The organism is Streptomyces hilarionis (assembly GCF_024539675.1).
GTDB lineage: Bacteria > Actinomycetota > Actinomycetes > Streptomycetales > Streptomycetaceae > Streptomyces > Streptomyces hilarionis.
Genome location: NZ_JAHHIT010000066.1, coordinates 1 through 54728, shown reverse-complemented (window position 1 = coordinate 54728; position 54728 = coordinate 1). Strand labels below are relative to the sequence as shown.

Genomic DNA, 54728 nt, shown 5'->3' with positions numbered 1-54728 from the left:
CCTCGTCGATGACGGGGCGGACGCCGGTGAGGGCGCAGAAGGCGAGCAGGTCCTCCAGCTCGTCCTTGGAGCCCATGGTGGATCCGACGATCTTCAGCTCCAGGAAGAAGACCCGCGTCAGCTCGGCGTGCGAGGGGGCGTCGCCGCTGGTCGCTCCGGAGATGACGAGCGTCCCGCCGGGCCGCAGCGACTTCACCGAGTGCGACCAGGTGGCCGCGCCGACGGTCTCGATGACGGCGTCCACGCGCTGCGGCAGCCGGGCGCCCGGCTCCACCGCCTCGACCGCGCCGAGCTCCAGGGCCCGCTTGCGCTTGGCCTCGTCCCGGCTGGTGGCGAAGACCCGAAGCCCGGCGGCCTTGCCCAGCACGATGGCCGCCGTGGCGACGCCGCCGCCGGCCCCCTGGACGAGAACGGAGTCGCCGGGGCGCACGCCCGCGTTGGTGAAGAGCATGCGGTACGCCGTCAGCCATGCCGTGGGCAGACAGGCGGCCTCCGCGAAGGAGAGTTCCTTGGGCTTGGGCAGGACGTTCCAGGTGGGCACGGCGACCTGCTCGGCGAAGGTGCCCTGGTAGCGCTCGGTGAGGATGGAACGGGGCTCGTCGGGCCCGACGCCGTGTCCGGTCTGACCGATCACGGAGTGCAGGACCACCTCGTTGCCGTCCGCGTCGACACCGGCGGCGTCGCAGCCGAGGATCATCGGCAGCCGGCCCTCCGGGAGACCGACGCCCCGGAGCGACCAGAGGTCGTGGTGGTTGAGGGAAGCGGCCCGGACGTCGACGACGCTCCAGCCGGGACGGGCCTCGGGGGCCGGGCGCTCCCCCAACTCCAGGCCGGAAAGCGGCTGGTCGCGGTCGATTCGGGCGGCGTAGGCGGCGAACATGATCCCGACCCTAGGGTCCGGCGACGTCGAACGAAACCGGACGGCACTGTGAGACACGCCCTCTTGCGCTCCGCCGCCCGGCACGGTGGGACGCGCCCTCTCGCCCTTCGCGCCCGTGCCCCACGGCGCTCGGCCCCGACCCCGACACCGGCCCCGACGCGCTCCCTCCGGGTTGCGCCGGCGCAACCCGGAGGGAGCGGCAGCGTAGACAGCAGGCCCCCGTGCCCCCGTCACCACCCGACCGGAGTGACGGTCGGGCAAAGAAACGGCCCCGCCCGTGACGGGCGGGGCCATCCGGGGCGCACGTCAGCGACGAGCGACCCCTTCCGCACGGGCCGCCGCGGCGACGGCCGCGGTCACGGCGGGAGCGACCCGCTCGTCGAACGGCGACGGGATCACGTAGTCCGCCGCGAGGTCGTCCCCGACGACGCCCGCCAGCGCCTCGGCGGCCGCGATCTTCATGCCCTCGGTGATCCGGGACGCCCGCACCTGCAACGCACCGGCGAAGATCCCCGGGAACGCCAGCACGTTGTTGATCTGGTTCGGGAAGTCCGACCGCCCGGTCGCGACGACCGCCGCGTACTTGTGGGCGACGTCCGGGTGCACCTCGGGGTTCGGGTTGGCCATGGCGAAGACGAACGCGCCCTTCGCCATCGAGGCCACCGCCTCCTCGGACACCGTGCCGCCGGAAACGCCGATGAAGACGTCCGCGCCGGCGAGCGCGCTCTCCAGCGAGCCGGTCAGCCCGGCCTTGTTCGTGTAGGAGGCCAGCTCGCGCTTGACGTCGGTCAGGTCCTCCCGCTCCGCCGAGACGACGCCCTTGCGGTCGGCGACCGCGACGTCCCCGATGCCGGCCTCGACCAGCATCTTGGCGATGGCGACGCCCGCCGCGCCGGCGCCCGAGATGACCGCCCGCAGCTCGCCGATGCCGCGCCCGCTCAGCCGCGCCGCGTTGCGCAGCGCCGCCAGCGTGACGATCGCGGTGCCGTGCTGGTCGTCGTGGAAGACCGGGATGTCGAGCGCGTCCTGGAGGCGGCGCTCGATCTCGAAGCACCGCGGCGCCGAGATGTCCTCCAGGTTCACTCCGCCGAACGAGGGCGCGAGGCGCACCACCGTCTCGATGATCTCTTCCACGTCCGTGCAGGCGAGCGCGATCGGAACCGCGTCCACGCCGCCGAACTGCTTGAAGAGGATGGCCTTGCCCTCCATCACGGGGAGGGAGGCCTCGGGGCCGATGTCCCCGAGCCCGAGGACGGCCGTGCCGTCGGTCACGACGGCGACGACGGACGACTTCCAGGTGTAGTCGTTCACCAGGTCCGGCTGTTCCGCGATCGCGGTGCACACGCGCGCGACGCCGGGGGTGTAAGCGAGGGACAGGTCGTCCTTGTCGCGGACCGGGACGGTGGCCTGCACGGCCATCTTTCCGCCTCGGTGCAGCGCGAACACGGGGTCGAACGAGTCGAGGGGCTCCGCACCGCCCTCCCGGCCCGTCTGGTCGGCGTTCTCGCTGCGAGGATTGACGATCTCCGCTGCCACTGTGTTGTACCCCTTAGGTCTGCATGGTTTGAGGGTGGCCACTCCTGATTGAGAAGTGGGCGGGCATCGCACAGGGCCCTGAGGTGTTGCGTACGGGCGCCTGGCGTCGGGCGCGCCGCACACGCGCCCTGAGCCCCGGATGAGGGGTGTAAAAAACCTTCTTACCGGACGGAGACCACAGCCGACGAGTCCATTCGGTGCAAGGTCACATCCCCGGAGCTGTGGACCTTCGACAGAGATCACCGCGAGTGACGCGGCTCATGCGCGCGGACCCACCGGGCTCCGGAAAACCCTTGACAACCCTTGACACCGCCTTGACGTGGGGTGAGGTCGGCGGCGGGACAGAGGTCGGGTGATCACATCCTGGGAGGAACCGAAGATCTTTCGGCCGGAACGGGAGATTCCCGCAGATGGTCCGGCTCCGTCCGGTCGTGATGTACCGGACTGATGCGGTTCGGGGGTCGCCCGTTATCCGATTTTGACATGGCTGGCCCCCTGAATGGCGTCGTCCGAATGGCAAGATGCCGTAATCACACGAGGTCGCGACACCCGAAGGTCTGTGTTCTCGTCGACCCATCGGCATTTGTCGAGCCATCGGCATCTCCATCCATCCGCCGGAGGAACCCACCATGACCGCACGCTCCACCCGACACACGACCGCCGCGCGCACCCGCCTGGCAGCGGTCGGATCTCTCGCGGTCGCGGGCGCCTTGCTGCTCTCCGCCTGCGGCGACCAGACCAACAGCGGCGGCAGCTCCTCCGAGTCGTCGAGCAGCTCCGACAAGGCACCCCTCTTCTCCAAGCTCCCGGCCGACATCCAGAAGGCGGGCGTCATCAAGGTCGGCACCAACGCCGAGTACGCCCCGATGGAGTCCGTCGAGGGCGGCAAGATCGTGGGCGTCGACCCCGACATCGCCGCGGCCCTCGGCAAGCAGCTCGGCGTCGACTTCCAGTTCACCTCGGGCGGCTTCGACACCCTGATCACCGCGGTGAACACCGGCCGCTACAACGTCGCCATGTCGTCGATCACGGACAACAAGCAGCGCCAGGAAGGCCTGGACGACAAGGGCAAGAAGCTCGGCGAGGGCGTCGACTTCGTCGACTACTTCACCGCCGGCACGGCCGTCTACGTGAAGAAGGGCAACCCCAAGGGCATCAAGACCCTGGACGACCTCTGCGGCCAGACCGTCGCGGTGCAGCGGGGCACCACCTACGAAGAGGCCCTTCAGGCGCAGTCGAAGAAGTGCACCGGCGGCGGCAAGGCGGCCCTCAAGATCGAGTCGTTCGAGAACGACACCGAGGCCCAGACCCGCGTGAAGTCCGGCGGCGCCGTGGCCGGCGTCAACGACTACCCGGTCGCCGTGGACATGGCCCGCAAGGCGGGCGGCGGCAACACCTTCGAGGTGCTCGACAAGCAGTACGAGGCCGCTCCCTTCGGCATCGTCGTCGACAAGAAGAACACCCAGCTGCGCGACGCCCTCAAGGAGGCCGTCGACGCGATCATCAAGGACGGCTCGTACCAGAAGGTGCTGGAGAAGTGGGGCGCCGAGAGCGGCGCGATCAAGTCCGCCTCGATCAACGGCGGCAAGTGATCCACCCGCACCTCTGAAGTCTTCGAAGGGCAGTCCCCATGACTGACAAGTTCGACAAGTCCTCCGCGGGCGCACCACCCGAGGACACCCCGCCGGTCGCCAAGACGCCGGCGTTCTCCGGCCCGCCGGAGGCCATCAAGGCGATCCCGGTGCGCCACTACGGCCGCTGGGTCAGCGCCGTGATCGTCCTCGCGCTGCTGGCGCTGCTGGTCAACGCCTTCGCCAACGGCGACATCCAGTGGAACACCGTCGGCGACCAGCTGTTCAACTCGACGGTCATCGCGGGCGCCGGGCGCACGCTGCTGATCAGCGTGCTGTCCATGGTGCTCGGCGTGGTCCTGGGCGTTCTGCTGGCCGTGATGCGGCTGTCGAAGAACCCGGTGACCAGCACGGTCGCCTGGGTCTACATCTGGTTCTTCCGCGGCACCCCGGTGTACGTGCAGCTGCTGATGTGGTTCAACCTGGCGCTGATCTTCCCCGTCCTGAACCTCGGTCCGATCTACAAGGACGAGATGACGGACGTCATGACGCCGTTCATGTGCGCCCTGCTCGGACTCGGCCTGAACGAGGCCGCGTACATGGCCGAGATCTGCCGCGCCGGCCTGCTGGCCGTCGACGAGGGGCAGACGGAGGCGTCGCACGCGCTGGGCATGAGCCACGCCAAGACGCTGCGCCGGATCGTCATCCCGCAGGCCATGCGGGTGATCGTGCCGCCGACCGGCAACGAGTTCATCAACATGCTGAAGACCTCGTCGCTGGTCTACGTGGTGACGTACAACGAACTGCTCCGCTCGACCTCGGTGATCGGCTCCTCGTCGTTCGCCGTGATGGAACTGCTGTTCGTCGCCTCCATCTGGTACCTGGTCATGACCAGCGTCTTCAGCGTCTTCCAGTACTACCTGGAGCGCTACTACGCCCGCGGTTCGAGCCGTAGCCTGCCGCCCACGGTCTTCCAGAAGATCCGTGCCAACCTGCGGATCGGCCGCGAAAGGAGTGCGGCATGACCGCGATGGTGAAGGCCGAGGGCGTCCACAAGTCCTTCGGCGCGGTCGAGGTCCTCAAGGGCATCGACCTGGAGGTCAAGAACGGCGAGGTGTTCTGCCTCATCGGCCCGTCCGGCTCCGGCAAGTCGACGTTCCTCAGGTGCATCAACCACCTGGAGAAGATCAACGCCGGCCGCCTGTACGTCGACGGGGACCTGGTGGGCTACCGCCAGAAGGGCGACAAGCTGTACGAGCTCAAGGACAGCGAGGTCGCGCTCAAGCGCCGGGACATCGGCATGGTGTTCCAGCGGTTCAACCTGTTCCCGCACATGACCGCGCTCGACAACATCGTCGAGGCGCCGGTCCAGGTCAAGGGCGTCAGCAAGGCCCAGGCCCGGGAGCGGGCGCGGGAGCTCCTGGACCGCGTCGGCCTCGCCGACAAGGCCGGCAGCTACCCCTCGCAGCTCTCCGGCGGCCAGCAGCAGCGCGTCGCCATCGCCCGGGCGCTCGCCATGGACCCCAAGCTGATGCTGTTCGACGAGCCGACCTCGGCCCTCGACCCGGAGCTGGTCGGCGACGTCCTCGACGTCATGCGCGACCTGGCCGAGTCCGGGATGACGATGGTCGTCGTCACCCACGAGATGGGCTTCGCCCGCGAGGTCGGCGACAGCCTGGTCTTCATGGACGGCGGCGTGGTCGTCGAGTCCGGCAACCCGCGCGATGTGCTGACCAACCCGCAGCAGGAGCGGACGCAGGCCTTCCTGTCGAAGGTGCTCTAGCGTCCCGCGGCGGCACATGAGGAGGGGCGGTACGGAGATCTCCGTACCGCCCCTCCTCGTTGTCGGGCACCGCCCCTCCTCGCCGTCCCCCGCGATGGTCCGCCCGCGTTCCCGCCGGCCCGGCTCCGTCCGCGCTCCCGGTTCCGGGGGCCGGCCCGGCTCCGTCCGCGCTGCCCGGCCCGTCCTGGGTTCGGTCCGTGGTGTTCGTCGGGGCCGTCCGCGCGTCCGCCGCCGTCCCACCCCCCGGGTCGCGTAATACCCTGGAAGCACGAACGGCCGTTACTCCGCCCGCATCCCGACCACAGAGCGCCCCCGTAAGGATTACAAGTGGAACTGGCCTATTACTCGGACTACGCCGTGCGCCTCGTCAACAGCGAGGAGCCGACCCGGGGCAAGGACGCCCTGACGTCCGTCGAGGCCGTCCGGGGCCTCTTCGGCGGCAACCAGTCGGCCGCCCGCCGGGCCACCGAAGCGGACGTCACCCGGTTCCGCTCGGTCCGCGGCCGGCTGCGCGCGGTCTTCGAGGCGGCCGACGGCGGCGACGAGACCCTCGCGGTGGACCTGCTGAACTCCCTGCTGCTGGAGTTCCCGGTGAGCCCGCAGATCTCCGGCCACGACTTCCGCGACGACGACGGCCGCCCGCTGTGGCACATGCACCTGGCCGACCACCCGTCCAACGCGACGGCGGGCTACGCGGCCATCGCGGCCATGGGCCTGGCCTTCCACCTCACCGAGTACGGCGTCGACCGGCTGGGCCTGTGCGAGGCGAGCCCGTGCCGCAACGCCTACCTCGACACCTCCACCAACCGCTCCCGGCGCTACTGCTCCGACCGGTGCGCCACCCGCGCCAACGTGGCCGCCTACCGCGCCCGCAAACGCCTGGAGGCCGACCGCGCGGGCGACAGCACCCTGGCCGCCGACAGCGCCCAGCGCACCACGGCCAGCGGCGAGCGCCTGCCCGGCGCGAGCGGCCGGTAACGCAGCCGCGCCCTGCCCAGGATCAGCTCGTCGGGCACGGTCCCGTAGTCCGTGCTGTCGCCGCCGGCGAAGGCGTTGTCCCCGAGGACCCACCAGCCGCCCTCGCGGCGCTCGGCGGCCCGTTTGACGACGAGCAGGTCCTGCTGGAAGGGGTGCCGCAGCACGACCACGTCACCGGGCCGGATCCGTGCGCCGTACTGCACGAGCAGCCGGTCCCCGTGCCGGAGCGTGGGCACCATGGACGGACCCGTCACCTCGGCCAGCCCGAACGGCGCGGCCGCCCTGCCCCGCTCGCCCTCCTGCGACAGTTCCGGCATCCCCGGCACCTCCCCGGTCCGTTCCTCCACCAGTCCCAGTCTGACCCCGGACTTTTGTCCTAAGCCCCAGGGGGCACCCGCCAAAAGGCCTCCCTCAGGGAGTAATGTCCCACCTGAGAAGACGATCACGAGGAAGGAACGCTCCATGCTTTCCCGCCTGTTTGCCCCCACGGTCAAGGTCAGCGCACACTGCGACCTGCCCTGCGGTGTGTACGACCCGGCCCAGGCCCGCATCGAGGCGGAGTCGGTGAAGGCCGTGCAGGAGAAGATGGCCGCCAACGACGACCCGCACTTCCAGGCGCGCGCCACCGTCATCAAGGAGCAGCGTGCCGAGCTCGCGAAGCACCACGTCTCCGTGCTGTGGAGCGACTACTTCAAGCCCCCGCACTTCGAGAAGTACCCCCAGCTGCACCAGCTCGTCAACGACGCCCTGAAGGCCCTCTCGGCCGCCAAGGCCTCGACGGACCCGAAGACGGGCGAGAAGGCGCTGGAGCTGATCTCCGAGATCAGCGACATCTTCTGGGAGACCAAGAAGGCCTGACCTGCGGATCTCGTTCACGACCTGCGGTCGGCGCACCATCGCGGGTCGTGGGCGGCGCTCGTCGCACCTGCGTGAGGGGCCCGGTCGGACAACCGACCGGGCCCCTTCGTCACGCGGTGCGCGGCGGCGCCGGGACGCCGTCCGCCCCGTCGCCCTCGCCGACCTCCAGCAGGCCGGCCGCCGCGCCGACGATGCGCGGATCGGGTGTGCCGACGACCTCCTCGTCCTTGTCGTCGTAGTCGAACCGGGCGAGCACGCTGCGCATGGCCTCGACCCGGGCCCGCTTCTTGTCGTTGCTCTTGACCACCGTCCAGGGCGCGTACGCCGTGTCCGTCTCGCGGAACATGGCGACCTTGGCCGCGGTGTAGTCGTCCCAGCGGTCCAGCGAGGCGAGGTCCATCGGGCTGAGCTTCCACTGCCGCACCGGATCGATCTGGCGGATCGTGAAACGGGTGCGCTGCTCGCTCTGCGACACCGAGAACCAGAACTTCACCAGGTCGACGCCGTCGTCCACGAGCATCCGCTCGAACATCGGCGCCTGGCGGGCGAAGCGCTGGTACTCGTCGTCGGTGCAGAAGCCCATGACCCGCTCGACGCCGGCCCGGTTGTACCAGGACCGGTCGAAGAGCACGATCTCGCCCGCGGTCGGAAGCTGCTCGACGTACCGCTGGAAGTACCACTGGCCGCGCTCGCGTTCGGTGGGCTTCTCCAGCGCCACGACCCGGGCCCCGCGCGGGTTGAGGTGCTCGGTGAACCGCTTGATGGTGCCGCCCTTGCCGGCCGCGTCCCGGCCCTCGAAGACGATGACGAGGCGGCGTCCGGTCTCCTTGATCCAGCTCTGCAGCTTCAGCAGCTCGATCTGCTGGAGCCGTTTGTGCCAGTCGTACTCCTTGCGCTCCATGCGCTGCGCGTACGGATAGTTCTCCCGCCAGGTGTCGATGGGGCTCCCGTCCGGCCGTATCAGCACGGGGTCGTCCTGGTCGGTGTAGTCGACCCGCAGGTCGGCCTGCTCGGACAGCAGGGGCCGTGTCGTCATGGCGTCCGCCTCCCGGTCTCGGATATCCGCTGGCATGTCGCGTCGGTGATGTCGCGTCGGTGATGTCGCGTCGGTGATGTGGTGGCTGGGGTGCCGGTGCTCGGGGCGGCCGGGGGCCGGCGCCGGGTCAGTGGAACTGCGGGACGATGAGACGGATCCCGTACGCCACCACGGTCGCGCAGGCGAGGAAGCACAGGACCGCCTGCGCCCGGCCGGCGACCCGGACACCCGCGCGTTCCCCGTGCCCGTCCTGCGCCCGGGCCAGTCCCAGGACGCCTAGCGTGAAGACGGCGACCACGGCGACGGTGACGCCGACGCTCACCGCGGTGACCTGGCCGAGCGCGCTCCAGTCGATGTTCATGAGGACAACTCCCTGGGGTGACTCAGGCGGCCGTTCGGACGTCCGTCGGCGACGCGGCGCCGAGGGTGATCTCGTGGGTCTCGTTGACGTTGTGGGCGTGCACGGGGTTGCGGCGGGAGATCGCCACGATCCCCGCGGCGAGGGCGACGCCGACGAGGGCCACCACGGTCGTCCCGGCGTTCCCGCCGTGCGTGACCGCGCTCGCCGCGAGGCCCCCGGCCAGGGCCGCAGCGGGCAGGGTGACCAGCCATGCGATCACCATGCGCCCCGCGACACCCCACCGCACCTCTGCCAACCGCCTTCCCAGACCTGCGCCGAGGATGCTGCCGGAGGCGACCTGCGTGGTGGACAGGGCGAAACCGAGGTGCGCCGAGGTGAGGATGACGGTCGTGGAGGCCGTCTCGGCGGCGAAGCCCTGCGGGGACTGGATCTCCGTGAGGCCCTTGCCCATGGTGCGGATGATCCGCCAGCCCCCCAGATAGGTGCCCAGGCCGATCGCGAGGCCCGCGGAGGCGATCACCCACACCGGCGGCCCGGCGTCGGGACCGAGCGCACCGGCCGAGATGAGGGTCAGGGTGATGACGCCCATGGTCTTCTGCGCGTCGTTGGTGCCGTGCGCGAGGGACACCAGCGAGGCGGAGGCGATCTGCCCGATCCGGAACCCCTCGGCGACCGGCTTCTGCCGGGCCCGCGCGGTGAGCCGGTACGCCAGGTAGGTCGCGACCAGCGCCGCCCCGCCCGCCACCAGCGGGGACGCCACGGCCGGGATCAGGATCTTCTCGACGACCTTGTCGAAGTGCACCCCGTGGGAGCCCGCTCCCACCCACACCGCTCCGATCAGCCCGCCGAACAGCGCGTGCGACGAACTCGACGGCAGACCGACGAGCCAGGTCAGCAGGTTCCACAGGATCGCCCCGACCAGCCCCGCGAAGATCATCCCCGGGGAGACGAGACGGTCGTCCACGATGCCGCCCGAGATGGTCTTCGCCACCTCGGTGGACAGGAAGGCGCCCACGATGTTGAGGGCCCCGCTCACCAGGACCGCCGTTCTCGGCTTGAGCGCGCCGGTGGCGATGGAGGTCGCCATCGCGTTCGCCGTGTCGTGGAACCCGTTGGTGAAGTCGAAGGCCAGGGCCGTGACGATGACGACCGCCACGAGGAACGTGATGTGGTCCATTCCCTCATGGGAACAAGCGCTTTCGTACGGCGGGCGAACGGGAGGCGAAGCCTGTTCCCCGTCCGCCCGCCCCGCGGACGGGGATCGTGCCATGCTGGCGTGATGAATCGGGAGGACCTGGTGAGGCTGCGGCAGGCGCGGGACCGGATGGACCGCGAGTACACCGAGCCGCTGGACGTCGCCGCGCTCGCCACCACGGCGCTGATGTCCCCCGGCCACTTCCAGCGCAGCTTCCGCGAGGCCTACGGCGAGACCCCCTACGGCTATCTGATGACCCGCCGCGTCGAGCGCGCCAAGGTCCTGCTGCGCCGCGGCGACCTGAGCGTGACGGAGGTCTGCATGGCGGTCGGCTGTAGCTCGCTCGGCTCGTTCAGCTCCCGTTTCACCGAGCTGGTCGGGGAGACCCCGAGCGCGTACCGGGCCCGGTCGCACGACGAGAGCGCGGTGATCCCGCCCTGCGTGGCCAGGACGTTCACCCGCCCCGTGCGGGGCCGGCGCGCCTAGGCTGGGCCCATGGCTGACCTCATGGACCTCAAGCTCCACCAGTGCTTCGTCTCCGTCGACGACCACGACAAGGCCCTGCACTTCTACGTCGAGGTGCTCGGTCTCGAAGTCCGCAACGACGTCTCCTACGAGGGCATGCGGTGGGTGACCGTCGGGTCGCCGCTACAGCCCGACGTCGCCGTCGTGCTGGAACCGCCGGGCGCGAACCCGGACTTCTCCCCCGCCGACCGGGAGGCGATGGCCCGGCTGCTCGCCAAGGGCGTGCTGCGCGGCGTCATCTTCACCACCGCCGACTGCGACGCGCTGCACGCCCGGGTGCGGGAGGCCGGTGTCGAGGTGCTCCAGGAGCCGACGGACCAGCCCTACGGCGTGCGCGACTGCGCGTTCCGGGACCCGGCCGGGAACATGCTGCGGTTCCTGGAGCGCAAGGCGTGAGCAGACCGGTCCGCTGGACGTACGCCTTCGTGGACCGGCCGGCCGCGCTCTTCGAGCGGGCCTGCGCCTTCTGGACGGCGGTCACCGACACCCGCCCGTCCGGGCTCAGGGGCGAGCGGCAGGAGTTCGTCACCCTGCTGCCCGAGGGCGCGGACGCCTGTGTGAAGGTCCAGGGCGTTTCGGGCGGCGACGGCGGGGCTCATCTCGACTTCGCCGTCGAGGACGTGCCCGGCTTCGTCGAGGAGGCCCGCGGGCTCGGCGCGGAGCCGGCGGCCGTCCACGACGGGTGGGCCGTGCTGCGCTCTCCGGCCGGGCACGCGTTCTGCGCGGTGCCGTGGCAGGGGGAGGCCGTGCGGCCGCCGGTGGTGGCCGGCAGCCGTCTCGACCAGGTGTGCCTGGACCTGCCGCCGTCGGCGTTCGACGCCGAGGTCGCCTTCTGGACCGCGCTGCTGCCCGACTGGCCGGCCCGGCCGGGATCACGGCCGGAGTTCCACGTGGTCGAGCCGCCTGCCGGACTCCCGGTCCGCATCCTGCTGCAACGTCTCGACGACGAGCACACCGGCGACGGCCGGGACGGCGGCAGCGGTGGCGATGGCGCCGATACCGCTCCGCCCTCGGCCCATCTCGACCTCGCCTGCGGGGCGGACGTGGACGCCGTGCGCGCCCGGCACGAACGGCTCGGCGCCGAGTTCGTCGCGCGTCACCCGCACTGGACGGTGCTGCGCGACCCGGCCGGCGGCGTGTACTGCCTGACCGGCCGCGACGCCGAGACGGGCGGCCTGCCCCGGGCCGGATCCTGACCCGCCCGCCGGACCTCGCGGCCCGCGCTCACGAGGACCGTGCGGCGGAAGCGCCGGGCTCCTCCTCGGTCACGGCGGAGCGCTCGGTCCCGGACGCGCGCCCGGGACCGGCGGGGCGCCCGGGGTCGACGGCGTGGCCGGGGGCGGCGAGGTGGGGCTCGGCGCCCGGCTCCACGTACTCCGCGCACCCGGGGTTGTGGCACGGCCCCGGCACCCAGCGCGGCACCCATGCGCCCAGCGTCTTGTGCCGCCGGACGACGGACTGCACGGGCTGCCCGCAGGCGGAACAGACGCGTTGTTCCCTGTCCATGTCCTCAGAGTAGGGCGACCGCCGCCGAAGCGCTCCCCGCCGTACGCCGCCGGCGTCCCGGGCGCCTACGCGGTGCGGCGCGTGACGAACTCGGCCAGGCACAGCAGGCCGCCCGCCGACTCCGGGTCCGGGATCGCCCGGGCCAGCTCCTGCATCGCCCGGGCCATCCGGTCGGCCGCCTCCTCCTGCGCCCACGCGCGGCCGCCCGCCCGCTCCACCGCCAGGGTGGTCCGGTCCAGGTCGGCCGGCTCGTAGGGCGCCGCGTACAGCGCGGCCAGCTCCCGGGCCGCCGGGGTGGCCGAGGTGAGCGCGGCGACCACCGGCAGGGACTTCTTGCGGGCGGCGAGGTCCGCGCCGGCCGGCTTGCCGGTGTGCCGGGGGTCCCCCCATATGCCGATGACGTCGTCGATGAGCTGGAAGGCGAGCCCGGCCTCCCGGCCGAAGGCGTCCAGCGCGTCGACGTCCTGCTCGGGCGCTCCCGCGTACAGCGCGCCGACCGCGCAGGCGCAGCCCAGCAGCGCGCCCGTCTTGGCCTCGGCCATGACGAGCACCTCGTCGAGGGTGATGTCGGCGGGGGCGCGTCCCTCCATGGCGGTGTCCGCCTGCTGGCCGGCGCACAGCTCGACCACGCAGGCCGCGAGCCTGGCCGCGGCCGGCCGGGACGCGGGGTGCGGGTCCGCGGCGAGCAGGCCCAGGGCGAGGGCCTGGAGGGCGTCCCCGGCGAGGATCGCGTCGGCGTCGCCGAACACGGTCCACGCGGTGGGACGGTGGCGGCGGGTGGTGTCCCGGTCCATCACGTCGTCGTGCAGCAACGTGAAGTTGTGGACCAGTTCGACCGCCGCGGCGGCCCGGACCGCCGCCGCACGGGCCGCAGGGCCGCCGAGCGCCGCGGCCGCGGCGAGCACGAGCGCCGGCCGGATCGCCTTGCCGGCGTTGTCCGCGGCCGCCGTGCCGTCCGCGTGCTCCCAGCCGAAGTGGTAGAGCGCGACCCGGCGCATCGAGGCGGGCAGCGAGTCGAGCGCCGCTCTCAGCGCGGGGTCGACCGACGCCCTGGACCGCTCCAGGACGGCCGCCGCCTCGTGCTCGTCGGCCATCCCCGGATCGCCCTCGCCCCGAGTCCCGATGGACGTCCGCCTTTCGCGTGTCTCACCCCGGTGCCGCCGGACGGCGGAGGTCACCGCCAGCGGCCGATCTCGACGTTCTCCAGGACGCCGAGCGCGTCCGGCACCAGCACGGCGGCCGAGTAGTACGCCGTGACCAGGTACTTGATGACGGCCTGTTCGTTGATGCCCATGAACCGCACGGACAGGCTCGGCTCGATCTCGTCCGGGATGCCCGACTGGCGCAGACCGATGACGCCCTGGTCCTGTTCGCCCAGGCGCAGCGCGATGATCGAACTCGTCCGCGCCTCGGTCACGGGGATCTTGTTGCAGGGGTAGATCGGCACCCCGCGCCAGGTGGGGATGCGGTTGCCGCCGACGTCGATCGTCTCGGGTACGAGCCCGCGCTTGTTGAGCTCACGGCCGATCGCGGAGATCGCGCGCGGGTGGGCAAGCAGCATCTTGGTGCCGCGCCGCCTGCTGAGCAGTTCGTCCAGGTCGTCCGGGCTGGGCACGCCGTCGTGCGGCTGGAGCCGCTGGTCGTACTCGCAGTTGTGCAGGAGACCGAACTCCCGGTTGTTGACGAGTTCGTGCTCCTGGCGCTCCTTGAGCGCCTCGACCGTCAGCCGCAGCTGCTGCTCGGTCTGGTTCATCGGCTGGTTGTACAGGTCGGCGACGCGCGAGTGGATGCGCAGGACGGTCTGCGCGATGCTCAGCTCGTACTCGCGGGGCCTGGCGTCGTAGTCGACGAACGTGTGCGGGATGTCCGGCTCGCCGGCATGGCCGGCCGCGAGGTCGACCGCCTTCTCGCCGTACTTGTTGGTGCGCTGCTCGGGAATCGCGCGCAGCTGCTGGAGGTGTTCGCGCAGGGAGTCGGCGCGCTCCGCGACCTGCTCGACGTCCTGACGGGCGAGGATCAGCACCGTGCAGGCCGTGTCGGCGCGGGCGGTGTACTCCCAGATGGCGTCCGCGTCGAGGAGCGCCTGGTCGCCGAAGTACGCGCCGTCGGCCAGGACTCCGAGCACCTGGTCGTCGCCGTAGGGGCCGGTCCCGACCTTCTCCACGCGGCCGTGCGCCAGCAGGTAGACCTCGTCGGTCTGGCTGCCGAAGGAGGCGATGACCTCGCCGGGGCCGAACTCCCGCTGCCGGCAGCGCTGGGACAGCTCCCCCAGCACCTCCTCGTCCTCGTAGGAGCGCAGTGCGGGCAGCTCGCCCAGCTCGGCGGGGATGACCTCGACCCGGTCGCCGGTCTTGACGAACGTGATGCGGCCGTCTCCGACCGCGTACGTCAGGCGCCTGTTGACCCGGTACGTACCGCCCTGCACGTCGACCCAGGGCAGATTCCGCAGCAGCCAGCGGGAGCTGATCTCCTGCATCTGCGGTGCGGACTTGGTCGTGGTGGCCAGGTTCCGCGCGGCCGCGGTGCCGAGACTCTGCTGCGGCTTGCCCGACTCCGAGCGGACCTCTTCGCCTACCGACATGAGAAATTGCCCTCCCGATTCATGCAGCGACGCCGAACTGCGCCGATGCACTGTTCACGCGGGTCAGCCTTCCATCACGGTGTGTGCTCGTGCTATTACCCGAAAGAGCGGGAATGGATCATCGCGGGCCTGGGAAGCGGCGGATTTCCCGGATCGGTGTTCGACAATGGGCGGGTGACCGACCTGCGCCCGAGCCTGCCCTCCCCGCTCCAGGAGGTCGTCGACGACCGGTTCGCGCGACACGGGGTGCGGCTGCTGCTGAAGCGGGACGACCTCATCCATCCGGAGCTGGTCGGCAACAAGTGGCGCAAGCTCGCGCCCAACCTGGAGCGGGCCGCGGGCCGCACGCTGGCGACCTTCGGCGGCGCCTGGTCCAACCATCTGCGGGCCACCGCCGCGGCCGGCCGTCTGCTGGGGCTGCCCACGGTGGGCGTGGTGCGCGGAGACGAGCTGGCCGGCCGGCCCCTGAACCCCTCGCTGGCCCGCTGTGCCGCCGACGGCATGCGCCTGCACTTCGTGGACCGCGCGGTCTACCGCGGGAAGTCCGAGCCGCGGGTGCTGCGGGAGATCCTGGGCGCGGCGGGCGCCGAGGGCGCCTACGTCGTCCCCGAGGGCGGCAGCAACGCGGCGGCGGTGCGGGGCTGCCGGGCGCTCGGCGAGGAACTGCGGGGCGGGGCCGACGTGGTGGCGCTCGCCTGCGGCACCGGCGGCACGCTCGCGGGCCTGGCCGCCGGTCTCGCGCCCGGCCAGCGGGCCCTGGGGATACCGGTTCTCAAGGGAGGCTTCCTGGGCGAGGCGACACTGGCCCTCCAGGAGGAGGCCTTCGGGGGCCGTCGGGGTCACTGGCGGCTCGACGAGCGCTTCCACTTCGGCGGGTACGCGCGGGTCACGCCGGAGCTGGAGGCCTTCGCGGCGGACTTCGAGCACCGGCACGGGGTGCCCGTCGAACGTCTTTATGTCGCCAAGTCGCTCTACGCCCTCGCCGCCCTGGCCGAGGAGGGCGCCTTCGCGCGCGGAACCCGCCTGGCGGCCGTGGTGACGGGCGCGCCCTTCACCGGGTGAGGCCCCGGGGCCCCACCCCGCCCCGGACCGCTCCGGCCTCAGGTCGCTCCGGCCCCAGGTCGCTTCGGCCTCAGGTGGCCTCCCGGTAGGCCGCCGCCTCCTCCAGGTCCAGCCTCCGCAGCAGCGTGCGCAGCATCTCGTCGTCGATGTAGCGGCCGTCGCGCAGCCGGACGAACACCTCGCGCTCGGCGCTGATCATCTCGCGCGACAGTCGCCGGTAGGTGTCGTCGACCGTCTCGCCGGTGACCGGGTTGACCTGGCCCAGGCGCTCCCAGACGGCGTTGCGGCGGCGCTCCAGGACGTCGCGCAGCCGGTCCGCGAGCGGCGGCGGCAGGGTGTTGCGCTCGTCGGACAGCAGGGCGTCGAGGCGCTCCTCGGCGACCCGGGAGGCCTGCGCCTGGGCGTTGGCCTCGGCGAGCGTCGCGGCCTGGGGATCGGCCTCGGGGAACCTGAGCAGCCGGATCAGCGGCGGGAGGGTCAGTCCCTGCAACACGAGGGTGCCGATGACGGTGGTGAAGGTGAGGAAGAGGATGAGGTTGCGGTGCGGGAAGGGCGCGTCCCCGTCGTCCACGGTGAGCGGGATGGAGAAGGCGATGGCGAGCGAGACCACGCCCCGCATGCCGGCCCAGGCGATGACGACGGGCCCCCGCCAGGTGGGGTTCTCCTCCCGCGCGCGGATGCGGGGCGACAGCAACCGCGGCAGGAACGTCGCCGGGTACACCCACAGGAAGCGGGCGGCGACGACCACGAGGAAGAGCACGACGGCGTACCAGGCGGCGTCCAGCCCCTCGTAGGCGCCGAGGCCCTTCAGGACGACCGGGAGCTGTAGGCCGATCAGCGCGAAGACCGCCGACTCCAGCACGAAGGCGACCATCTTCCACACGGCCTCCTCCTGGAGCCGGGTGGCGAAGTCGACCTCCCACGCGCGGTGGCCGAGGTAGAGGGCGACGACGACGACGGCGATGACGCCGGAGGCGTGGAACTGCTCGGCGGCCGCGTAGGCGACGAAGGGGATCAGCAGCGAGAGCGTGTTCTGGAGCAGGGGCTCCTTGAGGTGGGTGCGCAGCCAGTGCAGCGGCGCCATCAGGATCAGGCCGACGGCGGTCCCGCCGACCGCCGCCACCAGGAACTCCTCGATGCCGCCGGCCCAGGACGCGCCCTCGCCGACGACGACCGCGAGGGCCACCTTGTAGGCGGTGATCGCGGTGGCGTCGTTCAGCAGCGACTCGCCCTGGAGGATGGTCGTGATCCTCGAGGGCAGACCGACCCGGCGGGCCACGGCGGTGGCCGCGACCGCGTCCGGCGGCGCGACCACCGCGCCCAGCACCAGGGCGGCCGTCAGCGGCAGGCCGGGTACGAGGAGGTAGGCGGCCCAGCCGACGGCGAAGGTCGCGAAGAGCACGTAGCCCACCGACAGCAGCGCGACCGGCCGCAGCTGGGCGCGCAGGTCGAGGTAGGAGCTGTCGGTGGCCGAGGTGTACAGCAGCGGCGGCAGCAGCAGGGGCAGGACGACGTCCGGGTCCAGGGTGTAGTCCGGCACCCCGGGGACGTACGACACGACCAGGCCGACCGCCACCAGCAGCAGCGGCGCGGGCACCGGGGTGCGCCGGGCCGCCGCCGCGATCGCCGCACTGCCGGCCACCAGCAGAAGCAGTGGCATCACGTCCATGTCCGGCCCGCCCTCTTTTTTCGCGCGGTCGTCCGCACGCCCGTCGTAATCTGGCAATCATGAAACAGTGCACGCACGCCGACGCGCTGCCCCACCCCGAGCCCGTCCCGCTGGGCGAGACGTGTCCGGAGTGTCTGAGGGACGGCACCCACCCGGTGCAACTGCGACTGTGCCTGACGTGCGGCCACGTCGGCTGCTGCGATTCCTCGCCGAGCCGGCACGCCACCGCGCACCACAAGGAGACCGGGCATCCGGTGATGCGCACGTTCGAGCCCGGGGAGAACTGGCGGTGGTGCTTCGTCGACCACGTGCTCGTATGACGCGTCCCGGCACGTCCCGGGCCCGTCCGGCCCGGCGCCCCGGCCGATTCGCCCCGGCCGCCGCGGTCCGGCGTGAACCTCCGCGGCGGTGCGTGCGTCGAACTCGTGAGACGCCCCGGCCGTCCGGCGGGTACGGTTCGACCATCTGACGCCTGGGTACGTCAACCCGGCGCGCCCTCTTCCCATTTGGGTCCACAGACCTCTAGACACGGAGCGTGTTCACAGCTTTACTGTGAGTGACGCCAGGGGGTTGGGGTCCGGGGACAGGAAACGTGAGAGCGCGATAGCGTCACCGCTGCACCACACACGCGTTACCCGGGGGGCGACCCCCGGCCCCGAAAAGCTTGTACCACCTTGGAGGTGAGGGTGTCCCAGATCGCAGGCGAGCCCGCGACCCAGGACTTCGTGGAAGTCCGGCTGCCGGCTGCGGGTGCCTACCTGTCGGTGCTGCGGACGGCCACGGCCGGCCTCGCGGCCCGTTTGGACTTCACCCTGGACGAGATCGAGGACCTGCGCATCGCGGTGGACGAGGCCTGCGCGATCCTGCTCCAGCAGGCCGTGCCCGGCTCGGTACTCAGCTGCGTGTTCCGCCTCGTCGACGACTCGCTCGAAGTCACCGTCTCGGCTCCGACCACGGACGGTCACGCCCCCTCGCGTGACACCTTCGCCTGGACCGTCCTGTCCGCCCTCGCGGGCAAGGTGTCCTCCGCCGTCGACGAGGACAAGACCGTGTCGATCAGCCTCTACAAACAGCGCGGCGCGGGACCCGGGCCGGCGTGAGGAACGGGGACGGGCCGGTGCGGGACGAAGAGCGCGGCACACGGGAGCTGCCGGCCGGCGACGCCGGGACGCCACTCCCTCCGGACGGTTCCCGACGCATGGCCGACGGCATCGACGGCATTCCCGAGCAGGCCCGGCCGCATCCGGAGGACGACTCGGCCTCCGCGCAGACGGGGTCGCCGGACACAGCCGCGCAGGGCTCGCCCCGGGAGAGGCGGCCCGGGGGCGAGCCCCCGGGCCGAGCAGCGGCGAGGGCTCGACACAGGGCGACGGGCGGGACGATGAGCGAGCACGAGCGAGACGGCGAACACAGCGTGCCGGGCACGCAGCACGAACCAGCGGCGCCGCCGGTTCCGGTTCCGGGCGACCGCAGCGGGGCGCGGGCGATGTTCGTGGAGCTGCGCAAGTTGCAGGACGGCAGCCCCGAGTACGCGGAGATGCGCAACCAGCTGGTCCGCATGCACCTGCCGCTGGTCGAGCATCTCGCCCGCCGGTTCCGCAACCGCGGCGAGCCGCTGGACGACCTCACCCAGGTCGCCACGATCGGTCTCATCAAGTCCGTCGACCGTTTCGACCCGGAGCGCGGCGTGGAGTTCTCCACCTACGCGACCCCGACGGTCGTCGGCGAGATCAAGCGGCACTTCCGGGACAAGGGCTGGGCGGTGCGGGTGCCGCGCAGGCTCCAGGAGCTGCGGCTGGCGCTGACCACGGCGACGGCAGAGCTGTCGCAGCAGCACGGCCGCTCCCCCACGGTCCACGAGCTCGCCGAGAAGCTGGCGATCTCGGAGGAGGAGGTCCTGGAGGGCCTGGAGTCCGCCAACGCCTACTCCACGCTCTCCCTGGACGTCCCCGACACCGACGACGAGTCGCCGGCCGTCGCCGACACGCTCGGCGCGGAGGACGAGGCGCTGGAGGGCGTCGAGTACCGGGAGTCGCTCAAGCCGCTCCTGGAGGATCTCCCGCCGCGCGAGAAGCGGATCCTGCTGCTGAGATTCTTCGGCAACATGACCCAGTCGCAGATCGCGCAGGAGGTCGGCATCTCGCAGATGCACGTCTCCCGGCTGCTGGCGCGCACGCTGGCGCAGCTGCGGGAGAAGCTCCTCGTCGAGGAGTAGTCGCGCGGCGGGCGGCTACTTCGGTGTGCGGCCGGGCCCCCGGATCCCGAGGGCCCTGGTCGTCTCCCCGTTGACCAGCAGCACGAGAGCGGCGACGGCCGCGGCCATCAGGGCGATGCCCGCCGGGATGGCCATGCTGTCGGCCTGGAGCAGGTTGTAGGCCACCGGCACCGCCATGACCTGGGTGATGACGGCGGGCCCCCGGCTCCAGCCGCGCAGGGCCAGCAGCCCACGGGCGGCCAGCAGCGGCAGCAGCGCCAGCACGATCAGCGTCACCCCGCCGGTGACGGCCTGCCGGCGGTCGTCCGGGTCGCCGGTGAGGCCCAGCACGAGCATCCACGCTCCGCCGGCGACCAGCGCCAGCCCCTCCAGCGCGCAGAGGGCGGCGGCGTACGTCACCCGGCGCGGGCGGGACGCTGCGGTTTCGGGGGCGGCGGGGGTCTGCTCACTGCTCACCCCTGAAGGGTAGCCCGCACGCGAGCGCCGTCCCCGGAGCGCCCGTGGACCCGGGCGGCGCCCGTGTCGAGACTCACTGCGCGATCTCTTACCCGATCCCCACCTCGGCCTGTGCCCGGTACCACCCAGTAGGTACGCTGCAACTCATGCGTGCACTTCTCGTGGTCAACCCGGCGGCAACCACCACCAGTGCACGGACGCGCGATGTCCTCATCCACGCCCTCGCGAGCGAGATGAAGCTGGAGGCGGTCACCACCGAGTACCGCGGGCACGCACGCGATCTGGGCCGCCAGGCGGCGGAGAGCGGCAGCGTCGACCTGGTGGTGGCCCTCGGCGGCGACGGCACGGTGAACGAGGTCGTCAACGGTCTGCTGCACGCCGGCCCCGACCCGGCCCTGCCCGGTCTCGCGGTGGTCCCGGGCGGCTCCACCAACGTCTTCGCGCGCGCCCTGGATCTGCCCAACCATCCGGTGGAGGCCACCGGCGCCCTGCTGGACGCCCTGCGCGAGGGCCGCGAGCGCACCGTCGGCCTCGGTCTCGCCTCGGGCACGCCCGGCACGGAGGACGAGGCGGTGCCGTCGCGCTGGTTCACGTTCAACGCCGGCCTCGGTTTCGACGCCGGAGTGGTGGGGCGGGTGGAGCAGCAGCGCGAACGCGGCAGGAAATCCACGCACGCTCTCTACATTCGCCAGGCGGTGCGTCAGCTGTTGGGCGAATCACAGCGCCGGCACGGAACCATCACCCTGGAGCGGCCGGGCGCGGATCCGGTGACCGATTTGGTGCTGTCCATAGTCTGCAACACGGCTCCGTGGACCTATCTGGGCAATCGCCCGGTGTACGCGTCGCCTAAGGCCTCGTTCGATACCGGGCTCGACGTACTCGGTCTCAGCCGTCTGTCGACCGCCTCGGTTGCCCGATATGGCACCCAGTTGCTCACTTCGTCCCCCGAGCGGGGACCGCACGGCAAGCACGCCGTCTCGCTGCACGACCTGGACCGGTTCACCTTGCATTCGAAGGTCCCGCTACCCCTCCAGATGGACGGTGACCACCTGGGCCTGCGCACCAGCGTGACGTTCACAGGCGTACGCCATGCACTGCGTGTGATTGTGTGAGCAGAAAGGGCTGAAGTCCTTTCACTCGAACGTTTAGGCCAGGATCCACCCCATGGAAGTACGGCTGTGACCTAGTCGACACCGAGGAATCAAAAAAAACTTTCCGGAAGGGGTTGTATCCGCCGCTGAGGTTTGCGAGTCTCTACGTGGCGATCGGGACAGCCCGCAACACCGGCATCCACTGATCACCGGAACCCCTCAACACACTCCAGGTCCAGCCAGGGAAACCCGGCTGGTGGCCCTTCATCTGTTGAGGGATTCGTGAAAGCGTTCACATTCACAAGCAACGTGCATGTAATACCAAGGAGAGGTAGCAGCCATGGACTGGCGTCACAACGCCGTTTGCCGCGAGGAAGACCCCGAGCTCTTCTTCCCCATCGGCAACACCGGTCCTGCGCTGCTGCAGATCGAGGAAGCCAAGGCCGTCTGCCGTCGCTGCCCGGTTATGGAGCAGTGTCTGCAGTGGGCGCTCGAGTCCGGCCAGGACTCCGGCGTCTGGGGTGGCCTCAGCGAGGACGAGCGTCGCGCCATGAAGCGCCGCGCCGCCCGCAACCGGGCCCGTCAGGCCTCCGCCTGACGACACCCGCCCCGCAAGCCTGAGCTTGGCGGCGCGTACAACGCGTACGCTTCTCCCGCCCCCGAGCCGCAGCGCGCAGTACCCCCGATGCGCAGCACACGCTGGCAACGAGCATTCGAGCCCCGGACCCCTGAACGGTCCGGGGCTTCTTGCTGTGCGCCCTCCGGCGCCCGTCGGCGGGCTACTTCTGGGCGCGCACCGGGATGTCCAGGATCACCTGGGTCCCGCGCTCCGGAGCCGGGACCATGTCGAAGGTCCCGCTCAACTCGCCCTCCACCAGCGTCCGCACGATCTGGAGACCGAGGTTGCCGGAGGTGTGCGGGTCGAAGCCGGCGGGCAGACCGACCCCGTCGTCCTGGACGGTGACCAGCAGACGGGCCTCCTTGCTGGTGCCCCTGCGGACCGCCGAGACCTCGACCGTGCCGGTCTCGCCCTCGCCGAAGCCGTGCTCCAGAGCGTTCTGCAGGATCTCGGTGAGGACCATGGACAACGGGGTGGCGACCTCGGCGTCGAGGATGCCGAAGCGTCCGCTGCGCCGGCCGGCGACCTTGCCCGGCGAGATCTCGGCGACCATCGCCAGCACGCGGTCGGCGATCTCGTCGAACTCCACGCGCTCGTCCAGGTTCTGGGACAGCGTCTCGTGGACGATGGCGATCGAGCCTACCCGGCGGACGGCTTCTTCGAGGGCCTCGCGGCCGCGCTCGGACTCGATGCGCCGGGCCTGGAGCCGCAGCAGGGCCGCCACCGTCTGGAGGTTGTTCTTCACCCGGTGGTGGATCTCCCGGATGGTCGCGTCCTTGGTGATCAACTCGCGCTCTCGGCGACGCAGTTCGGTCACGTCGCGCAGCAGGACGAGCGCGCCGATGCGGACGCCCTTCGGCTTGAGCGGGATCGTGCGGAACTGGATGACCCCGTCGCGGGCCTCGATCTCGAACTCGCGCGGCGCCCAGCCGCTGGCCACCTTGGCGAGCGCCTCGTCCACCGGACCGCGGGTCGGGGCCAGTTCGGCGGTGGTCAGACCGAGGTGCTGGCCGACCAGGTCGGAGGCCAGGCCCATGCGGTGGAAGGCCGACAGCGCGTTCGGGGAGGCGTACTGGACGACCGCGTCGGCGTCGACGCGGATCAGACCGTCGCCCACGCGCGGGGCGGCGTCCATGTCCATCTGCTGGTTGGGGAACGGGAAGGAGCCGGCCGCGATCATCTGCGCGAGGTCGGACGCGCTCTGGAGGTAGGTGAGCTCGAGCCGGCTCGGGGTGCGCACCGTGAGCAGGTTGGTGTTGCGGGCGATGACGCCGAGGACCCGGCCGTCGCGCCGGACGGGGATGGACTCGACCCGGACCGGCACCTCCTCGCGCCACTCCGGGTCGCCCTCGCGCACGATCCGGCCCTCGTCCAGGGCGGCGTCCAGCAGGGGACGGCGGCCGCGGGGGACGAGGTGGCCGACCATGTCGTCCTGGTAGGAGGTGGGGCCGGTGTTGGGGCGCATCTGGGCCACGGAGACGTAGCGGGCGCCGTCGCGGGTGGGGACCCACAGGACCAGGTCGGCGAAGGAGAGGTCGGAGAGCAGCTGCCACTCCGAGACCAGCAGATGCAGCCACTCGAGGTCGGAGTCGTCGAGTGCGGTGTGCTGGCGTACGAGTTCGTTCATGGAGGGCACGTCTGCGAGCGTACCTGGGGGTATGCGCGGGGCGGGAAACACCCGCGGGCCGCGGCGCCTGGGAGGGACCCTCAACCCTCCCGGCACCGCAGCCCGGAGCAATATCGGCCGCGGGGTGTGCGGTCCCGTCGGCCGAAGGTGAGGAGCCGGGGCAGTCAGGGCAGAGAGCCCGGATCCTCGGTCCGCCTTCCTGTGCGGGGAAGACGGAGGCTCAGTGTGTCGCCGGCCGTGTCGCCGCCGGCTGTGTCGGTCGCCTCCCGCCATTGTGGACTAGACCACTGGGCGTGTCCATGCGAGAGAGCTTGTTGGTCGGTGTGGTATTCGGACGCCCTGCCGTCCACAACGCAGCCTAGCCTGTGCGGGTTCCCGCGCGGGGCCACATGGTGGGGGCAATTTGCGGCCGGGGCCGCCTCCGGAGCCGATCGGCGGCCTGCCGTACGGATTCCGGACGTCCGTCCGCCTGGGCCGCGACACCCGGTTCTGTTAGATTGGCCCCCATAGATTGGTCTAAACCACACACGGTATGAGAACGGCGGGCCAGCGTGGAAGTTGTCATCGTTCCGGACGCCCGGGCGGGCGGCGAACTGATCGCCGAGTCCATGGCGCAGCTGCTGCGGCGCAAGCCCGACGCCCTGCTCGGCGTGGCCACCGGCTCCACCCCGCTGCCCGTCTACGAGGCCCTGACGGCCAAGGTGCGCGCCGGCGCCGTCGACACCGGCCGGGCGCGCGTCGCCCAGCTCGACGAGTACGTGGGCCTGCCCGCCGACCACCCCGAGTCCTACCGCTCGGTGCTGCGGCGCGAGGTGCTGGAGCCGCTGGGCATCGCCATGGAGTCCTTCCTCGGTCCGGACGGCACGGCGCAGGACGTGCAGGCAGCCTGCGAGGCGTACGACCGCGCGCTCGCCGCGGCCGGCGGGGTGGACGTCCAGCTGCTCGGGATCGGCACCGACGGGCACATCGGGTTCAACGAGCCGTGCTCGTCCCTCGCCTCGCGCACCCGGATCAAGACGCTGACCGAGCAGACGCGGGTGGACAACGCGCGCTTCTTCGACGGCGACATCGCGCAGGTGCCGCACCACGTCATCACCCAGGGCATCGGGACGATCCTGGAGGCGCGGCACCTGGTGCTGCTGGCCACCGGGGAGGGCAAGGCGGACGCCGTCGCGGCCACCGTGGAGGGGCCGGTCGCCGCGGTGTGCCCGGCCTCCGCGCTGCAACTGCACCCGCACGCGACGGTCGTCGTCGACGAGGCGGCCGCGTCCAAGCTGAAGCTCGCGGACTACTTCCGGCACACGTTCGCCAACAAGCCGCAGTGGCAGGGCGTCTGAGGACGCCCGCCCCCCGCACGACGACGGCGCTCAGCCGTGCGGACCCGCCGCGACGACCTCCGCCGCGGCGCGGCCGCAGACCCTGGCCGCGCCGTGGGTGGCGATGTGCAGGGCCCCCCGCGGCGGTGCCTGGGGGACGCCCATCTCCACGACGACCGTGTCCGGGCGCGCCGCCAGCAGGACGTCGAGGGCCGCTCCCATCCAGGCGTGGCGGTGCTCGTCGCGGACCACGGCGACGATCCGCCGCTCCCCCGCGGCGGCCAGCGCCGCGTGCCCGGCGTCCGCGCCCGTGAAGCCCTCCGTCCGCGTCCCCGGCAGCAGCCGGACCAGTTCGGCGGCCACGCCCCACGGGGTCTCGTCGCCGACGGCGATGTTCGCGACCGGGGTGAGGGAGGCGACGAAGGGCGGATCGACGAGCGGTGTGAAGACCTCGTCGCCGGTGAGCCGCAGGGCCCGGCGGGCGGCGATCAGGCCGACGTCGGCGCGCACGCCGCCGCCGTCCGGGGACGGCGTGCGGGCGGCATGGTCCTCGGCCGCGGGCCCGGGCGCGGGACGTCCTTCGCCGGTCGCCGTCCAGCGCGCCAGGGCCCGCACCCGTCGCGCCGCGTCCGCGAGCCGTTCCTCGGGCAGTTCGCCCGAGCGGACGGCGGTGACCAGGGCGTCGCGCAGCCGGCGCACGGTGTCGTCGTCCGCGAGGCCGCCCCCCACGCAGATGGCGTCCGCGCCCGCGGCGATCGCGAGGACGCTGCCGCGCTCGATGCCGTAGGTCGCGGCGACCGCCTGCATTTCCATGCCGTCCGTGACGATCAGGCCGTCGTAGCCCAGCTCGTCGCGCAGGAGCGCGGTGAGGATGCGGGGCGACAGCGTCGCGGGGCGGGCCGGGTCCAGGGCCGGCACCAGGATGTGCGCGCTCATCACGGCGCGGGTGCCGGCGGCGATGGCCGCGCGGAACGGGGTCAGCTCCCGCTCGGTCAGGACCGCCGCGGCGGCGTCGATGCGCGGCAGCGCGTGGTGGGAGTCGACGGCCGTGTCGCCGTGGCCCGGGAAGTGCTTGGTGCAGGCCGCCACGCCCGCCGACTGGAGGCCGGTGACGTAGGCGGCGGTGTGCCGGGCGACCAGCGCGGGGTCGGCGCCGAAGGAGCGGACCCCGATGACCGGGTTGGCGGGGTTGGAGTTGACGTCGGCGGAGGGCGCCCAGTTGAGGTTGACGCCGCACGCGGCGAGGCGGCGGCCCAGCTCGGCGGCGACCTCCAGGGTGAGCGAGACGTCGTCCACCGCGCCCAGCGCGTGGTTGCCGGGGAAGCTGGAGCCGGTGCGCACCTCCAGGCGCGTGACGTCTCCGCCCTCCTCGTCGATCGCGACGAGGACGTCGTCACGTTCGGTGCGCAACTGGGCGGTGAGTGCGGCGAGTTGCTCGGGCGAGGCGATGTTCCTGCCGAACAGGCCCACCGACGCCAGGCCCTCGCCGAGCCGGCGCAGCAGCCAGTCGGGGGCGGTGGTGCCGGGGAATCCGGGTTGCAGGACCGTCAGGGCGTCACGGGTGAGCGTGTCGGTGCCGCTGGCGATTGTCGTCATCGGGGGCGTCATCCCTTCACGGCGCCCGCGGTCAGCCCCGCGGCCATCTTGCGCTGGACGAGGAGGAAGAGGGCGACGATCGGCACGGCCATCATCGTGGCGCCGGCCATCATCGGCGCGTACTCGGTGCCGTGCTTGGTGGAGAAGTTGCTGAGCCAGACCGTCGCCGTCTGGTTCTTCTGGCTGAGCAGCATCAGGGCGTACAGGTACTCGTTCCAGGCCTGGATGAAGCCGTAGACCGAGGTGGCGACCATGCCGGGGGCCAGCAGCGGGAAGACGACGCGGACGAAGGCGCCGGTGCGGCTGCACCCGTCGACCATCGCGGCCTCCTCCAGCTCCCTGGGGATGTTGACGATGAAGCCGCGCAGCGTCCACACCGTGAAGGGGAGGATGAAGGTCAGGTACGTGATGATCAGGCCGGAGAGCTTGTCGTACTGGTCCAGGTCGTTCAGGAGCAGGAAGACCGGGATGATCATGGCGACCAGGGGGACCATCTGGACGGCCAGGATGCCGACGATCACGATCTTGCGGCCGCGGAAGGCGAACCGGGAGATGGCGAGGGCGGCGAGCAGGCCGACCACCACGCCGATCGCGACGACCGCCAGGGAGACGATCAGGCTGCGGCCCACCGGTCCCCAGAAGTCGGCGATGTCGAGGGCCCGCCGGAAGTTGTCGAGGGTCAGGGCGGTCGGCAGCAGGCTCGGGTCGGGGTCGATGGCGTCCTTGGCCGGTTTGAACGCCGTGTTCAGCATCCAGTAGACGGGGAAGCCGGCGACGGCGAAGACGAGCAGGCCGAGCAGGTTCCAGCCGGCCTTCGGCCTGCGGCGTCCCGACCGGCTCGACACCGGGCCCGCCTTGGAGGCGATGGCGCTCATTCGACCTCTCCGATCTTCAGCATCTGGCGCATGTACACGGCGACCACCCCGAGCAGCAGCACGACGGTGATCAGGGCGATCGCCGAGCCCTGGCCGTAGTCGTTGACGACGAAGGCGCGGTCGTAGGAGTACGTGGTCAGGATCTGGAACTCGGCCTCGGGATGGCCGTTGCGCATCACGAAGACCTGGGGGAAGACGCCCATGTCCCAGATGACCGACAGGGTCGTGAGCATCACGACGACCGGCTTGAGGATGGGCAGCGTGACGAAGCGGAAGACGCCCCACGCGCCCGCGCCGTCCAGGCGGGCCGCCTCCTCCAGTTCGGCGGGGACCTGGGTGAGGCCCGCGCTGAGGGTGATGACCACGAAGGGGACCGCGCCCCAGACGACGAGGAGCATGATGACCGCCAGCCCCTGCGGTCCGCTGGCGAACCAGTTGTGGCCGATCAGCTCGACGCCCGGCAGTCTGCTCAGGACCGCGTTGAGGATGCCGTAGTCGGCGTCGAACAGCCACTTGAAGACGGTGGTGGCGACGATGACGGGCATGCCCCAGCTGGCCACGAGCGCGATGTTGACGAGGGTCTTCACCCAGCCGGAGACCCGCTGGAGGAGCAGCGCGATCAGCATGCCGACGACCATCGTGAAGATCACGCAGCCGGCCGCGAAGACGATCGTGCGGACGACGACCTGCCAGAACTCGCCGTCGCCGAGCACGCCGGTGAAGTTGTCCAGCCCGACGGACTCGGCGGGCTGGAACCCCCACAGCTGGGACTGGCCGAACTTCTGGAAGGACAGGGTGACCAGCCGGACCAGCGGATAGCCCATCACCAGGAGGAGGACCAGCAGGCAGGGGGCCAGGAGCAGCCAGGGGGTGGCGTTCGCGCCCCTGCCGCGGCCGGGGCGCGGTCTTGTGGCGTCCGGCTCGCCGGCCGGCGGCGGCGGTGGCGACTGCCGCGTCGGCGGCACTTCGGCAGTGGTCGTGTCTGCGGCACTCATCCGCGCGCTCCTCAGCGGTCCCTCGGGTCGTACGGGGAGCAGGGCCCTGCTCGGTGCAGGGCCCTGCCCTCAGGTCACTTGGTGTTGATGACCTTGTCGATCGCGGCGTCCGCGTCCTTGGCGGCGGCCTCGACCGACTTCTTGCCGGTGCCGATGCTCTGCAGCATGGTCTGAAGGACCTGGGCCTTCTCGACCTGGCCCCAGCCGGGAGCCATGGGGACGAACCAGTTGGACTCGGCCGCGGTGGCCGGGACGGCCGTCTTGGGGGCGTTCTTCAGGCTCGCGAGGTCGGTCTTGTTGTTGGGCAGGTTGCCCTTGGCCATCAGGCCCTTCTGGCCGGCGGGGCCGGTGAACGCGTTGATCCACTCGGCGGCGAGGGCCTGGGCGTGGGACTTGACCGGGACGGCGAGGTCGGAACCGCCCAGGAAGACGGGGAGGTTCTTGCCGGACGGGCCGGGCATCACGAAGTTCTCGAGGTTGTCCTTGAGCTTGCCGGTCTTGTCGTTCTTCGGGTCGGCGGAGGTCGCGCCCTCCCAGGCCGCGCCGAAGATCATGCCGGACTTGCCCTGGCCGTAGACGATGTAGCGGTCGGACTCGTCCTTGGTCTTGTCGCCGTGCATGTACGTGTCGACGACCGTCTTGAACTCGCCCAGGCCCTTGAGCGACTCGGGCGAGGAGAGGTTGGCCTTCCACTGGCCGCCCTCCTCCTTGGCGATGGAGCCGCCCGCGTCGTAGACGAAGGACATGGCCGCGTACCAGTCACGGGTGGGCTGGTACCAGGCGGAGAACTTGCCGCCCTGCTTCTGCTGGACCTTGTCCAGGGCGGCGGTCAGCTCCGCGTACGTCTTGGGCGTGGACTTCACGCCCGCCGCGGCGAAGACGTCCTTGCGCCAGTTGCCGACGCGGCCGCCGGCGTAGTACGGCACGCCGTAGGTCTTGCCGTCGTAGGTCACCGAGGCCTTGAGGCCGTCGAGCCAGGCGGAGGAGTTGTCGAACTTGGCGGCGTCCAGGGGGGCGAACGCGCCCTTGACCATGTAACCGAGCATCTCGGTGTTGCCCATCTCGACGACGTCGGGGGCCTTGTCGGTGGCGAGGACCGCGTCGAGCTTGGCGTTCTTGTCCGGCCAGCCGTAGTACTCGTGGTTGATCTTGACGCCGGGGTGCTTCTTCTGCACGGCGGCGTCGGCGGCCTTGACCAGCTCGGGCCAGTTGTTCTGCGCGTCGACGGTGAGCCAGACGGTCAGCTCCTTGGCGTCCGTGCCCTTCGAGTCCCCGCTGCCACTGTCGTCCCCACACGCCGCGACGGAGACCATGATGCCCGCGATACCGATCGCGGCTATCAGCTTGCGCTTCACGCCATCCTCCTCAGGGATGCCACACCCCCCGCCCACGGGCCGGGACCTCGATCTGGACCAATGGTGTAGACCAGTGCGCAGAGCTTGGCTCAGGCCAATAAGCCTGTCAAGGGTGGCCGAACCCCCTCCGACCAGCCGTTATGGGACCTACATATGCAGGAACCTTTAAGTAAGAAGCCGTCGAAATCCCGGGCGCCGGAGGCGGTCGGTCCGGTAGACCATTTGCCCTGGTGGACTAGACCAGCCAAGGTTCCGGCGGTATACAGAGGGATCACGGAACGTCGGCGCGCGCATCGCCCGGTCCGTGCCACGATGTGAGCCGCGGCCGACGGGGTGTCGGCCGTTTCGGCACCCGCAGCCGGGAAGGCAGGCCATGAGCACCGACGTCAGCAGTGCGGAGAACGAGGGAGGGGCGACCGTCCGTACCGCGCGTGTGCCCAAGTACTACCGCCTCAAGAAGCACCTGCTCGACATCACCGAGACGCAGTCGCCCGGCACGCCGGTCCCGCCGGAGCGCACCCTGGCCGCCGAGTTCGACACCTCGCGCACGACCGTCCGCCAGGCCCTTCAGGAACTCGTCGTCGAGGGGCGGCTGGAGCGCATCCAAGGCAAGGGCACCTTCGTCGCCAAGCCGAAGGTCTCCCAGGCGCTGCAACTCACCTCCTACACCGAGGACATGCGCGCCCAGGGGCTCGAACCGACCTCGCAGCTGCTGGACGTCGGCTACATCACCGCCGACGACCGCCTCGCCGCCCTGCTGGACATCACGGCGGGCGGGCGGGTGCTGCGCATCGAGCGGCTGCGCATGGCCAACGGCGAGCCCATGGCGATCGAGACGACCCACCTGTCGGCGAAGCGCTTCCCGGCCCTGCGCCGGTCGCTGGCCAAGTACACCTCGCTGTACACCGCCCTGGCCGAGGTCTACGACATCCATCTTGCCGAGGCCGAGGAGACCATCGAGACCTCTCTGGCCACACCCCGCGAGGCCGGCCTGCTCGGCACCGACGTGGGCCTGCCCATGCTGATGCTCTCCCGCCACTCCCTGGACCGGCAGGGCCTGCCGGTGGAGTGGGTGCGTTCGGTGTACCGGGGCGACCGGTACAAATTCGTGGCCCGGCTGAAAAGGCCCGCCGAGTAGAGGGTCTGTGGAGGGCCTTCCGCTGGGCTTATCCGTCACTTACATTGCCTGCGCATTACACCTGTGATCAAGGCGATCGGATGAGGGGACGGAGCCGCCGATGTCAGAGACCCCGGAAGTGACCAGGGGGCCGGTGGTGACGCCTGTGCGCGTCGTCATCGCCCTCTGTCTGCTCGCGCCCTTCGCGGCGATGCTGTGGGTGGGTTCGTACGCGAAGGTGGACCCGGCGTTCATCGGGATCCCCTTCTTCTACTGGTACCAGATGCTGTGGGTGCCCCTCTCCGCCGTGCTGACCGTGACGGCGTACAAGCTGTGGCAGCGTGACCAGCGCGGCCGCGCGGCCGCCGCACCGGCCTTGGCCGGCTCCGCCCCCGAGGCGGACTCCTCCTCTCCGAAGGGCGGTGCGTCGGAGTGAAGGACGGCGTGAACGGCGTCGCGCTCGCCGTCTTCATCTTCTTCTTCCTGGCCGTCACGGTCATGGGCTTCCTGGCCGCGCGCTGGCGCAAGGCCGAGAACGAGCAGAGCCTCGACGAATGGGGCCTGGGCGGCCGGTCGTTCGGCACCTGGGTCACCTGGTTCCTGCTCGGCGGCGACCTGTACACCGCGTACACCTTCGTCGCGGTGCCCGCGGCGATCTACGCGGCGGGCGCGGCGGGCTTCTTCGCGGTGCCGTACACGATCCTCGTCTACCCGCTGATCTTCACGTTCCTGCCCCGCCTGTGGTCGGTGTCCCACAAGCACGGCTACGTGACGACCTCCGACTTCGTGCGGGGCCGCTTCGGCTCGAAGGGTCTGTCGCTGGCGGTGGCCGTCACCGGCATCCTGGCGACGATGCCCTACATCGCGCTCCAACTGGTCGGCATCCAGGCGGTGCTGGACGTGATGGGCGTCGGCGGCGGCGAGAACACCAACTGGTTCGTGAAGGACCTGCCGCTGCTGATCGCCTTCGGCGTGCTGGCGGCCTACACGTACTCGTCGGGCCTGCGGGCCCCCGCGCTGATCGCGTTCGTGAAGGACACGCTGATCTACATCGTCATCGCGGTGGCGATCATCTACATCCCGATCAAGCTGGGCGGGTTCGACGACATCTTCGCCAAGGCGGGCGAGGCGTTCAGCCAGACCAACCCGGCGACGGGCAAGCCGCGCGGCGCGCTCGCGCCGGCGGAACCGGGCCAGTGGACGTACGCCACGCTCGCGCTCGGCTCGGCCCTGGCGCTGTTCATGTACCCGCACTCCATCACCGCGACGCTGTCGTCGCGCAGCCGTGAGGTGATCCGCCGCAACACCACGATCCTGCCGCTGTACTCGCTGATGCTGGGCCTGCTCGCGCTGCTGGGCTTCATGGCGATCGCGGCCGGGGTCAAGGTGACCAACGGGCAGCTGGCGATCCCGCAGCTGTTCGAGGACATGTTCCCGTCCTGGTTCGCCGGTGTGGCGTTCGCGGCGATCGGCATCGGCGCGCTGGTGCCGGCCGCGATCATGTCGATCGCGGCGGCGAACCTCTTCACCCGCAACATCTACAAGGACTTCATCCGGCCGGACGCGACGCCCGCCCAGGAGACCAAGGTCTCCAAGCTGGTCTCGCTGCTGGTGAAGGTCGGCGCGCTGGTCTTCGTCCTCACCATGGACAAGACGGTCGCCATCAACTTCCAGCTGCTGGGCGGGATCTGGATCCTCCAGACCTTCCCGGCCCTCGTCGGCGGCCTGTTCACCCGCTGGTTCCACCGCTGGGCCCTGCTGGCCGGCTGGGCGGTCGGCATGGTCTACGGCACCTTCGCCGCGTACGGCGTCGCCTCGCCCACGCAGAAGCACTTCGGCGGCTCGTCGAAGGAGATCCCGGGCATCGGGGAGATCGGCTACATCGGCCTCACGGCGTTCGTCCTCAACGTCGCCGTCGCGGTCGTGCTGACCTTCGTCCTGCGGGCGGCCAAGGCCCCCGACGGGATCGACGAGACGAAGCCGGAGGACTACACGGCGGACGCGGGCGACCCGGGCGTCCAGGTCGAACTGCCCCCGGCCACCGCGGGCACGTCCCACTAGCCGGCCCGCAGGACCCTCGCGGGTCGCGCGTGCGGCACAGGGCGGGCCGTCGGAGAGATCCGGCGGCCCGCCCCCGTGTGTCCGCACGCCCCGCCCGGCCGCCGCGGCCCCGCCCGGCCGCCGCCGGGCCGCTCGCGTCGCACACCCGAGCGGGACGCGGCCCGCGCCGGAGCCGGCGGAGATCACTCTGCTCACCTGTCAGTTGACGCTCTGAAACCGCTGCGACACAACATCTGGGGGTGGCGTGACGGGCGAGCACAAGATGTATGCTCATGCTCGCTGTCGCCGCAGGGGAATCCGGTGCGAATCCGGAACTGTCCCGCAACGGTGTACTCGCGTGCATCCATACCCGTATGCGCACGCCTGTTCAGTCCGAGGTCCTGCCGACAGCGTGCCCGGCCGTCCGGTCCGGGCGCCCCGACGTCCGGGCCTCGCGGAGTGGGCCGGTGGACGCGACGCCCCCGCGCGCTCGTGTGCTGCCTCCTGCCCTGCGCAAGGCCCCCGCCCAGCGAGGGAGAGCCCCACGTGACCATCGCGCCAGCCGAACCGGTTTCGGCCGCCGCACCGGAGACCGACGGCCCCGGGACCGCGTTGTTGCGGACCCTGACCGAGCTGACCGCCGATCTGCCCGACGCCGACCCCGGCCGGGTCGCCGCCGCGGCCCTGCGCGGCCGGTCCGCGCGGACGGCCTCCGAGGTCACCGCGGAGCTGCGCGAGCTGGCCACGGAGGCGGCCGCCGGTCTGATCTCCGAGGACCCGGCCTACTCGAAGCTGGCCGCCCGGCTGCTGACGATCAGCATCGCCGCGGAGGCCGCCTCGCAGGGCGTCACGTCGTTCACGGAGTCGGTCGCCGTCGGCCACCGCGAGGGGCTGATCGCCGACCGCACCGCCGAGTTCGTGCGCACCCACGCGGCCCGCCTCGACGCGCTGGTCGACGACCGCGCCGACGACCGCTTCGGCTACTTCGGCCTGCGCACCCTGCACAGCCGCTACCTGCTGCGGCACCCGATCACCCGCAAGGTCGTCGAGACGCCCCAGCACTTCCTGCTGCGCGTCGCCTCCGGTCTCGCCGAGGACGACACGGTCCGCGCCGTCGACGAGGTCGCCGCGCTCTACGGGCTCATGAGCCGGCTGGACTACCTCCCGTCCTCCCCCACGCTCTTCAACTCCGGCACCCGCCACCCGCAGATGTCGTCCTGCTACCTCCTCGACTCCCCGCTGGACGAGCTCGACTCGCTCTACGACCGCTACCACCAGGTGGCCCGGCTGTCGAAGCACGCCGGCGGCATCGGACTGTCCTACTCCCGCATCCGCAGCCGCGGTTCGCTGATCCGCGGCACCAACGGGCACTCCAACGGCATCGTGCCGTTCCTCAAGACGCTGGACGCCTCGGTCGCCGCGGTGAACCAGGGCGGGCGGCGCAAGGGCGCGGCCGCGGTCTACCTGGAGACCTGGCACTCCGACATCGAGGAGTTCCTGGAGCTGCGCGACAACACCGGCGAGGACGCCCGGCGCACGCACAACCTGAACCTCGCGCACTGGATCCCGGACGAGTTCATGCGCCGGGTCAACGCCGACGAGGCGTGGTCGCTGTTCTCCCCCTCCGACGTGCCCGAGCTGGTCGACCTGTGGGGCGACGAGTTCGACGCCGCCTACCGCAAGGCGGAGGCGGACGGACTGGCGCGGAAGACCATCGCGGCCCGCGACCTGTACGGCCGCATGATGCGCACCCTCGCGCAGACCGGCAACGGCTGGATGACCTTCAAGGACGCCGCCAACCGCACCGCCAACCAGACGGCCGAGCCGGGCCACGTCGTGCACTCCTCCAACCTCTGCACGGAGATCCTGGAGGTCACGGACGACGGCGAGACCGCCGTGTGCAACCTGGGCTCGGTGAACCTGGGCGCGTTCGTCGACACGGCGGCCGGCGACATCGACTGGGAGCGGCTGGACGAGACCGTCCGCACCGCCGTCACCTTCCTGGACCGCGTCGTCGACATCAACTTCTACCCGACCGAGCAGGCGGGCCGCTCCAACGCCCGCTGGCGTCCGGTCGGTCTGGGCGCGATGGGGCTCCAGGACGTCTTCTTCAAGCTGCGCGTCCCCTTCGACTCGCCCGAGGCCAGGGCCCTGTCCACCCGTATCGCCGAGCGCGTGATGCTCGCCGCCTACGAGGCCTCCACCGACCTGGCCGAGCGCAACGGCCCCCTTCCCGCCTGGGAGAAGACCCGCACGGCCAGGGGCGTGCTGCACCCCGACCACTACGGCGTCGAGTTCGCCTGGCCCGAGCGCTGGGCAGCCCTGCGCGAGCGGATCGCCACGACCGGCATGCGCAACTCCCTGCTGCTGGCCATCGCGCCCACCGCCACCATCGCCTCCATCGCGGGCGTGTACGAATGCATCGAGCCGCAGGTGTCCAACCTGTTCAAGCGCGAGACGCTGTCCGGCGAGTTCCTCCAGGTCAACTCGTACCTGGTGCGCGAGCTCAAGGAGCTCGGCGTCTGGGACGCGCGCACCCGGGAGGCGCTGCGCGAGGCGAACGGCTCGGTGCAGGGCTTCGCGTGGATCCCGGCGGAGGTGCGGGCGCTGTACCGCACGGCGTGGGAGATCCCGCAGCGCGGTCTGATCGACATGGCCGCCGCCCGCACCCCGTTCCTGGACCAGGCCCAGTCCCTGAACCTGTTCCTGGAGACGCCGACCATCGGCAAGCTGTCCTCGATGTACGCGTACGCCTGGAAGTCGGGCCTGAAGACGACGTACTACCTGCGCTCGCGCCCGGCGACCCGCATCGCGCGCGCCGCCCAGGGCACGGCGCAGCCGGAGGCGACCGTCCCCGTGCAGCAGGCGGCCGACCCCGACGCCGTCGCCTGCTCCCTTGAGAACCCCGAGTCCTGCGAGGCCTGCCAGTGATGACCACCGCACCCGAGAAGGCCGAGAAGGCCGAGAAGAACCTGCTCGACCCGGGCTTCGAGCTGACCCTGCGGCCGATGCGCTACCCCGACTTCTACGAGCGCTACCGGGACGCCATCAAGAACACCTGGACCGTCGAGGAGGTCGACCTCCACTCGGACGTCGCCGACCTCGCGAAGCTGTCCGAGGGCGAGCAGCACATGATCGGCCGGCTGGTCGCGTTCTTCGCGACGGGCGACTCGATCGTGGCGAACAACCTCGTGCTGACGCTGTACAAGCACATCAACTCCCCCGAGGCGCGCCTGTACCTGTCCCGGCAGCTGTTCGAGGAGGCCGTGCACGTCCAGTTCTATCTGACGCTGCTGGACACCTACCTGCCCGATCCGCAGGACCGGGCGGCCGCCTTCGACGCGGTGGAGAACATCCCCTCCATCCGCGAGAAGGCCGAGTTCTGCTTCAAGTGGATCAACGAGGTCGAGAAGCTGGAGCGGCTGGAGTCCCAGGCCGACCGCCGCCGCTTCCTGCTCAACCTGATCTGCTTCGCCGCGTGCATCGAGGGCCTGTTCTTCTACGGGGCCTTCGCGTACGTCTACTGGTTCCGCAGCCGTGGTCTGCTGCACGGCCTGGCGACCGGCACCAACTGGGTGTTCCGCGACGAGACGATGCACATGAGCTTCGCCTTCGAGGTGGTCGACACCGTGCGCAAGGAGGAGCCGGAGCTCTTCGACGACCGGCTCGAGGAGCAGGTCGCCGACATGCTCCGGGAGGCCGTCGAGGCCGAGTTGCAGTTCGCGCGCGACCTGTGCGGCGAGGGCCTGCCCGGCATGAACACCGACTCCATGCGGCAGTACCTGGAGTGCGTCGCCGACCAGCGGCTGTCGCGCCTCGGCTTCGCCCCGGTGTACGGCTCGCAGAACCCGTTCTCCTTCATGGAGCTCCAGGGCGTTCAGGAGCTGACCAACTTCTTCGAGCGCCGCCCCTCGGCGTACCAGGTCGCGGTGGAGGGCACCGTCGACCTGGACGAGGACTTCTGAGTCCGGCCCCCCGACGGGACGGGCCGCGCTGCCTGCCCGGCCCGCGCGGCCGTCAGCTGACGGTCGATCCGGCGCTCGTGGAGAAGTCCCACGAGCGCCGGTCCCGCGAGGAGGAGGGCGAGGGCCAGGACGGTGAGGTACTCACTGAGTGCGTTCATGAGGTAAGCGTCGTACTTCCCGGACGCTGCTGACAGTGGCAGGACTGCCGCAGACCTTCAAATTACTGCCACCCCGGGTGCACACTGGCCGCATGCTGAACGACGTGGCCGTGATCCTGCTGAACGGTGTGCACCCCTTCGAACTGGGCGTGGTCTGCGAGGTCTTCGGGATCGACCGCAGCGACGAGGGGCTGCCCGTCTACGACTTCGCCGTCGCCTCGGCGGAGGGGGCCACGCTCGACACCCACGCCGGCTTCACCCTGGGCACCGGGCACGGTCTCGAACGGCTGGAGAGCGCCGACCTGATCGCCGTCCCCGCCGGGGAGACGTACGGCAGCCGGGAGTTCCCGCCGGAGCTGCTCGACGCGCTGCGCCGGGCCGTGGACCGGGGCACGCGCGTGCTCAGCGTCTGCTCCGGGGCGTTCGTGCTGGCCGCGGCGGGCCTGCTGGACGGACGGCGCTGCGCGGTGCACTGGCGGCACGCCGAGCAGCTGGCGCGGCAGTACCCGCGCACCAGGGTCGAACCCGACGTGCTCTACGTCGACGAGGACCCGGTGATCACCTCGGCCGGGACGGCCGCGGGCATCGACGCCTGTCTGCACATCGTCCGCAAGGAGCAGGGCCCCGAGATCGCCAACCGGATCGCCCGGCGGATGGTGGTGCCGCCGCACCGCGACGGCGGACAGGCCCAGTACATCGAGCGCCCGCTGCCCCGGTCGCGGTGCGACACCGTCGGCGAGGTGCTCGCCTGGATGGAGCAGCACCTCGACGAGGAGGTCACCGTCGAGCAGCTCGCCGAACGCGCCCACATGGCCCCGCGCACCTTCGCCCGGCGCTTCCAGCAGGAGACGGGCACGACCCCCTATCGGTGGCTGCTGCGCCAGCGGGTGCTGCTGGCACAGCACCTGCTGGAGGCGACGGACGAGACGGTGGACGCCATCGCCTGGCGCGCCGGGTTCGGCACGGCGGGCGCGTTGCGCCATCAGTTCGTGCAGACGCTCGGGACCACCCCCCACGCCTACCGGCGCACGTTCCGCGGTCCCCGGGCCGTGGCCTGAGCCGGGGCGCTCACCCCGGTATCGCCCGCAGCAGCAGCCGGCGCGGCCGCAGCGTGATGCCGACGTGCGTCCGGTTGTCCGAGCCGGGCGCCGGCTCGAAGCGGAACGCGTTCGCCACCACCGCCGTGATCAGCGTCAGCTCGGCCATCGAGAAGTGGTCGCTCGGGCACTTGCGGTTGCCCACGCCGAACGGGGTCATGGCGTATTTCGGCAGGTTCGGGGAGCCGCCGGGCAGCCAGCGGTCGGGGTCGAACTCCGTGTGGCGCTCGTAGGACCGCGGATCGCGCTGCACCGCGTACGGGCTGTACACGATGTCGGCTCCGGCCGGAATGCGGTATCCGCCGAGCTCCGTGTCGGTCACCGCGCGCCGGGTCAATATCCATACGGCGGGATACAGCCGCATGGTCTCGACGACGACATTGGCGGTGTGCTGGAGCTTTCGGACGTCGGCGAATGCGACCGGCCGGTCGCCGACAACGTTTTTCACCTCTTCGCGGATCTTGTCCACCTGATCCGGGTGCTCGGTGAGCACATGGAGCAACGACATGACCACTGAGCCGGCGGTTTCGCTGCCCGGGGTGAGCATCGCGACGACCTGGTCGTGGATCTCCTGTTCACCGATCGGTTCGCCATTCTCGTCCTCGGCCTCGAGCAAAGCCGTCAGCAAATCGTTCGGTTTTTGACCGGATGCCCTGCGGTCGGCGACGATCTCGTCCACCAGCCGGTGCAGATCGGCCAGCGCCCGGTTGAATTCGCGGTTGGCCGGAACCGGCACCCGGTAAAGCGGCCCGAGCGGCACGACCATGCGCTGGTACATGCCGGCGAACAGGGTGGCCAGCGCGGCGGTGATGCGCTCGGAGCGGGCGTCCATGTAGCTGCCGCGCATCAGGCAGCGGGCCGAGATGCGCACGGACACCCGGAAGGCCTCGGCGGTGACGTCGAGGACCTCGCCCCTGGACCAGCGCCCGACGAGCGCGTGGGCCTCCTCCTCCATGATCGGCCCGTAGCCCGGCAGGGCGTCGAGCCGGAACGCGGGCTGGATCGTGCGCCGCTGGCGGCGGTGGAGCGGCCCGTTGGCCGTGGCCACGCCCTCCTTGCCGAGCAGGCTCTCCAGGGTCTCCCACAGGGGCCCCGAGATGATGTAGTCCGGGCTGAGCGCCAGGGCTCCGGTGAGCTCCGGCGAGGTGACGGCGTACACCGTCTTGGGGCCGAGCCTGAGGCGCACGACGTCGCCGTGGTCGCGCAGCCGGGCCATGAAGGCCAGGGGGTCGCGGGCGAGCTTCCAGCCGTGCCCGAGGAGCGGAACCCCGCCACCGGCCACCGGTGGCTCACTCGGTTCCCCGGTCCCGGGGGTCACGGGCTTCACCGACTCGACGGTCATTTCTCACCTGCCGCTTCGTTGTTGACGTACGGGGGCGTGGACCGGTCGTCCCAGCTGTCGACCATGTAACGGCCGGACTCGTGGTGGAACCAGTAGACGGAACTGAACCAGTTGCGCATATTGCCGAGGCAGGCCCTGACGGCGGCGGATAATTCCCTTCCGCGCACTGTCCCGTCGTCGAGCCGGTCGGCGAGGAGCAGAACGTCCTTCTCGACGACCATGAATTCCGCAATGCATGCGTCGATGCGGCGGCGGAGATCGTCGACCGCCTGTTCCAGGGTCATTCCCTCGTGGGTGATGAGGGAGATTCCGAGATTGTGCACCTCGTCCCCCGCCAGTTCCTTGGGCAGTGAGCAGAGGTCGTTGTACCAGGCGGCGAATTCCTGACTGAGCAGGGCCGCCCGCCGATAGGCCGGGTGTTTGCGCACCGAGGCCGGGAGTTCACAACCGGCGCTCGGTTCCAGCAGATCGGTCCAGATCCAGTGCGCGAAGGTCAGCCGGCGCAGCGCGAGATATTCCTCGACGCCGGGAATGCGCCCTTCCACGCGGTTGCGGAATTCACGGTCGTACGCCTCGATCACGGTGTGGAAGTGACGGGCGAACCGCGCGTTCCAGGTGCCGGGGAGGAAGGAGAACAGCCGGGTCACCGAGTCCGCGAGTCCGGCGACCAGCGGGTCCGGATGGCGCAGATGAGCTCCCGGGGAGTCCAGAGCCGCGTGCAAGCGGAACCTGAGTCGCCGCCAGGAGGAGGCCCGGCCGTGGACGACGTCACGGTCGTGCCGGTCGTCCCAGACGAAGAACCATGCGCTGTAGTCCGCGATGGCCTGCATGACCTCGTCGGGCGCGCCGAGGTAGTAGCCCGCCATCAAGTCCGTATAGCACAGGCCGTCGGCATATTCGGCGACCTTGTCCGCCGGCATCAACCGCTTTTCCAGCAGCCAGGAGCGGGTCCTCTCCTGCAACCGGGGCCAATACGGATGCAGTTGCCGGGGAAACGCCGCCTCGATGACCGGAAGAGAGAGCGAGGGAGGGACCGCGGGCGCGGTCACCGTCGCAGTGGTGCTGTATGTGGTGCTGTATGGGAAAGCTGGCACGAAACAACCCCTCTCAGCCGCCAGTGGGCGCACACCCCTCCCGCCGTGCCGGGCGTGCGCCGTTGCGTATCCCCGCTCTTCCCATTCAGCACTACAACTGACCGTTCTGGGAACGGATTTGCTTCATTCACTACCCCAAGATGCTGAGAATCCGCCCCCGGGTGACTGGTTATGGATCAGCAGATGTGCGGTAGGTGTGCGTAAACGATCGAACGTCCTACGGACACACGAACGACGCCTGGCCGGGGGGCGTCCCGGCCAGGCGTCGCGTGGGTGTGTGCCGCACTCAGTCGTTGGCCACCACGGGGTAGCGGGGCTCGTTCTCGGCCATCTGCCGCAGGGCGTCCTTGCGCTCCCGCTTGGACAGCCGGTCGATGTACAGGTACCCGTACAGGTGATCCGTCTCGTGCTGCAAACACCGTGCGAAGTACCCGGTGCCCCGCACCTTGATCGGGTTGCCGTGCTCGTCCTGCCCGGTGACCTCGGCGTAGTCGGGGCGGGCGAGCGGCGCGTAGGCGGTCGGCACCGACAGACAGCCCTCGCTGCTGTCGTCCAGCCGTCGCCGGTCGGCGGGCAGTTCGACCAGGCGGGGGTTGCAGACGACGCCGGTGTGCCGGACGCCCTCGTCGTCGGGGCAGTCGTAGACGAACACCTTCAGGCCGACGCCGATCTGGTTGGCGGCCAGGCCCACGCCCTCGGCGGTGTGCTGCGAGGCGAACATGTCCGCGACCAGCTGCCGCAGTTCCTCGTCGAACGCGGTGACGTCGTCGCACTCCTTGTGCAGCACCGGGTTCCCGACGACGGTGATCGGCCGCGAGGTGCCGGCCTCGCGCCAGGCCAGCTCGCGCTCCTGCGTCTTCTCGGTGTCGATGACGAAGCCCTCGTCGTCCACGGGGAGCACGCCCGCGTGCTGCTGATCGGTGTCCTGCTGGGCCATGACCGACGATGCCTTCCTCAAACAGACAGGGGGTGAATGCTCGATACAGGGTACGGGCAGCGCACCCCGTCGCAGCGCGGGCCGCCGTCCACCGGGGCTCCGCCGAGCGGCGCGTCAGCACACCTCTTCGAGATCCCGCCAGTCCCTCGAATCGGGACTGTCGGCGACCCATCCGTCCAGCAGGCCCCGCACGAGCGAGGCCGGGGCGGCCACCCCGCACTCCCTCTCGGGAACCCACAGCTGCCCGTCGGTGCGATGGCCGAGCGGGCCCGGATGCCCCGGCTCGCTGTGGTCGTGGGGGTCCAGGTGCTCGCCGTCGCCCTCGTCGGAGGGCATCCGCGACTCCGAGCACATCCGGCACAGCAGCCGCACCGACGAGGACCAGTCCTCCGCCGCGAAGCCGGCGTCCGCGGCCAGCTGCTCCAGCGCGTCCCGGTCCGACTCGGTGGCCGCCTCCAGCAGGACCACCCAGGTCGGCACCGGGGACGGGGCCCACAGCTCGATCTCGTCGAAGACCGGATAGGAGTGGCCCGTCGAGGTGGTCCGCTCGCCGTGCGGCACCCCGTCGTGCAGCACGACCTCGCCCCAGCGCCGCCCGGAGGAGGGCAGCGGGATCGACAGCACCTCGATGCGGGCCGGGTCCAGCCGCCGCCCCCACACCACCTCGGCCTCGCCCTCGGGCGACAGCCGCACGGCCGCGCTGCCCAGCTCCATGCCGAGGGGCTCGCCCGCGCCGGTGGCCTCACCGGGCACGTGCAGCCCGTACGCCTGCCAGGCGCGGCGGGCCAGCGGCCAGTCCTGCAACGCCGTGGCGGCGATGCCGACGTTCCACCAGTCGGGGGCCCCGGCCCCGCGGTCGAGCAGCGCGACGGCCCGCAGACCCGCCGTGCGGGCCTGCTCCCAGTCGTGGCGGAACTTGTGCAGCAGGGCGAGGTTGAACCAGGACTCCGACAGCCAGGGTTCCAGGTCGGCGGCACGTGTCAGCAGCGCACCCGCGTCCTCGTACCGCCCGTCGCCGATCAGCGTGAACGCGCGATCGGTGGCCTGCCGCCAGGAGGCGGAGGGCCGGTGCCGTCCCTTGCCGAAGATCCTCACGATTCCCGCCTGCCAGTTCCGTTCTGTGGGCTGGCCAGTGCCCCCGGACACTCTCTCCCTCGCATCCAACCACGTGTGGCCGCGGGGCCGCTCATTACCCATGGGTTACCCACCCGCGGGCAAGGTCAGACGGCCTTTCGACAGCACCCTGGCCAGCGCCTCGACCACCTCGGGCGCGTACTCCCCGCCGGTGCCCAGCCGCAGCTCCTCCAGGGCGCCGAGGGCCCCGCCGGGACTGCTGCCCCGAACCTTCTCGTCGTATGCGTTCACCACGCGGACGATGCGGGCCGCCAGCGGCTGCTCCGGGTAGGGATCGGCCTGTCGCTCCACCACCGCCGCCACCTGGGCGCTCGCCCCGGTCTGGCGGACGACGGCCCCGCCGAGCAGGGCGATCCGGCGCTGCTCGGCGCTCGGCAGCCCGGCGGTGGCCCCGGCCGGGACCGGGTCGACGAGGCTGAGCTGGCCGATGTCGTGCATGAGGGCCGCGTACTCCAGGACGGTCAGGTCGGGCTCGGGCAGCCGCAGGTCGCGGCCCACGGCCTGGCTCAGGGCCGCGACCCGGCGGGCGTGCCCGGCCGGGGTGTACCCGGCGATCTCGGTGGCGCGCGCCAGGGAGGCGATGGTCTGCCGGTAGGTGGCCCGCACGGCCGCGTAACGGCGCAGGGACAGCTGGGTGAGCAGCAGCGGCACCGAGAACACCGGCAGCGCCCACAGGCCCACCACGGCGACCGCGAGCGCCATCACCGCGCCCGTCGCGCACACCGCCGAACCGATCCCGGGCACCGCCCGCAGTTCGTCCCGCAGCATCGGGGCGAACGGCCAGCCGGTGCGGGAGGCGGCGAGGGCGGCCGCGACGACGGCGTCGCACAGGACGGTCAGGACCAGCAGCGCGAGGAGCAGCAGCGCGTAGGCGGGACCGCTCCAGGCGTCGAACACCCCGCGGTTGTAGAGGGGCTGGAAGCAGACGGCGGCGAACCCGACCGCGAGGACGCGCCGGACCAGGTGGTCGGCGACGGGGCCCTCGCCGCGCGCCAGGTAGGGCACGCCGCCCAGCAGGGAGGCGGTCGCGACGACCACGACGACCTGGGCGACCCCGTGGTGGGTGGGGTGGCCGGCGTGCTCTCCGACCAGCGCGTACGCCAGCGCGCCGGCCGCGCCGAGCGGCGCGCGCTCGCGCGGCCCGGGCCCGTCGGCGGGCGTCTCCACCGGCAGGAGCCGGGGGTCCAGCAGGGGCAGCTCGCCGACGGCGACGAGGACGCCGAAGGCGAGCGCCATGGGCCGCTGGTCCACCCCGGTCGCACACGTGACGAGAAGGCAGACGGCGACGAGGAGGGCGGCGGCGGCGCGCAGGGCGAGGAGGGCGCGGCGCGAGGTCATCGGCGCGCCCTCGACCGGTCGCCGGACGGCCGCGCGGGGGCGGGAACCGCGGGACGGCTCTCCTCGGCGGTCACGACCGGACGCCAGCCGTCGCGTTCGACGACGCGGGTCAGCGCCGTGACCATCCGGGGGTCGAAGTGGGCTCCGGCGCACCGGCGCAGTTCCTCCAGGGCCGCCTCGACCGGCCGGGCGCGGCTGTAGGACCGGGTGGACGTCATCGCGTCGAAGGCGTCCGCGACGGCGACCACGCGCGCGGGCTCCGGAATCTGCGCGCCCGCCAGACCGTACGGGTAGCCGGTGCCGTCGATGCGTTCGTGGTGGTGCAGGATCGCCGAACGCGCCTCGCCGAGGAAGGAGATGCCCCGGGTGATCTCGTGCCCGTACTCGGGGTGCAGCTCGATCACCCGCCGCTCCTCGGGGGTCAGGGGCCCGTTCTTGCGCAACAGCCGGGTGGGGACGCCGAGTTTGCCGACGTCGTGCAGGATGCCGGCGAAGCGGAGCATCTCGACGCGGGTCTCGTCCATGCCGAGTTCGCGGGCGATCATCATCGAGGCCTGGCCGACGCGTTCGCTGTGTCCGCGGGTGTAGCCGTCCTTGATGTCGACGGCCTGCACCAGCGCGCGGATCGTCGCCTGGTGGGCGGCGCGCTCCCGGTGGTACTGCGCGAACACCCACCAGGACACGCCCATCGGGAACAGCACGAGCAGGGCGGCCACCGGGCCGTAGGGGCTGAGCCAGAGCACGGCCGTCATCAGCCCGGCCAGCCCGTGCACGGCGAGGGGCGCCAGGGAGCGCAGGAACAGTCCGCGGCAGGCCTGCCGCAGGGGCAGTCCCTCGGCGAGCGCGAGCATCCCGCCGTCGAGGAGGGCGAGCGCGGCGCAGAACACCAGCACGGCGGCGCCGGCCGGTGCGAGGGCGAAGGGCACGTCACAGCCGGCGACGGCCTCCCGGCCGCCGAGCGCCCCGTGCACCCGGGACGCGGCCCACACGGCGAGGGCCGACTGGGCGGCCCGCCAGATCCGGCGCAGGGCGGCGGGGGGCTGCTCGACGTGCGAGAAGAGCGCTCCGGGCAGCGGCACGAGGGCGGCCGCGGACGGTGCGAGCAGGAAGGCCCCGGCGAGCAGCACGGGGTGGAAGGTGCCGGCGAACCGGCGCCGGGCGATCTGCTCGCCCCCGGCGTACAGGGCGGCGAGCAGGGCGACGGCCCACCAGGGGGTCCGTCCGTCCGACAGGGGGAACAGACAGAGCAGCGCGCCGAGGGCGGCACAGGCGACGTATCCGCGTGCCCGCGCCGGAATCCCCTCCATGCCGCCTCCCCCAGCCGTGCCTGTCCGGGCTCAGGAGCCTAGGACGGCCGGGGGTGGCTTCGCGGGCGTATCACCCGCGGATTAGCACATTCGGGTGATGCGGACGGCGGCCGGGACCCGCGCGGGACCCGGGTGCCGCGGGGGTCAGGACTCCTGCGGCGCGGCCGTCACGTCGTGCTCGGGGACGGCCTGGCCGGTACGGATGAGATCCAGCCGCCCGAGGACCTTGGCCCGCAGGTCGCTCGGCACGTCGTCATGCCCGCAGCACCGCTTGACCAGCTTCTTCACGGCCTCCTCCAGCCCGTACTTCTCCAGGCAGGGGGAGCATTCCTCGAAGTGGTGCTGGAACTTGTCCCGGTCCAGTGGCGGCATCTCGCTGTCGAGATACTCGTACAGGTGGTCGAGGACCTCACTGCAGTCCGTCTCGTGCGGATCTCCGCAGCTCATGAGCCCGAACCTTTCGCTTCGTTCGACTCTCCGGCGCCGGCCGGGACCAGTCCGCGCTCGCGGGCGTAGTCCTCCAGCATGCCGCGCAGTTGACGGCGGCCCCGGTGCAGCCGGGACATCACCGTGCCGATGGGTGTCCCCATGATGTCCGCGATCTCCTTGTACGCAAAGCCCTCCACGTCCGCGAGATACACGGCGATCCGGAACTCCTCCGGAATGGCCTGGAGCGCTTCCTTGACGTCGGAGTCGGGCAGGTGGTCCAGCGCCTGCGACTCGGCGGAGCGCAGACCGGTGGACATGTGCGACTCGGCGCGCGCCAGCTGCCAGTCCTCGATCTCCTCGGCCGCGGAGCGCTGGGGCTCGCGCTGCTTCTTGCGGTACGAGTTGATGAAGGTGTTGGTGAGGATCCGGTACAGCCAGGCCTTGAGGTTGGTGCCCTCCCGGAACTGGTGGAAGGACGCGTACGCCTTGGCGTACGTCTCCTGCACCAAGTCCTCGGCGTCCGCGGGGTTGCGCGTCATGCGCAGCGCGGCCGAGTACATCTGGTCGAGGAACTCGAGCGCGTCCCGTTCGAAGCGCGCGGTGCGCTCGGCGGAGGACTCCGCGCCGGTCTGCGCGCTCGTGCCCTGGCCCTCGGGCAGCTCCGCCTGGCCGTTGTCGGTCCCTGCGTCGGTACCGGTGACCGGACCCACCTCCTCAAGATCGCGGGCGGAACCGAAAGCGATCCCACTCGAATCGGAGGATAGACGACTACCCGTGCCGGCCGCCGCTCGAATAGGCGTGGCCTTGGCCGCATGCAGCACCGTCCAGTCCAGGTCGGCGCGGCTGCTGCGGCCCGAATCGGACTCTGCCGGGCGAAGCCCGTCCACCGGGTGGAGATGGGTGGCGGGCGGGCAGATGGTCGAACCCATGCGGCGGACTTCCTCTCCCACTGACGTCGGCGCCTGTCTCTCAGCGCCTCTGTCCGCCACAACAGCACCCGCCTCCCGCACATTCCCGGCCGTTCACATGAGTGACCCGGCCCACCGCACGACCCCGGCGGTGATGACGTCCAGCGCCTGCTCCTGGGTGACGGGGGCGCGCTTGGGCACGGCGAACCCGTGGTCCCCGTAAGGAACTTCCACGAGTTCGTACCCGCCGTCGGGGAACTCCTCGGGCCTGCCGAAGGGGTCGTTGGCCCCCTGGACGACGAGCGTCGGCCGCCCGGCCCCGAGCAGCTCGGCCGCGCGCGAGCGCTCCGGCCGGCCCGGCGGGTGCAGCGGGAAGCTCAGCGCCAGCACGGCGTGGGCGCCGAGTTCCGTCGCGGTGCGGCAGGCCACCCGTGCGCCCGCCGACCGTCCCGCGGCGATCACCGGCAGCCCGGGCGCGACGACGGCCGGCCAGATCCCGCGCCAGCCGGCGTCGAGGGTCTTCGGGGCGGGCGCGATCTTCTTGCCGGCCACACGCCAGGGCTGCTCGACGAGGGCGACGGCGACGCCGTGCCGGGGCAGGACGTCCGCCAGTGCCTGGAGGTCCCGGGCCTCGACGCCGCCGCCGGCGCCAGGTGACGCGGGCGGTGCCCGCCTCGGTCTCGACCGTCTCGACCGTCTCGCGGGTCGCCCGGGTCACCCGTGTCGCGTCCGGCACGTCCGGCACGTCGGTCCCTGCGTCCCGGTCGGTCGCGTCCGTCTCGTTCGTCACATCAGAAGAGTGTGCCCTCCTCGGGCCCCTCCAGCTCCTTCAGCAGCTCCGGCCCGTTGTTGCGGACGTTGCTGACGGCCGTGGACACCGGGTAGGCGCGCATCATCCCGGCCGGCGGGGGTTCGAGGAGCGAGCGCAGGCCGTCGGCGTCCGTGCGCGACGGGTCGAGCCAGGCGTCCCAGCGGTCCGGGGTGAGCATCAGCGGCATCCGCGGGTGGATGTCGGCCAGGACGTGCGGTCCGTCGGCGGGGGCCACGGCCAGCGGGGACGTCTCGGCCTCGGTGGTGATCACCGAGCAGGTCGCCCACCAGGCCTGCGGATGGTCGTCGGGCAGGGTGCGGTCGCGCCAGAACTCGTACAGGCCCGCCATGGCGAAGACGGAGCCGTCGGCCGGCAGCACGAAGTACGGCTGCTTGCGGGGCCGCTTCTTCTTCCCCTCCACCTCCAGGTCCCGCTCCTGGACGCCGGTGACCCACTCGTAGTAGCCGTCGGCGGGCAGGATGCAGCGCCGGGCGGAGAAGGCCCGCCGGTACGACGGCTTCTCGTGGACGGTCTCGGCACGGGCGTTGATCATGCGCGCCGCGCCCTCGGGCGTCTTCGACCAGGACGGGACCAGCCCCCACTTCAGCCGGCGCAGCTGGCGAACCGGGCGCTTGTCGTCGGCGTCCTTCAGGGGGCGGTCCAGGACGGCGTAGACCTCCTTGGTCGGCGCCACGTTGTAATCGGGCTCGAGGGCCTCCAGGGGCTCCCAGGTCTCGATCTCAAAGGTTCCTGCGAGATCCTCGGGCCTGCGACTCGCTGCATACCGTCCGCACATACGTGCCACACTGCCAGACTCCTCGGAGAGAACGGGAGCCACCCGACACTATGGAGAGCACCGCCGCCCTCGCGCTGCCCGATCTGTGGGACCGGCTCGTCGGCACCCAGACCGACCCCGACCTGTGGGTGGTGATCGCCACCGCCGTGGCGGCCCTCGCGGTCGTCGTGCCGCACAGCCTGTGGCGGCTCTCCCGCAACGCCATCACCATCGCCCACGAGGGCGGCCACGGTCTGGTCGCGCTGTTGACCGGGCGTCAGCTGACCGGGATACGCCTGCACTCCGACACCAGCGGCCTGACCGTCAGCCGGGGCAAGCCGCACGGGCTCGGCATGATCCTCACCGCGGCGGCCGGCTACACCGCTCCCCCGCTGCTCGGCCTGGGCGGCGCGGCCCTGCTGGGCGCCGGACGCATCACCCTGCTGCTCTGGGTCGCGACGGCGCTGCTGCTGGCGATGCTGGTGATGATCCGCAACGCGTACGGCGCGCTGACCGTCGTCGTCACCGGCGGCGCCTTCCTGCTCGTGTCCTGGCTGGCCGGCCCCCAGGTGCAGGCGGCCTTCGCGTACGCGGTGGTGTGGTTCCTGCTGCTGGGCGGCGTGCGGCCGGCCTTCGAGCTCCAGGCGAAGCGCGCACGCGGCGGCGCGGGCGACTCCGACGCGGACCAGCTGTCCCGCCTGACCCATGTGCCGGCCGTCCTGTGGCTGTTCCTGTTCCACGCGGTGAGCCTGTGCGCGCTGCTCGGCGGCGGCAGGTGGCTGCTCGGGCTGTGACCGGCCCGGGCGCGCCTCGCGGGGCACGGGACCGGGTGACGGGAGCGCGTGACGGGAGCGGGCCGCGGGGACCTCGTCGGGGACGGGCCGCGGCGCCCGGGCGGGCCGGACGGCGACGCACCCGGATCCCGGCCGCGGACTAAAGTGGGCGCATGCCCGTGAACCCCGCCCACACCGCCCTCTGGCCCGCCCCGCACGCGAGCGAGGCCGTCGACGCGACGGTCCACGTGCCGGGGTCGAAGTCCGTCACCAACCGCGCCCTCGTCCTCGCGGCGCTCGCCTCCGAGCCGGGCTGGCTGCGCCGCCCGCTGCGCTCGCGCGACACCCTGCTGATGGCGGCCGCGCTGCGCGAGATGGGCGTCGGCATCGAGGAGACGGTCTCGTCCAGCTCCTCCGTGGCAGCCGGTCCGGACCGCGCCGGCGAGGCCTGGCGCGTCCTGCCCGCGGGCCTGCGCGGGCCCGCCACCGTCGACGTCGGCAACGCGGGCACCGTGATGCGCTTCCTGCCGCCGGTCGCCGCCCTCGCCGACGGCCCCGTCCGCTTCGACGGCGACCCGCGCGCGTACGAGCGGCCCCTGAACGGCGTCATCGACGCGCTGCGCGTGCTCGGCGCGCGCATCGACGACGACGACCGCGGCGCGCTGCCGCTGACCGTGCACGGCTCGGGCGGGCTGGACGGCGGCACGGTCGAGATCGACGCCTCGTCGTCGTCGCAGTTCGTGTCGGCGCTGCTGCTCTCTGCGCCGCGCTTCAACCAGGGCGTGGAGGTCCGGCACACCGGCTCCTCGCTGCCGTCCGCGCCGCACATCCGGATGACGGTGGACATGCTGCGCGCGGTGGGCGCGCAGGTGGACAGCCCGGAGTCGGGCGGCGAGCCGAACGTCTGGCGGGTCACGCCGGGCGCCCTGCTCGGCCGGGACCTGACCGTCGAGCCGGACCTGTCCAACGCCCAGCCGTTCCTGGCGGCGGCGCTGGTGACCGGCGGGCGGGTGCTCGTCCCGGACTGGCCGGCCCGCACCACCCAGCCGGGTGACCGGCTGCGCGAGATCTTCACCGAGATGGGCGGTTCCTGCGAACTGGCCGACTACGGACTGGTCTTCACCGGTTCGGGTTCGATCCACGGCATCGACGTCGACCTCGGCGACGTCGGCGAGCTGACCCCCGGCATCGCCGCGGTCGCCGCCCTCGCCGACTCCCCGTCCACCCTGCGGGGCGTGGCCCATCTGCGGCTCCACGAGACGGACCGGCTGGCCGCGCTGACCAAGGAGATCAACGAGCTCGGCGGCGACGTCACGGAGACGGCCGACGGTCTGCACATCCGGCCGCGCCGGCTGCACGGCGGTGTCTTCCACACCTACGACGACCACCGCATGGCGACGGCCGGCGCGATCCTCGGCCTGGCCGTGGCGGGCATCCAGATCGAGAACGTGGCGACGACGGCGAAGACGCTGCCGGACTTCCCCGAACTGTGGACCGGGATGCTCGGGGTATAGGGACTTTCGCCATGCGCCGCTACGGCAAGCACACCGACGAGGACGACATCCGCAGCCGCCCCAACCGCAAGGGCAACCGGCCTCGTACGCACACCCGCCCCAAGCACGAGGACGCCGCCGACGGCATGGTCCTCACCGTCGACCGGGGCCGGCTGACCTGCCTGGTCGACGACCGGATCGTCGTCGCGATGAAGGCCCGGGAACTGGGCCGCAAGGCCGCGGTGGTCGGCGACCGGGTCGCCCTGGTCGGCGACCTGTCCGGCAAGAAGGACACCCTGGCGCGCATCGTCCGCATCGCCGAGCGCACCTCGGTGCTGCGCCGCACCGCGGACGACGACGACCCCTACGAGCGCGTCGTCGTGGCCAACGCCGACCAGCTCGCCGTCGTCACCGCTCTGGCCGACCCGGAGCCCCGCCCCCGCCTGATCGACCGCTGTCTGGTCGCGGCGTTCGACGGCGGCCTCACCCCGCTCCTGGTCATGACGAAGTCGGACCTGGCGTCCCCGGACAAGCTGCTGGAGCTGTACGGCGACCTCGACATCCCCTACGTCGTCACCAGCCGCGAGGAACTGGAGAACGGCGACGCGGCGGCGCGGGTGCGCGAGCTGCTGGCCGGGCGGACCACGGCGTTCGTCGGCCACTCGGGCGTCGGCAAGACGACGCTGGTCAACGCGCTGGTCCCGCTGGAGCGACGGCGGGTGACCGGCCACGTCAACGCGGTGACCGGCCGCGGCCGGCACACCACGACCTCGGCGCTGGCCCTGCCGCTGGCCGGCACGGACGACTGGGTGATCGACACCCCGGGCATCCGCTCCTTCGGTCTGCACCACGTCGACCCGTCCCGGGTGATCCTCGCCTTCCCCGACCTGGTGCCGGGCACCGAGGGCTGCCCGCGCGCGTGCAGTCACGACGAGCCGGACTGCGCGCTGGACGCGTGGGTCGCCGACGGTCACGCCGACCCGGCGCGGCTGTACTCCCTGCGCCGGCTGCTGTCCACGCGGGAACGCACGGACGGCGACTGACCACCGTCGAACGGCCTACTGACCACCGCGTTGTTTGCGTCGCCCCGAGTCCGGCAAGTGCATAATCGCACCGAGCCGGACCGGGCCGGTCAAACGGAGGGACAGCACATGGCGTGGCTCCTGGTCGTCGTGGCCGGAATGCTCGAGACCGGCTTCGCCGTCTGCCTCAAGCTGTCGCACGGTTTCACCCGGTTCTGGCCGACGGTCGCCTTCTGCGCCTTCGCCCTGGGCAGTTTCGGTCTGCTGACCCTCTCCCTGAAGAAGCTGGACGTCGGTCCCGCCTACGCCGTGTGGACGGGCATCGGCGCGGCCGGCACCGCCATCTACGGCATGGTCTTCCTCGGCGACCTGGTGTCGACCCTGAAGATCGTCTCGATCAGCCTGGTGATCATAGGGGTGATCGGGCTGCAACTGTCGGGTTCGGCTCACTAGGACCCGGCCCGCCGGCGGGCGTGGGCCCCTGCCCCCTGAGATGCCGGTGCAGGGCCCCGCGCACCAGGTCGGCGACGCCGTCCTCGCCCGCGGGCGGCGCGGCCACGCACGACAGTGCGAGACGGACGGCGAGTTCGCAGCAGCGGGCCAGGTCGGCGGCGTCGGCCCGGGCCGCGCCGGGACCGCAGAACACCGCCACCGCCCGGTCCCGGACGGCGCCCACGAGATCGCCGGGCGAGGGCAGCGGCCCGTCCGCCCGCCGCTGCGCCGGCACGGCCGAGGACGAGGGGACCGCCGAGAGCGTCGGCGTGGGCAGGCGTTCGCTCCAGAATCCGGTGAGGACGGCCCGCACGAGCACGTTGTCGCGGGCGGCCGAGACGGTCCACTCGGCGGTGGCGGTCAGCCGGTCCCGGGCGTCGCCGTGCACCGCGAGCGCCCGGTCGATCCCGGCGAGGTATCCGTCGGCCTCGCGCCGGACCAGGGCCCTCGCCAGGCCGTCCTTGCTGCCGAACTCGTTGTACAGCGTCTGCCGGGACACTCCGGCCGCCACGGCGACGTCCACCATCCGCACCGCGGCCCACGGCCGTAGCGCAAGCGCCGCGAAGGCGGCGTCGAGCAGGGATTCCCGCGCTGCAGGCATCATCGCCTCCCGGGGGCGAGCGGCTCTGCGCCCCAGGTTTGACGCGCGAGGGGGCACTGTCAAGGGTGCGCGGCGGGACCGGGACGCTCGCCGGTCCGCCCGGCCCCGCGGGGCGTCCGTACCGCGGTCCGGTGTGGCCCCCGCTCGCCCGTGCCGGATACGGTTCGTCCCATGCCGGACTACCTCGACGACCTCCGACTCGCGCACGTCCTCGCGGACGCCGCCGACGCCGGGACCATGGACCGTTTCAAGGCCCTCGACCTCAAGGTCGAGACGAAACCGGACATGACCCCGGTGAGCGAGGCCGACAAGGCCGCCGAGGAGCTCATCCGCGGCCAGCTCCAGCGGGCCCGCCCGCGGGACGCGATCCTGGGCGAGGAGTACGGCGTCGAGGGCACCGGCCCGCGCCGCTGGGTGATCGACCCGATCGACGGCACGAAGAACTACGTGCGGGGCGTCCCCGTGTGGGCGACCCTCATCTCGCTGATGGAGGCCGGGGAGACCGGCTTCCAGCCCGTGGTCGGCGTCGTCTCGGCCCCCGCGCTGGGCCGCCGCTGGTGGGCGGCGAAGGGACACGGCGCCTACAGCGGCCGCAGCCTGTCCGCCGCGACCCGGCTGCACGTCTCGCGCGTGTCCGACCTCTCGGACGCCTCCTTCGCCTACTCCTCGCTCGGCGGCTGGGAGGAGCGCGGACGGCTCAACGGCTTCCTGGACCTCACCCGCGCGGTGTGGCGCACGCGCGCGTACGGCGACTTCTGGCCGTACATGATGGTCGCCGAGGGCTCGATCGACATGTGCGCCGAACCCGACCTCTCCCTCTGGGACATGGCGGCCACGGCGATCGTGGTGACGGAGGCGGGCGGCACGTTCACGGGCCTCGACGGACGTCCGGGCCCGCACAGCGGCAACGCCGCCGCCTCCAACGGCCTGCTCCACGACGAACTGCTGGACCACCTCAACCAGCGTTACTGACGAACGCCGTTCCGCACCACAGATGAGCGCGCGCGCCCTCAATTGGACGCGCGCGCCCCCTTGTTGACCCCGGCTTTACCTGTCACGCTGACAGCACCCCCACTTGTGAACTTGTGAATCCCCGCACACGCGGCGTGGGATTCTTAAGGAGGTGGCTCAGCCATGCTCGTCCGTGACGCCATGAGCACGGTGATCCTCACCATCGGTCCCGCACACACCCTCCGCCAGGCCGCCGCCCTGATGGCCGCCCGCCGGGTCGGCGCTGCCGTCGTCCTGGACCCGGACGCCGGCGGCATCGGCATCCTCACCGAGCGCGACATCCTCGACTCCGTGGCCCTCGGCCAGGATCCGGACAGCGAACGCACCCACGCCCACACCACGGAGGACGTGGTCTTCGCCGCCCCGGCCTGGACCCTGGAGGAGGCGGCCCGGGCGATGACCCACGGCGGCTTCCGCCACCTGATCGTCCTCGACCGGCACGCGCCGGTCGGCATCGTCTCCGTGCGCGACATCATCCGCTGCTGGGTCTCGGCTCCCACCCACGACCCAGCCCGTACCCCGTCCTACAGTGGAATCGGTCCAAGCCAAGCCGGAATCTAAAGTCACACCCGTTCGGGACCTGGTCACCCGACTGTTAGGCTGGCACCATGAGTGACCTTCTGGACCGACTGCGCGGCCGCGGATGGCGGATGACCGCGCAGCGGCGCGTCGTGGCCGAGGTGCTCGACGGCGAACACGTCCACCTGACGGCCGACGAGGTGCACGCCAGGGCCGTCGTGCGGCTGCCGGAGATCTCCCGGGCGACCGTCTACAACACGCTCGGCGAACTGGTCTCCCTCGGCGAGGTGCTCGAGGTGGCCACCGACCGGCGCGCCAAGCGGTACGACCCGAACGCGCACCGCCCGCACCACCACCTGGTCTGCGCCCGCTGCGGCGCCATCAAGGACGTCCACCCGAGCGGCAACCCGCTGGCCGACCTCCCGGACTCGGAGCGCTTCGGCTTCACGGTCTCCGACGTCGAGGTGACGTACCGCGGCCTCTGCCCCGCCTGCGCGACGGCGTAACACCGGCCCCGCCGACTCCGTCGCGGGTCAGCCCGCACGATCTGGCAGCGCACACGACCGAGGGCCGGAACCCTTTCGGATTCCGGCCCTCGGCCATCAGTAGCGGGGACAGGATTTGAACCTGCGACCTCTGGGTTATGAGCCCAGCGAGCTACCGAGCTGCTCCACCCCGC

At 71.5% G+C, this 54728-nt stretch carries 55 protein-coding genes, 1 tRNA gene and 1 riboswitch (1 of these 57 running past the window's edge); of the genes, 28 read left to right on the top strand and 28 right to left on the bottom strand.

The features are described 5' to 3' along the window. Nucleotides 1-880, bottom strand: partial view of a zinc-binding dehydrogenase gene (locus KMS84_RS17535; protein ID WP_256917172.1) — the 5' portion only. It extends 86 nt beyond the left edge of the window; 880 of the gene's 966 nt are visible here — the first part of the coding sequence; it begins with the start codon at nucleotides 878-880; its stop codon lies beyond the left edge, outside the window. Between the two features lie 306 nt (nucleotides 881-1186). Continuing rightward, entirely contained in the window at nucleotides 1187-2416 is a 1230-nt protein-coding gene (locus KMS84_RS17530; RefSeq protein WP_256917171.1) for an NAD(P)-dependent malic enzyme, read from the bottom strand. A gap of 629 nt (nucleotides 2417-3045) precedes the next feature. Between KMS84_RS17530 and KMS84_RS17525 the strand changes: the two genes are divergently transcribed. The 4 genes from KMS84_RS17525 to KMS84_RS17510 all read left to right on the top strand — a co-directional run bounded on the left by KMS84_RS17525 (nucleotide 3046) and on the right by KMS84_RS17510 (nucleotide 6748). Continuing rightward, the gene (locus KMS84_RS17525; protein WP_256917170.1) at nucleotides 3046-4008 is read left to right on the top strand and encodes an ABC transporter substrate-binding protein; all 963 of its coding nucleotides are present in this window, start codon (nucleotides 3046-3048) and stop codon (nucleotides 4006-4008) included. A gap of 38 nt (nucleotides 4009-4046) precedes the next feature. Then, nucleotides 4047-5012: an amino acid ABC transporter permease gene (locus KMS84_RS17520; RefSeq protein ID WP_256917169.1), complete on the top strand. Its 966-nt coding sequence runs from the start codon at nucleotides 4047-4049 to the stop codon at nucleotides 5010-5012. Continuing rightward, nucleotides 5009-5770, top strand: coding sequence for an amino acid ABC transporter ATP-binding protein (locus KMS84_RS17515; protein WP_285893630.1), 762 nt, complete (start codon nucleotides 5009-5011; stop codon nucleotides 5768-5770). The genes KMS84_RS17520 and KMS84_RS17515 overlap by 4 nt, the downstream gene beginning before the upstream one ends. A 327-nt stretch (nucleotides 5771-6097) precedes the next feature. Then, nucleotides 6098-6748 (top strand): CGNR zinc finger domain-containing protein, encoded by a 651-nt coding sequence (locus tag KMS84_RS17510; RefSeq protein ID WP_256917168.1) that lies wholly within the window; start codon nucleotides 6098-6100, stop codon nucleotides 6746-6748. Here KMS84_RS17510 and sodX read toward each other — a convergent pair. After that, complete coding sequence (gene sodX / locus KMS84_RS17505) at nucleotides 6631-7065, bottom strand: nickel-type superoxide dismutase maturation protease (protein ID WP_285893639.1); 435 nt, start codon at nucleotides 7063-7065, stop codon at nucleotides 6631-6633. The two genes, KMS84_RS17510 and sodX, sit on opposite strands and share 118 nt — an antisense overlap. A 145-nt stretch (nucleotides 7066-7210) precedes the next feature. Here sodX and sodN point away from each other — a divergent pair, with 145 nt between their 5' ends. After that, nucleotides 7211-7606 carry a superoxide dismutase, Ni gene (gene sodN, locus KMS84_RS17500; RefSeq protein WP_256917167.1) on the top strand — a complete coding sequence of 132 codons (396 nt, stop codon included), beginning with the start codon at nucleotides 7211-7213 and terminating at the stop codon, nucleotides 7604-7606. Nucleotides 7607-7715: 109 nt separating this feature from the next. Here sodN and ppk2 read toward each other — a convergent pair whose 3' ends face one another. The 3 genes from ppk2 to KMS84_RS17485 all read right to left on the bottom strand — a co-directional run bounded on the left by ppk2 (nucleotide 7716) and on the right by KMS84_RS17485 (nucleotide 10180). Continuing rightward, a complete protein-coding gene (ppk2, locus tag KMS84_RS17495; protein WP_256917166.1) occupies nucleotides 7716-8642 on the bottom strand; it encodes a polyphosphate kinase 2 in 927 nt (308 codons plus the stop codon). A gap of 127 nt (nucleotides 8643-8769) precedes the next feature. Continuing rightward, on the bottom strand, nucleotides 8770-9003 hold the full coding sequence (locus KMS84_RS17490) for a hypothetical protein (protein WP_256917165.1): 234 nt from the start codon (nucleotides 9001-9003) through the stop codon (nucleotides 8770-8772). A 22-nt stretch (nucleotides 9004-9025) separates the two neighbouring features. Continuing rightward, entirely contained in the window at nucleotides 9026-10180 is a 1155-nt protein-coding gene (locus KMS84_RS17485) for an inorganic phosphate transporter (RefSeq protein WP_256917164.1), read from the bottom strand. 102 nt (nucleotides 10181-10282) lie between these two features. Here KMS84_RS17485 and KMS84_RS17480 point away from each other — a divergent pair, with 102 nt between their 5' ends. Genes KMS84_RS17480 through KMS84_RS17470 form a run of 3 tightly spaced genes read left to right on the top strand, consistent with a single transcriptional unit; the run spans nucleotide 10283 to nucleotide 11919 of the window. Beyond that, nucleotides 10283-10684, top strand: a complete 402-nt coding sequence (locus KMS84_RS17480) for a helix-turn-helix transcriptional regulator (protein WP_256917163.1) — start codon at nucleotides 10283-10285, stop codon at nucleotides 10682-10684. 21 nt (nucleotides 10685-10705) lie between these two features. Further along, on the top strand, nucleotides 10706-11119 hold the full coding sequence (locus KMS84_RS17475; protein WP_256917175.1) for a VOC family protein: 414 nt from the start codon (nucleotides 10706-10708) through the stop codon (nucleotides 11117-11119). After that, nucleotides 11116-11919 (top strand): VOC family protein, encoded by an 804-nt coding sequence (locus KMS84_RS17470; protein ID WP_256917162.1) that lies wholly within the window; start codon nucleotides 11116-11118, stop codon nucleotides 11917-11919. The genes KMS84_RS17475 and KMS84_RS17470 overlap by 4 nt, the downstream gene beginning before the upstream one ends. 28 nt (nucleotides 11920-11947) lie before the next feature. Here the strand turns inward: KMS84_RS17470 and KMS84_RS17465 are convergent, their stop codons facing one another. The 3 genes from KMS84_RS17465 to KMS84_RS17455 all read right to left on the bottom strand — a co-directional run bounded on the left by KMS84_RS17465 (nucleotide 11948) and on the right by KMS84_RS17455 (nucleotide 14810). Next, nucleotides 11948-12229 (bottom strand): hypothetical protein, encoded by a 282-nt coding sequence (locus KMS84_RS17465; RefSeq protein WP_256917161.1) that lies wholly within the window; start codon nucleotides 12227-12229, stop codon nucleotides 11948-11950. 65 nt (nucleotides 12230-12294) lie between these two features. Further along, nucleotides 12295-13323 (bottom strand): family 2 encapsulin nanocompartment cargo protein polyprenyl transferase, encoded by a 1029-nt coding sequence (locus KMS84_RS17460; RefSeq protein ID WP_256917160.1) that lies wholly within the window; start codon nucleotides 13321-13323, stop codon nucleotides 12295-12297. Nucleotides 13324-13403: 80 nt separating this feature from the next. Then, on the bottom strand, nucleotides 13404-14810 hold the full coding sequence (locus KMS84_RS17455; RefSeq protein ID WP_256917159.1) for a family 2B encapsulin nanocompartment shell protein: 1407 nt from the start codon (nucleotides 14808-14810) through the stop codon (nucleotides 13404-13406). A gap of 174 nt (nucleotides 14811-14984) precedes the next feature. On the opposite strand from KMS84_RS17455, the gene KMS84_RS17450 reads away from it, so the two are divergent. After that, the gene (locus tag KMS84_RS17450; protein WP_256917158.1) at nucleotides 14985-15872 is read left to right on the top strand and encodes a 1-aminocyclopropane-1-carboxylate deaminase/D-cysteine desulfhydrase; all 888 of its coding nucleotides are present in this window, start codon (nucleotides 14985-14987) and stop codon (nucleotides 15870-15872) included. Between the two features lie 70 nt (nucleotides 15873-15942). Here the strand turns inward: KMS84_RS17450 and KMS84_RS17445 are convergent, their stop codons facing one another. Next, nucleotides 15943-17541: a Na+/H+ antiporter gene (locus KMS84_RS17445; protein ID WP_256917157.1), complete on the bottom strand. Its 1599-nt coding sequence runs from the start codon at nucleotides 17539-17541 to the stop codon at nucleotides 15943-15945. Between the two features lie 59 nt (nucleotides 17542-17600). Here KMS84_RS17445 and KMS84_RS17440 point away from each other — a divergent pair, with 59 nt between their 5' ends. The 3 genes from KMS84_RS17440 (at nucleotide 17601) to KMS84_RS17430 (ending at nucleotide 19756) form a co-directional block, all read left to right on the top strand. After that, the gene (locus KMS84_RS17440; RefSeq protein ID WP_190151029.1) at nucleotides 17601-17861 is read left to right on the top strand and encodes a UBP-type zinc finger domain-containing protein; all 261 of its coding nucleotides are present in this window, start codon (nucleotides 17601-17603) and stop codon (nucleotides 17859-17861) included. Between the two features lie 366 nt (nucleotides 17862-18227). Then, nucleotides 18228-18641, top strand: a complete 414-nt coding sequence (locus tag KMS84_RS17435; RefSeq protein ID WP_004925829.1) for an ATP-binding protein — start codon at nucleotides 18228-18230, stop codon at nucleotides 18639-18641. 17 nt (nucleotides 18642-18658) lie between these two features. Beyond that, a complete protein-coding gene (locus KMS84_RS17430) occupies nucleotides 18659-19756 on the top strand; it encodes an RNA polymerase sigma factor SigF (RefSeq protein WP_438818945.1) in 1098 nt (365 codons plus the stop codon). 15 nt (nucleotides 19757-19771) lie between these two features. Here KMS84_RS17430 and KMS84_RS17425 read toward each other — a convergent pair whose 3' ends face one another. Further along, nucleotides 19772-20212, bottom strand: coding sequence for a hypothetical protein (locus tag KMS84_RS17425; RefSeq protein ID WP_256917155.1), 441 nt, complete (start codon nucleotides 20210-20212; stop codon nucleotides 19772-19774). A 146-nt stretch (nucleotides 20213-20358) separates the two neighbouring features. Here KMS84_RS17425 and KMS84_RS17420 point away from each other — a divergent pair, with 146 nt between their 5' ends. Then, nucleotides 20359-21324 carry a diacylglycerol/lipid kinase family protein gene (locus KMS84_RS17420; protein WP_256917154.1) on the top strand — a complete coding sequence of 322 codons (966 nt, stop codon included), beginning with the start codon at nucleotides 20359-20361 and terminating at the stop codon, nucleotides 21322-21324. 319 nt (nucleotides 21325-21643) lie between these two features. Then, a complete protein-coding gene (locus KMS84_RS17415) occupies nucleotides 21644-21901 on the top strand; it encodes a WhiB family transcriptional regulator (RefSeq protein WP_016639615.1) in 258 nt (85 codons plus the stop codon). A 181-nt stretch (nucleotides 21902-22082) separates the two neighbouring features. Here KMS84_RS17415 and KMS84_RS17410 read toward each other — a convergent pair whose 3' ends face one another. Then, nucleotides 22083-23558 (bottom strand): histidine kinase N-terminal domain-containing protein, encoded by a 1476-nt coding sequence (locus tag KMS84_RS17410; protein WP_256917153.1) that lies wholly within the window; start codon nucleotides 23556-23558, stop codon nucleotides 22083-22085. Between the two features lie 542 nt (nucleotides 23559-24100). Here KMS84_RS17410 and nagB point away from each other — a divergent pair. After that, a complete protein-coding gene (nagB, locus tag KMS84_RS17405; RefSeq protein WP_256917152.1) occupies nucleotides 24101-24886 on the top strand; it encodes a glucosamine-6-phosphate deaminase in 786 nt (261 codons plus the stop codon). Nucleotides 24887-24916: 30 nt separating this feature from the next. Here the strand turns inward: nagB and KMS84_RS17400 are convergent, their stop codons facing one another. From KMS84_RS17400 to KMS84_RS17385, 4 genes are all read right to left on the bottom strand, one after another. Next, complete coding sequence (locus KMS84_RS17400; protein ID WP_256917151.1) at nucleotides 24917-26461, bottom strand: glycoside hydrolase family 3 protein; 1545 nt, start codon at nucleotides 26459-26461, stop codon at nucleotides 24917-24919. Between the two features lie 8 nt (nucleotides 26462-26469). Continuing rightward, complete coding sequence (locus tag KMS84_RS17395; RefSeq protein ID WP_256917150.1) at nucleotides 26470-27336, bottom strand: carbohydrate ABC transporter permease; 867 nt, start codon at nucleotides 27334-27336, stop codon at nucleotides 26470-26472. Continuing rightward, on the bottom strand, nucleotides 27333-28331 hold the full coding sequence (locus KMS84_RS17390) for a carbohydrate ABC transporter permease (protein WP_256917149.1): 999 nt from the start codon (nucleotides 28329-28331) through the stop codon (nucleotides 27333-27335). Before KMS84_RS17390 ends, KMS84_RS17395 begins: the two co-directional genes overlap by 4 nt. A gap of 74 nt (nucleotides 28332-28405) precedes the next feature. Then, a complete protein-coding gene (locus KMS84_RS17385) occupies nucleotides 28406-29686 on the bottom strand; it encodes an extracellular solute-binding protein (RefSeq protein ID WP_256917148.1) in 1281 nt (426 codons plus the stop codon). Nucleotides 29687-30059: 373 nt separating this feature from the next. On the opposite strand from KMS84_RS17385, the gene KMS84_RS17380 reads away from it, so the two are divergent. The 6 genes from KMS84_RS17380 to KMS84_RS17355 all read left to right on the top strand — a co-directional run bounded on the left by KMS84_RS17380 (nucleotide 30060) and on the right by KMS84_RS17355 (nucleotide 38024). Then, complete coding sequence (locus tag KMS84_RS17380; RefSeq protein ID WP_256917147.1) at nucleotides 30060-30824, top strand: GntR family transcriptional regulator; 765 nt, start codon at nucleotides 30060-30062, stop codon at nucleotides 30822-30824. A 100-nt stretch (nucleotides 30825-30924) separates the two neighbouring features. Then, nucleotides 30925-31239 carry a DUF3311 domain-containing protein gene (locus tag KMS84_RS17375; RefSeq protein ID WP_256917146.1) on the top strand — a complete coding sequence of 105 codons (315 nt, stop codon included), beginning with the start codon at nucleotides 30925-30927 and terminating at the stop codon, nucleotides 31237-31239. Then, nucleotides 31236-32864 carry a monocarboxylate uptake permease MctP gene (gene mctP / locus KMS84_RS17370; protein WP_256917145.1) on the top strand — a complete coding sequence of 543 codons (1629 nt, stop codon included), beginning with the start codon at nucleotides 31236-31238 and terminating at the stop codon, nucleotides 32862-32864. Before KMS84_RS17375 ends, mctP begins: the two co-directional genes overlap by 4 nt. A 266-nt stretch (nucleotides 32865-33130) precedes the next feature. After that, nucleotides 33131-33266, top strand: a riboswitch (cobalamin riboswitch). A 123-nt stretch (nucleotides 33267-33389) separates the two neighbouring features. After that, entirely contained in the window at nucleotides 33390-35774 is a 2385-nt protein-coding gene (locus KMS84_RS17365; RefSeq protein ID WP_256917144.1) for a ribonucleoside-diphosphate reductase subunit alpha, read from the top strand. Beyond that, nucleotides 35774-36808 (top strand): ribonucleotide-diphosphate reductase subunit beta, encoded by a 1035-nt coding sequence (locus KMS84_RS17360; protein ID WP_256917143.1) that lies wholly within the window; start codon nucleotides 35774-35776, stop codon nucleotides 36806-36808. Before KMS84_RS17365 ends, KMS84_RS17360 begins: the two co-directional genes overlap by 1 nt. A 250-nt stretch (nucleotides 36809-37058) precedes the next feature. Beyond that, nucleotides 37059-38024, top strand: coding sequence for a GlxA family transcriptional regulator (locus KMS84_RS17355; protein WP_256917142.1), 966 nt, complete (start codon nucleotides 37059-37061; stop codon nucleotides 38022-38024). Nucleotides 38025-38034: 10 nt separating this feature from the next. Here the strand turns inward: KMS84_RS17355 and KMS84_RS17350 are convergent, their stop codons facing one another. The 10 genes from KMS84_RS17350 to KMS84_RS17305 all read right to left on the bottom strand — a co-directional run bounded on the left by KMS84_RS17350 (nucleotide 38035) and on the right by KMS84_RS17305 (nucleotide 48159). After that, complete coding sequence (locus tag KMS84_RS17350; RefSeq protein ID WP_256917141.1) at nucleotides 38035-39405, bottom strand: bifunctional albaflavenone monooxygenase/terpene synthase; 1371 nt, start codon at nucleotides 39403-39405, stop codon at nucleotides 38035-38037. Further along, nucleotides 39402-40499 carry an epi-isozizaene synthase gene (gene cyc1 / locus KMS84_RS17345; RefSeq protein WP_438818947.1) on the bottom strand — a complete coding sequence of 366 codons (1098 nt, stop codon included), beginning with the start codon at nucleotides 40497-40499 and terminating at the stop codon, nucleotides 39402-39404. The genes KMS84_RS17350 and cyc1 overlap by 4 nt, the downstream gene beginning before the upstream one ends. Before the next feature lie 286 nt (nucleotides 40500-40785). After that, entirely contained in the window at nucleotides 40786-41436 is a 651-nt protein-coding gene (gene def, locus KMS84_RS17340; RefSeq protein WP_256917139.1) for a peptide deformylase, read from the bottom strand. 114 nt (nucleotides 41437-41550) lie between these two features. Next, entirely contained in the window at nucleotides 41551-42531 is a 981-nt protein-coding gene (locus KMS84_RS17335; protein WP_069771692.1) for a tetratricopeptide repeat protein, read from the bottom strand. Between the two features lie 105 nt (nucleotides 42532-42636). Continuing rightward, nucleotides 42637-43908, bottom strand: coding sequence for an HD-GYP domain-containing protein (locus KMS84_RS17330; protein ID WP_256917138.1), 1272 nt, complete (start codon nucleotides 43906-43908; stop codon nucleotides 42637-42639). After that, on the bottom strand, nucleotides 43905-45215 hold the full coding sequence (locus tag KMS84_RS17325) for an HD-GYP domain-containing protein (RefSeq protein ID WP_256917137.1): 1311 nt from the start codon (nucleotides 45213-45215) through the stop codon (nucleotides 43905-43907). The genes KMS84_RS17330 and KMS84_RS17325 overlap by 4 nt, the downstream gene beginning before the upstream one ends. Before the next feature lie 144 nt (nucleotides 45216-45359). Further along, nucleotides 45360-45662: a mycothiol system anti-sigma-R factor gene (rsrA, locus tag KMS84_RS17320; protein ID WP_109002723.1), complete on the bottom strand. Its 303-nt coding sequence runs from the start codon at nucleotides 45660-45662 to the stop codon at nucleotides 45360-45362. Then, the gene (sigR, locus tag KMS84_RS17315; RefSeq protein ID WP_256917136.1) at nucleotides 45659-46354 is read right to left on the bottom strand and encodes an RNA polymerase sigma factor SigR; all 696 of its coding nucleotides are present in this window, start codon (nucleotides 46352-46354) and stop codon (nucleotides 45659-45661) included. The genes rsrA and sigR overlap by 4 nt, the downstream gene beginning before the upstream one ends. 312 nt (nucleotides 46355-46666) lie before the next feature. After that, nucleotides 46667-47152 (bottom strand): alpha/beta hydrolase family protein, encoded by a 486-nt coding sequence (locus KMS84_RS17310; protein WP_438818946.1) that lies wholly within the window; start codon nucleotides 47150-47152, stop codon nucleotides 46667-46669. A 191-nt stretch (nucleotides 47153-47343) separates the two neighbouring features. Then, on the bottom strand, nucleotides 47344-48159 hold the full coding sequence (locus KMS84_RS17305; protein ID WP_256917174.1) for an SOS response-associated peptidase: 816 nt from the start codon (nucleotides 48157-48159) through the stop codon (nucleotides 47344-47346). Nucleotides 48160-48209: 50 nt separating this feature from the next. Between KMS84_RS17305 and KMS84_RS17300 the strand changes: the two genes are divergently transcribed. The 4 genes from KMS84_RS17300 to KMS84_RS17285 all read left to right on the top strand — a co-directional run bounded on the left by KMS84_RS17300 (nucleotide 48210) and on the right by KMS84_RS17285 (nucleotide 51879). Next, on the top strand, nucleotides 48210-48932 hold the full coding sequence (locus KMS84_RS17300; RefSeq protein WP_256917135.1) for a M50 family metallopeptidase: 723 nt from the start codon (nucleotides 48210-48212) through the stop codon (nucleotides 48930-48932). A gap of 152 nt (nucleotides 48933-49084) precedes the next feature. Beyond that, nucleotides 49085-50425, top strand: coding sequence for a 3-phosphoshikimate 1-carboxyvinyltransferase (gene aroA, locus KMS84_RS17295; protein WP_256917134.1), 1341 nt, complete (start codon nucleotides 49085-49087; stop codon nucleotides 50423-50425). An 11-nt stretch (nucleotides 50426-50436) separates the two neighbouring features. After that, nucleotides 50437-51447 carry a ribosome small subunit-dependent GTPase A gene (gene rsgA, locus KMS84_RS17290; RefSeq protein WP_256917133.1) on the top strand — a complete coding sequence of 337 codons (1011 nt, stop codon included), beginning with the start codon at nucleotides 50437-50439 and terminating at the stop codon, nucleotides 51445-51447. Between the two features lie 108 nt (nucleotides 51448-51555). Beyond that, on the top strand, nucleotides 51556-51879 hold the full coding sequence (locus KMS84_RS17285; protein WP_256917132.1) for a DMT family transporter: 324 nt from the start codon (nucleotides 51556-51558) through the stop codon (nucleotides 51877-51879). Here KMS84_RS17285 and KMS84_RS17280 read toward each other — a convergent pair. Further along, nucleotides 51836-52522 (bottom strand): TetR/AcrR family transcriptional regulator, encoded by a 687-nt coding sequence (locus tag KMS84_RS17280; RefSeq protein ID WP_256917131.1) that lies wholly within the window; start codon nucleotides 52520-52522, stop codon nucleotides 51836-51838. The genes KMS84_RS17285 and KMS84_RS17280 overlap by 44 nt on opposite strands. Before the next feature lie 168 nt (nucleotides 52523-52690). Between KMS84_RS17280 and hisN the strand changes: the two genes are divergently transcribed. From hisN to KMS84_RS17265, 3 genes are all read left to right on the top strand, one after another. After that, nucleotides 52691-53491, top strand: coding sequence for a histidinol-phosphatase (gene hisN, locus KMS84_RS17275; protein ID WP_256917130.1), 801 nt, complete (start codon nucleotides 52691-52693; stop codon nucleotides 53489-53491). A gap of 162 nt (nucleotides 53492-53653) precedes the next feature. Next, on the top strand, nucleotides 53654-54091 hold the full coding sequence (locus KMS84_RS17270; protein ID WP_256917129.1) for a CBS domain-containing protein: 438 nt from the start codon (nucleotides 53654-53656) through the stop codon (nucleotides 54089-54091). Between the two features lie 47 nt (nucleotides 54092-54138). Further along, nucleotides 54139-54555: a Fur family transcriptional regulator gene (locus KMS84_RS17265; protein WP_256917128.1), complete on the top strand. Its 417-nt coding sequence runs from the start codon at nucleotides 54139-54141 to the stop codon at nucleotides 54553-54555. Nucleotides 54556-54655: 100 nt separating this feature from the next. Here KMS84_RS17265 and KMS84_RS17260 read toward each other — a convergent pair. After that, nucleotides 54656-54728, bottom strand: a tRNA-Met gene (locus KMS84_RS17260).

What these genes read in the sequence shown, in the direction of transcription:
- KMS84_RS17360 (WP_256917143.1), top strand. Translation starts at nt 35,774, where the DNA reads ATGACCACCGCACCCGAGAAGGCCGAGAAGGCCGAGAAGAACCTGCTC.
- KMS84_RS17265 (WP_256917128.1), top strand. Translation starts at nt 54,139, where the DNA reads ATGAGTGACCTTCTGGACCGACTGCGCGGCCGCGGATGGCGGATGACC.
- KMS84_RS17280 (WP_256917131.1), bottom strand. Translation starts at nt 52,522, where the DNA reads ATGATGCCTGCAGCGCGGGAATCCCTGCTCGACGCCGCCTTCGCGGCG.
- KMS84_RS17400 (WP_256917151.1), bottom strand. Translation starts at nt 26,461, where the DNA reads ATGACGACAATCGCCAGCGGCACCGACACGCTCACCCGTGACGCCCTG.
- hisN (WP_256917130.1), top strand. Translation starts at nt 52,691, where the DNA reads ATGCCGGACTACCTCGACGACCTCCGACTCGCGCACGTCCTCGCGGAC.
- KMS84_RS17395 (WP_256917150.1), bottom strand. Translation starts at nt 27,336, where the DNA reads ATGAGCGCCATCGCCTCCAAGGCGGGCCCGGTGTCGAGCCGGTCGGGA.
- KMS84_RS17390 (WP_256917149.1), bottom strand. Translation starts at nt 28,331, where the DNA reads ATGAGTGCCGCAGACACGACCACTGCCGAAGTGCCGCCGACGCGGCAG.
- KMS84_RS17480 (WP_256917163.1), top strand. Translation starts at nt 10,283, where the DNA reads ATGAATCGGGAGGACCTGGTGAGGCTGCGGCAGGCGCGGGACCGGATG.
- KMS84_RS17380 (WP_256917147.1), top strand. Translation starts at nt 30,060, where the DNA reads ATGAGCACCGACGTCAGCAGTGCGGAGAACGAGGGAGGGGCGACCGTC.
- ppk2 (WP_256917166.1), bottom strand. Translation starts at nt 8,642, where the DNA reads ATGACGACACGGCCCCTGCTGTCCGAGCAGGCCGACCTGCGGGTCGAC.
- KMS84_RS17300 (WP_256917135.1), top strand. Translation starts at nt 48,210, where the DNA reads ATGGAGAGCACCGCCGCCCTCGCGCTGCCCGATCTGTGGGACCGGCTC.
- def (WP_256917139.1), bottom strand. Translation starts at nt 41,436, where the DNA reads ATGGCCCAGCAGGACACCGATCAGCAGCACGCGGGCGTGCTCCCCGTG.
- KMS84_RS17285 (WP_256917132.1), top strand. Translation starts at nt 51,556, where the DNA reads ATGGCGTGGCTCCTGGTCGTCGTGGCCGGAATGCTCGAGACCGGCTTC.
- KMS84_RS17465 (WP_256917161.1), bottom strand. Translation starts at nt 12,229, where the DNA reads ATGGACAGGGAACAACGCGTCTGTTCCGCCTGCGGGCAGCCCGTGCAG.
- KMS84_RS17355 (WP_256917142.1), top strand. Translation starts at nt 37,059, where the DNA reads ATGCTGAACGACGTGGCCGTGATCCTGCTGAACGGTGTGCACCCCTTC.
- KMS84_RS17445 (WP_256917157.1), bottom strand. Translation starts at nt 17,541, where the DNA reads ATGGACGTGATGCCACTGCTTCTGCTGGTGGCCGGCAGTGCGGCGATC.
- KMS84_RS17520 (WP_256917169.1), top strand. Translation starts at nt 4,047, where the DNA reads ATGACTGACAAGTTCGACAAGTCCTCCGCGGGCGCACCACCCGAGGAC.
- KMS84_RS17485 (WP_256917164.1), bottom strand. Translation starts at nt 10,180, where the DNA reads ATGGACCACATCACGTTCCTCGTGGCGGTCGTCATCGTCACGGCCCTG.
- rsrA (WP_109002723.1), bottom strand. Translation starts at nt 45,662, where the DNA reads ATGAGCTGCGGAGATCCGCACGAGACGGACTGCAGTGAGGTCCTCGAC.
- sodN (WP_256917167.1), top strand. Translation starts at nt 7,211, where the DNA reads ATGCTTTCCCGCCTGTTTGCCCCCACGGTCAAGGTCAGCGCACACTGC.
- KMS84_RS17375 (WP_256917146.1), top strand. Translation starts at nt 30,925, where the DNA reads ATGTCAGAGACCCCGGAAGTGACCAGGGGGCCGGTGGTGACGCCTGTG.
- KMS84_RS17440 (WP_190151029.1), top strand. Translation starts at nt 17,601, where the DNA reads ATGAAACAGTGCACGCACGCCGACGCGCTGCCCCACCCCGAGCCCGTC.
- KMS84_RS17330 (WP_256917138.1), bottom strand. Translation starts at nt 43,908, where the DNA reads ATGACCTCGCGCCGCGCCCTCCTCGCCCTGCGCGCCGCCGCCGCCCTC.
- KMS84_RS17490 (WP_256917165.1), bottom strand. Translation starts at nt 9,003, where the DNA reads ATGAACATCGACTGGAGCGCGCTCGGCCAGGTCACCGCGGTGAGCGTC.
- KMS84_RS17350 (WP_256917141.1), bottom strand. Translation starts at nt 39,405, where the DNA reads ATGACCGTCGAGTCGGTGAAGCCCGTGACCCCCGGGACCGGGGAACCG.
- KMS84_RS17515 (WP_285893630.1), top strand. Translation starts at nt 5,009, where the DNA reads ATGACCGCGATGGTGAAGGCCGAGGGCGTCCACAAGTCCTTCGGCGCG.
- KMS84_RS17475 (WP_256917175.1), top strand. Translation starts at nt 10,706, where the DNA reads ATGGACCTCAAGCTCCACCAGTGCTTCGTCTCCGTCGACGACCACGAC.
- KMS84_RS17420 (WP_256917154.1), top strand. Translation starts at nt 20,359, where the DNA reads ATGCGTGCACTTCTCGTGGTCAACCCGGCGGCAACCACCACCAGTGCA.
- KMS84_RS17415 (WP_016639615.1), top strand. Translation starts at nt 21,644, where the DNA reads ATGGACTGGCGTCACAACGCCGTTTGCCGCGAGGAAGACCCCGAGCTC.
- KMS84_RS17305 (WP_256917174.1), bottom strand. Translation starts at nt 48,159, where the DNA reads ATGTGCGGACGGTATGCAGCGAGTCGCAGGCCCGAGGATCTCGCAGGA.
- aroA (WP_256917134.1), top strand. Translation starts at nt 49,085, where the DNA reads ATGCCCGTGAACCCCGCCCACACCGCCCTCTGGCCCGCCCCGCACGCG.
- KMS84_RS17525 (WP_256917170.1), top strand. Translation starts at nt 3,046, where the DNA reads ATGACCGCACGCTCCACCCGACACACGACCGCCGCGCGCACCCGCCTG.
- KMS84_RS17325 (WP_256917137.1), bottom strand. Translation starts at nt 45,215, where the DNA reads ATGGAGGGGATTCCGGCGCGGGCACGCGGATACGTCGCCTGTGCCGCC.
- sodX (WP_285893639.1), bottom strand. Translation starts at nt 7,065, where the DNA reads ATGCCGGAACTGTCGCAGGAGGGCGAGCGGGGCAGGGCGGCCGCGCCG.
- KMS84_RS17460 (WP_256917160.1), bottom strand. Translation starts at nt 13,323, where the DNA reads ATGGCCGACGAGCACGAGGCGGCGGCCGTCCTGGAGCGGTCCAGGGCG.
- KMS84_RS17270 (WP_256917129.1), top strand. Translation starts at nt 53,654, where the DNA reads ATGCTCGTCCGTGACGCCATGAGCACGGTGATCCTCACCATCGGTCCC.
- rsgA (WP_256917133.1), top strand. Translation starts at nt 50,437, where the DNA reads ATGCGCCGCTACGGCAAGCACACCGACGAGGACGACATCCGCAGCCGC.
- KMS84_RS17455 (WP_256917159.1), bottom strand. Translation starts at nt 14,810, where the DNA reads ATGTCGGTAGGCGAAGAGGTCCGCTCGGAGTCGGGCAAGCCGCAGCAG.